The sequence below is a fragment of the Micromonospora sp. NPDC049891 genome (genome assembly GCF_040660295.1).
Classification (GTDB): domain Bacteria; phylum Actinomycetota; class Actinomycetes; order Mycobacteriales; family Micromonosporaceae; genus Micromonospora.
In genome coordinates, this window is record NZ_JBFAML010000022.1 from 56352 (window position 1) to 112390 (window position 56039).

The following is a 56039-nucleotide window of genomic DNA, read 5'->3' on the forward strand; positions in this document are numbered from 1 at the left end:
CTCGCCGAGGCCGAGGATGCCGCCGCAGCAGACCTCCATGCCGGATTCGCGGACCATGCGCAGGGTCTCCCACCGCTCCTCCCAGGAGTGGGTGGTGACCACGTTCGGAAAGTACGACCGGCAGGTCTCCAGGTTGTGGTTGTAGCGGTGCACGCCCATGTCGACAAGCTCGTCGACCTGCTCCTGGGTGAGCATGCCGAGTGAGGCGGCGACCTGGATGTCGACCTCGGCCTTGATCGCGGCCACACCCTCACGCATCTGCTTCATCAGCCGGGCGTCCGGACCGCGTACGGCGGCCACGATGCAGAACTCCGTCGCCCCGGTCGCGGCGGTCTGCTTCGCCGCCTGCACCAGCGAGGGAATGTCCAGCCAGACCGAGCGCACCGGGGAGGTGAACAGGCCGGACTGGGAACAGAAGTGGCAGTCCTCCGGGCAGCCGCCGGTCTTCAGCGACACGATGCCCTCGACCTCCACCTCCGGGCCGCACCAGCGCATCCGCACGTCGTGGGCGAGCTGGAGCACGGCGGACAGGTGCTCGTCGGGCAGGTTCAGCACGGCGAGGACACCGGCCTCGTCGAGACCGACGCCGTTGTGCAGCACCTGGTCCCGGGCCTGGTCGAGGATCTCTGGCATGGCACGTACCCTACAAGGCCACTTTGCGGACGGTAAACGAGCGCGGACGGTGGGCCCGGAGCCGCGTCGGCGTGGTGCGGCGAGCCGCACCACGCCACGCCGGGGCAGGCGCGGCGGGTGGTAACTTCGCCCGGCGGAAGCGCCTGACGGGCGGGAACCGGCGGGGAAGGGACGTGGCGGTGGCGGACTGGCTGGCGGCACTGGACCGCCGCGCCGAGCTACGGGCGAAGGCGGGACTGACCCGCCGGCTGCATCCGCGCGCCGCCACCGACGGCGTGATCGACCTGGCCGGCAACGACTATCTGGGCCTGGCCGCTCATCCGGAGGTGGTGGCCGCCGCGGCGCGGTCCCTCGCCGCTTACGGGCTGGGTGCGACCGGCTCGCGGCTGGTCCGCGGCTCCACCGAAGCCCACCACACGCTTGAGGAGACGCTCGCCGACTGGCTCGGCACTGACCGGTCGCTTGTCTTCTCCTCCGGGTACCTGGCCAACCTCGGCGCGGTCCGCGCGCTGGTGCGCCCCCGCACACTGCTGATCTCGGACGCGCACAACCATGCGTCGCTCATCGACGGCTGCCGCATCTCCGGCGCGGAGACGGTGGTGACCCCGCACGCCGACGTGGCGGCGGTCGCCGCCGCCCTCGCGGCCGCCCCGGGTCGACCGGCGGTGGTGGTCACCGAGTCGGTCTTCTCCGTCGACGGCGATCTTGCTCCGCTGGCGCGGCTGCACGCCACCGCCCGCGAACACGGCGCGTTGCTGCTCGTCGACGACGCACACGCGCTCGGCGTGGTCGGCCCGGACGGTGCCGGCGCGGTCGCCGAGGCCGGGCTGGCCGGTGAGCCCGACGTGGTGATCACCGCGACCCTGTCCAAGGCGCTCGGCGGGGCCGGTGGCGTGGTGGCGGGCCCGGCCGAGTTCGTCCGGCACCTGGTCGAGACCGCGCGGACCTTCATCTACGACACCGCGCTGCCGCCTGTGGTGGCGGCCGGGGTGCAGTCCGCCGTGGGGTTGGCCCGCTCCGGCGCCGGCCTGCGCGCCGAGCTGACCGAGCGGGCCGCCCTCGCGGTCGGCCGGCTGCGCGCCGCCGGCCTGGATGTCTCCGCTGCCGACGCCGCCGTCGTCTCGGTCACCGCACCGGGCCCGGAGGCGGCGACGGCATGGGCCGCCGCCTGCCGGGACCGAGGCGTGGCGCTCGGCTGTTTCCGCCCGCCGTCCACCCCGGACAGCCGGTCGAGGTTGCGACTGACCGTCAGCGCCGGGGTGCCGCGAGCGGACTTCGAACACGCCCTGGAGGTCATCGTGGAATGTGCGCCATGACGGATCAGTGGCGCGGACCGGTGCTGGTCACCGGCACCGACACCGAGGTCGGCAAGACCGTGGTGACCGCGGCGATCGCGGCCGCGGCGCAGGCGGCCGGGTTGCGGGTCGCGGTGATCAAACCCGGCCAGACCGGTACGGCCACCGGCGACCCCGCCGACGTCGAGACGGTCGCCCGGCTGGCCGCCCCGATGACCGGTCGTACGCTTGCCAGTTTTCCGGACCCGCTCGCGCCGCTGGCCGCCGCCCGGGTGGCCGAACTGCCACCGCTGGAGTTGTACAACGCGGTCGACGCGGTGCGGGAAGAGGCGGACAAGCACGATCTGGTGCTGGTCGAGGGAGCCGGCGGGTTGCTCGTACCGATGGGGCTGCGGCCCTCGGGGGAGCCGTGGACGATCGCTGACATGGCCGTGTCGCTCGGCGCTCCGGCGGTGGTGGTGGCCCGTGCCGGTCTGGGCACCCTCAACCACACGGCGCTCACGCTGGAGGCACTGGACCGGCGGGCCGTGCCGGCCGGCGTGGTGATCGGCGCCTGGCCGGCCGAACCCGAGCTGGTGCACTGGGCCAACCTCAGCGATCTGCTGCCGAACCTGCTCGGCGCGCTGCCGGCCGGTGCCGGATCGATGGACCCGGGAGTGTTCCGGCGCTCCGCCCCGGGCTGGCTCACCCCGGCCCTGTACGGCGTCCTCGACGACTGGCGCGCCTGGGCCGACGAGACCACCTGAGCCGTGGTGCCGCCGGGAGTGGGTCAGCGGCGGACGACGAAGGTGTCGGGCATCCGGAAGGTGAGATTGTCGGGATAGTGGGGCGGGCGCACCACGCGTACCCCGGTCAGCAGTGGTGCGGCCTCGGTCACCAGCGTGGTGGCTTCCATCCGGGCGAGTTGGTCGCCGACGCAGCGGTGCACGCCCGCCCCGAAGGCCAGGTGCCGGCGCGACCCGCGCTGCCCGGGGCGGAACTCGTCCGGCGCCTGCACGACCGCCGGGTCGCGTCCGGCGCGGGCCAGCCACAGCACCACACTGGTGCCCGCCGCCACCACCGTCCCGCCCAGCGTGGTGTCCACGGCGGCGACCCGCCGCCAGGTGACGATCGGAGGTTCCAGCCGCAACCCCTCCTCGACCACGTCGGCGACGTGCACCGAGCCGTCGCGCAGCCCGGCCAGTACGGCCTGTTCCCTGGTGAGCCGGTGCAGCAGCAGGGTGAGGAACTGCGAGGTGGTCTCCTGACCGGCGACCAGCAGGAAGAACAGCGCGCCGACGACCACGTCGGGCGGGTGCCCGGCGGCCCGCAGGGCTGCGGCCAGGCCGTCGCCGGTGGCCGCGAACTCCCGCAGCAGTCTGTGGAAACGGCCCACCTCGGTGGCGAGCAACTGCTGCCGGTCGGCGTCCAGCGGTGCCCAGAAGAGTTCCAGCGCCGCGCGGGCGAACTCCTTCACCGCCGTGACCGGCGCGTCGGGCAGGTCGACCAGCCGGGCCAGGACCAGCAGCGGCAGATCGGCGGCGAGGCCCGCGTGCAGGTCGACAGGTGCGCCGGTGTCGAGGGTGGCGGTCAGCTCGGCGACCCGCTGGCGGACCAGCGTGGCCAGCCAGTCCCGTTGGGCGGCCACCCGGGTCGGGTGCAGGGCGTCCGCGACCAGGGCACGGATCCCCGGGTGACTGGCGCCGCCGTTGTTGGCAAGGGTCGGCGGCAGCCGGAACCGGTGGGCGGCGAGCATCCGCAGCGCGGCCACCGGCATCGGGGTGACCGCGTCCAGCGCGTTGTCGGGTCGGAACCTGTCAGGGTCGGTGAGGACCTGCCGGACCAGGGCGTGCCGGGTCACCAGCAGGTGCTCGACGCCCACGTGGTCGGCGACCCGGGCCACGTCGGGCCACTGGGTGACACCGCCAGCGGCCCCGGTACCTGCGGTCGCCGTCGGGGCCTGCTCCCAGCTGCGGAACAGCACGGCGTCACGCTAGTCGGCCGCCTCCGGCCGGCCGGCGCGCAACCGCCACACCGTGGTGCGCTTCACCCGTACGCTCTCCAGCGCCTCACTCACCGGCACGTCGTAGGCGGCGAGTTCGTCGAAGCGTTCCCGGGGCAGGAAGGCCCGTCCCGGGTCGCCGACCAGCACCGACGCCCCGGCCCGGGTGGCCCGCAGCAGGAACCGCAGCACCCGGTTGGCCATCGCCGCGCTGTAGAAGACGTCGCCGGCGAGGACCACCTCGGCGTCGCCCGCCTCGCCGTCGAGGATGTCGCCGAGTTCGGCGTCTACGCGTACCCCGTTGGCTTCGGCGTTGAGCGCGACGGCCGCGACGGCCAGTTCGTCGACCTCAACGGCGCGGACGGCAGCCGCGCCGGCCCGGGCGGCGGCGATGGCGACCAGGCCGGAGCCGGACGCCAGGTCGAGCACCCGGCGACCGGCGACCGTCTCCGGGTGGTCGGTGACGTAGCGCGCCAGGCCCTGGCCGCCGGCCCAGGCGAAGGCCCAGAACGGTGGCGGCCGGTCGCTGCGGAACTCGCCCTCGGTCAGCTCCCACAACCCGATCGGCTCGTCCGCCTGGTGCAGCCGCACCTCGGGGACGAAGGCGACGGGCGCGAGCCGGGCGTGCAGCCGGACGAAAGCGGCGGATAGCGCGGACATCCGGTGATTGTCCATCGTCACCGTGCACGGCGTGTCGCGGGTGAGCCGTCACCGGTTCAATACCGTACGTGAAAACGGGCATCTCGCTTCACGGTCCGTGCGAACACGCCCGTCTACCGGCTGGCGTCCCGCGCTCCTAGCGTTGCGAATGGAGGCGACCAACGGGAGGACGGATCGTGAAGAGGCTGTGGCGTTACACGCTACGGATCGGGGTGGCGCTGGCATGTCTCACCGGGGTGGACGTTGCCATGGCCGTGCCGGCGCACGCGGCGTTCGCCACCGAACTCGGCGGCCTGCCGGACCAGTTCACCGCCGGTGGGCGAGTGGCGACGGTCTCCGCTGTGGTGTCCCGCTCCGACCCGGGTGACTGCATCAAGGTGCGCTGGTCGATGGTGCTGGGTGTGCAGGGGTTGCGACTGGACCAGGTGCGGGTGGACCGGATCGAGGAGACCGGTTCGTTCCCGGTGGAGGTGCGTACCGAGGGTGACACGGCACGGCTGACCGACCGTCAGCTCGACCCGGGCACCCTCTGCCAGGGGCGTACCGTCACCGCGCAGTACCGGATCGCGTTCGCTCGGGACGTCGACCGGGGTCGGGTGAGCCTCGCTGCCGAGGCGTACGACCGGAACCTGCGGCTGCTGTCCCGCCAGACGGCGACCCGCGAGGTGGTGGGCCGGGGCGTCGAGGCCCGCCCGACGACCGCGTCACCCACCCCGTCGCAGGTGCCGACGGTGGACCCGACGGAGGAGCCGGTCGAGGTGCCGACGGTGGATCCGACCGAGGAGGAGTCCGATCCGGCCGATGACGCCGGGTACGCCGGCGGGGCGGGGGAGCCGCCGGCCGCCGACGCGGCCGGTAACCAGAGCGGTAGCGGGCTCGGCCTGACCGAGGTGGCGTTCCTGCTCGGCGGTCTGCTGCTCTTCCTCGGGGTGGGTCTGTTGCTGCGACTGCGGCAGCTGACCCGGGAACCCGAGGCCGTGGTGGACGCGGTCGGCCCGGCGCCCGGGCGATGGGAGCGGGGGTCGGGTCCGCGGAGCCGGTGGCGGACGGTACCCCGCGATGGCGGTTACCTGAGTTGACCAGGGCCACGGTGGGGGCGCACCGCCCCCACCGTGGCGGTGCGTCACGGTGCCCAGTCGGGATCGCGACCGAACGCGGCGAGGAGCCGGTCCTGTTCGCCGGCTCCGGCGGGCAGTTCGACCTCGGGTTGGACGAGCCCGTCTCGCCGGTAGTCCTCGACGTGGCGGGAGTACCAGCGGGCCGCCTCGGCGACCGCGTCGGCGTCCATCGTCGGGTCCGCGCCGATCGCCACCGCCAGGTCCCAGCCGTGTACGAGGTGTTCGGCCAGCAGCTGGTGCAGGTACTCCTCGGCGGGGGTGGCGCCGGCCGACAGGTGGACGGTCCGGTCCAGGGTGCCCGGGCTGGTGGCGGCGACCTCGGCCTGCGCCGCGGCTTCGCGGGCGGTCTCGATCGGGTCGGCACCGAGCTGGTCGCCGTCGTAGCGGTCGCCTACCTCTTCGATGGTGCGCCCGGCGAGCAGCGGCACGCTCCAGCGTTCCTCGCTGACCACGTGGTTGACAAGTGTGCGGACGTCCCAGCCGGGGCAGGGGGTGGCGGCCGACCATTGTCCGGGGTGCACCTGTTCCACCCGGTCGGTGAACTCGGCCAGGCTGCGCCGGTACGTCTTCAGCAGCTCCATGTCGCAGTTGTTTCCCGTCGGCGGCGCGGGTAACCCGCCGGATTCGGGTGGCGCGGGTAACCCTCGGATCCGGCGTGTTCACGGTTACCGCCGGGGCGCCGGCTGCGCTGGGCCGGGGACCTAATCCAACTGGGCGGGATCCAGTCCCAGCTCGCGGGCGGTCACCAGGCGCACCCACTCGGCGAACTGCCGGCGGGAGATCACCCGGTCGTGCACCGCGAGCTGCACCGCCAGGCCGTCCATCACGGCGCTGATCCGCCAGGCCGCGCCGGCCGGGTCGGTGCAGACGAAGATGCCCTCCCGGACCCCGTCGGAGATCACCGTGGCGAGGTCCTGCCGCCAGCGCAGGTCCAGCTTGCGGGAGACCTTCTCCAACTCGGGGGTACGCAGCGACTCCGCCCAACCGTCGATCCACATGGACCAGGAGGTGGCGCGCCCGGCCGGGGTGTAGAGGCGCAGGATCCGGCGGAGCTTGGTCAGCGGCGGGGCGCTGGAGCGGGTCACCGCGTCGAGCCGGGCCAGATCCTGCTCGACGGCGTACGCGAAGGCCTGGGCGAGCAGCCGTTCCTTCGTGGCAAAGTGGTAGAAGACAAGCGCCTGGCTCACCCCGGCGGCCTGCGCCACATCCGCCGTGCGGGTGTTCGCCAACCCGCGCTGCCCGATCACGTCACATGCGGTGCGCAGCAGGGCATCCAGGCGGATCTCGGCCGCACGTCTCGTCACGTCCGTCACCGTATCCGATCGAGGCGGATACGGCCGGTCACCAAACCCCTGTTGATCCAGCTTGCGACAGTCGGAAGCCGGACAGTTCCGGACTCGCCGGGGACGGGAGCCCGATTTGGCATCTGTTCCACCGCTCGGCTAGAGTTCTCATCCGTCACCGGGAATGCCCGGAGGCGTGCGGACGTAGCGCAGCTGGTAGCGCATCACCTTGCCAAGGTGAGGGTCGCGGGTTCGAATCCCGTCGTCCGCTCGGAGCTGCCGCCACGCGTGACGGGGGCAACCTCGGTGGGGTGGCCGAGAGGCGAGGCAACGGCCTGCAAAGCCGTGTACGCGGGTTCAAATCCCGTCCCCACCTCGGTAAGAACGGCAAGGGCGATTGGCGCAGTGGGAGCGCGCTTCCTTGACACGGAAGAGGTCACTGGTTCAAACCCAGTATCGCCCACCATTAGATCCAGCAGACAAGGCCCGTTACCGGAGATCCGGTAGCGGGCCTTTCGCATGTCCCCGTGCGCCCGGTCGGACCGGGTTGACGGCTCAGTAGTCAGTCCTGGATAGTCAATTCTGACTAAAGGAGCTGTGGTGGAGCGACGTCGGAGGGTGCCCAACCCGCTGGCCCTGGCGGTGCTGGCCTGGTTGCTATGGGAGCCGATGCACCCCTACGAGCTGGGCCGACGTCTCAAGCAGACCGGCAAGGACCGGCACATCCGGTACACCCGCAGCTCGCTCTACATGGTCATCGAGCAACTGGCCCGGGCCGGTTTCGTCACCGCGCAGGAGACGGTCCGGGACAGCGCCCGGCCCGAGCGCACGGTGTACGCGATCACCGAAGAGGGCCGGCACGAGGTGCACGACTGGCTGCGTTCCCTGCTCGCCCAGCCCCGCGAGGAGTATCCGCACTTCGCCGTCGCGTTGTCGTTGCTCAGCCTGCTCCCGCCCGAGGAGGCGGTCGAGGTGCTGCGCCGCCGGTCGGCGGCGCTGGCCGGCCGGATCGAGGAGACCCGCACGACCATGGACGAGGCCCGCGCCGACGGCGTCGCGTGGATCTTCCTGGTCGAGGAGCAGTACGCGCTCGCGCTGCTGGAGGCGGAGCGCCGGTTCGTCACCGAGTTGATCGAGTCACTCAAGCAGCCGGACTACGCGAAGTCCTGGCAGGAGACCATGGGGGGTCGCGCATGACAGCCGTCCGAACCGCGCTGGTGATCGGCGGCGGGATCGCCGGTCCGGTGACCGCGATGGCGCTACGTCGCGCCGGCATCGAGGCCACGGTCCACGAGGCGTACCCGTCGGCGGCCGAGGGGAGCGGGGTCACCCTGACCCTGGCGCCCAACGGGCTGGCTGCGTTGCGCTGGATCGGTGCCGAGCAGTCCGTCGAGGGCGTCGGCCTGCCGATGCGACGCACCGTGGTCACCGACGGTCGCGGGGGCCGCATCGGTGCCTTCCCGCACGTGGCGGTGGAGCCGGTCACCCTCGGACTCTGGCGCGACGACCTGGCCCGGGTGCTGCGCGAACGGGCCGAGGCCCAGGGCGTGCGCATCGAGTACGACAAGCGGCTGATCGACGCCGAGCAGAACGGCGACGATGTGCTCGCCCGGTTCGCCGACGGCTCCACCGCCAGCGCCGACGTGCTGATCGGTGCGGACGGCATCCGCTCCCGGGTGCGTACGCTCATCGACCCGCAGGCACCCGGGCCGCAGGTGCTGCCGCTGCTGAACCTCGGCGGTGCGGCCCGGTACGCGGTACCCGACGCCGATCCGGAGGCGATGTACTTCGTCTTCGGCTCCCGGGCCTTCTTCGGTTACTGGGTGCAGCCCGACGGTCGTACCGCCTGGTTCGCGAACGTGCCGGACCGCAGACCGACAAGTTACGCCGAGGCGAGCCGGATCCCGGGGCCGCAGTGGTTGCACCGGCTGCGTGAGGTGTTCGCCGACGACGTGCCGGCCCGCCAGGTGCTCGCCCACACCGAGCCGGACGACCTGGTGGCCATCGGATCGATCGAGAGCATGCCGTCGGTGCCGCGCTGGCACGTCGGTCGGATGGTGCTTGTGGGTGACGCGGTGCACGCGCCCTCACCCAGTTCCGGTCAGGGCGCGTCCCTCGCCGTGGAGAGCGCCGTGCAGTTGGCCCGCTGCCTGCGGGACCACTCCGATGTGCCGGCCGCGTTCGACGCGTACGAGCGGCTGCGTCGCGGGCGGGTGGAGAAGGTTCTCCGGCGGGGCCGGCAGACCACCTCCACCAAGACGGTCGGCCCGGTCGCGAAGCGGATGATGCGGCTCATGATGCCGCTGGCGCTGCGTACGTTCCTGAACCCGGAGCGGACCCTGGGCCCGGAGCAGCGATACCGGATCGACTGGGACGCGCCGGTCGCCACGGAACTGGCCGTCGGCCCGCGCTGAGCCGGCCCGCGGCGGGGACGGCTTGAGCCGGGCCATGAGGCGGTGGCGGCCACCGGACGGTGGCCGCCACCGCCTGCCGGTCACAGCGGCGGCGCGACGTCCCGGCGCTCCTCGACCCGGCGGTACTCCACCGGCTCGTCGGTGGTGGCGACCGTCTGCCGACGGCGGCCCCAGACGAGCGTCGTCATGATCAGGCCGAGCACGCCGGCGGCCATCAGGATCCACCCGACCACGTCCAGGTCGAGCCCACCGATGCTGGCGTTGACCGCGAAGGTGAGGATGGCGCCGAGCGCCAACAGAAAGATGCTGGTGCCGATACCCACGACAGCCTCCTTTGTCCGGGGGGTGCGGTGTGCTGTCGAGAGGGTCTGTACCCGGGGGATGAGCGGCGCAATCACGGGCGTCCCGGGGGCGGCGCCCCCGGCGATCTTGTCATCGGGTAGAGTTGCCCCCGTCGCCGGCACCGCCGGGGGCATGCGGACGTAGCGCAGCTGGTAGCGCATCACCTTGCCAAGGTGAGGGTCGCGGGTTCGAATCCCGTCGTCCGCTCGCGGTCTGGCCGCACCTGCGGGTGTCGCCGGTCTCCACGGGCGATTGGCGCAGTGGGAGCGCGCTTCCTTGACACGGAAGAGGTCACTGGTTCAAACCCAGTATCGCCCACCATATGTCGCGTGGCGCCGCTCGGCCGCGAAGCCGAGAGCCCTGAGTGGGCGCACAGCTCAGGCCCGGAAGGTCCGCCGGTAGGTGTCCGGCGGTACACCCACCGTGCGGTGGAAGTGCCGGCGCAGGGTCGTCGCCGTGCCCATGCCCGCCGCCGTCGCGATGGTGTCGATGCTGTCGTCCGTGCTTTCCAGCAGTTCCTGCGCGCGGCGGATCCGTTGCGTCAGCAGCCACTGAAGCGGAGTGGTGCCGGTTGCCGAGCGGAAGTGGCGGCTGAGCTGGCGGGAGCTGAGGTTCGCCCGGCGGGCCAGATCCTCGACGGTGAGCGGCTGGTCCAGTCGGTGCATCACCCAGGGGAGCAGTTCGGTGAGCGGATGGCCGTCCTGGGCGGGCACCGGCGTGCTGACGAACTGGGCCTGACCACCGGCGCGGTGGGGCGGCACGACCAGTCGGCGGGCGACCACGTTGGCGATGGCCGGGCCGTGATCACGGCGGACCAGGTGCAGGCACAGGTCCATCGCTGCGGCTTTGCCCGCGGAGGTGAGCACCCGGCCGTTGTCGACGTAGAGCACGTCCGGGTCGACAGTCACCCGGGGATAGCGGGCGGCCAGGTGCGCGGTGTGGGCCCAGTGCGTGGTCGCCCGCAGCCCGTCCAGCAGGCCGGCGGCGGCGAGCACGAACACGCCGGTGCAGAGGGAGACCACCCGCGCACCCGCCTCGTGAGCCGTACGCACCGCCTCGACCAGGTTGGTGGGCGGCTCCTCGTCGACGTCCGCCAGGGCAGGAACGATCACGGTGTCGGCCTGCGCCAACCGGTCGAGCCCGTGGTCCGGCGCCAGCCGGAAGCGGCCGACCTGGACGGGGTGCGTGCCGCACACCCGGGCGTCGTACCAGGGGCCGGGCACCGCGTCCGGAGCGGAGCCGAAGACCTCGTAGGCCAGCGCCAGCTCGAAGTGCAGCATCCCGTCGGTGGCGGCGATCGCGACGGAGTGCGGTGCAGCGCTCATGTCGGAAATTGTACGGGTCCTGTCGTTCCAGACACTCGCGCCGCCGCGTCGACCCCGACAGAGTGATCCCGGAAGATCACTTCGAGCAGGGAGCTGGCATGGGATCGGGTGCAGAGGTGGCGGTGTTCGGCGCGTACGGACACACCGGCCGGTTCGTGGTCACGGAGCTGTGTGAGCGCGGGTACCTGCCGCTGCTGGTCGGCCGCGACGAGGAGAAGCTGCTGGCGCTGGCGCGGACCCGACCGGGGTTGGCGGCGCGGCAGGCGTCGGCCGACGATCCGGCCTCCCTCGACCGCGCGTTGCGCGGCGCGACCGCTGTGATCAACTGCGCCGGGCCGTTCGCGTCGACCGCCGCCGCGCTTGTGGCGGCGGCGTTGCGCGCCGGCATCCCGTACGTCGACGTGGCGGCGGAGATCGAGGCGAACCTTGACACCTTCCGGCACTTCGCGGCACCGGCCCGCGCCGCGGGCATCGTGGTGGTCCCGGCGATGGCCTTCTACGGTGGCCTCGGTGACCTGCTGGTCACCACTGTCATGGACGACTGGACGGCGGCGGACGAGGTGCACGTCGCCTACGGTCTGAGCAGTTGGCGGCCCACCCCCGGAACGCGCGCCTCGGGTGCGGTGTCGGCACAGCGACGGGGTCACCGCCGGGTCCGCTACACCGGCGGGCAACTGGAGTACCACGACGACGTGCTACCGACCCTGGAGTGGCCCTTCCCGGCTCCGCTCGGCCCGCAACGCGTCATCGGAGAGTTCACCATGGCCGATGTCGTCACCGTGCCCAGCCATCTGGCCGTCCCCCGGGTGTGCACCTACATGGCTGCCGCGGCGGCGGCGGACCTGTCCGCTCCGGACGCTTCGGCACCGGCCGCCGTCGACGAGCGCGGCCGATCCGCGCAGACCTTCGTCGTCGACGTGCTCGTCCGTGCCGGCGGTACGCAACGGCGTCTGGCCGCGACCGGGCAGGACATCTACGCGATAAGCGCGCCGCTCGCGGTGGAGGCCGTCGACCGCATCCTCACCGGCCGGACCAGAACCGTCGGCGTCGCGTCGGCGGGTGCGGTCTTCGACGCGCCGGACTTTCTCGACGCCCTGTCCCCGCAGCTCTCGCTGCACGTCCCGCGCGGATCCGGCCCCGGTGCGGAGCTGTCCCCACTGCGGTGATCGCGTGGTGGTCGGCTGTGCGCCGGGAGGGACCTGGCCGGTCGGTACTGTCAGCGCCCGTCCGCGCTGGTGGGCAGCGCGAAGCTCCAGCCGTCCGCGTGCAGTGCGGGGATGGCCCGGTCGACGGCGTCGACGGTCTGGCTGCGGTCGCCGCCGCCGTCGTGCAGCAGCACCACCGCTCCCGGTGCGACGCCCTCGATGAGGCGTCGCAGCAGTTCGTCGGTGCCGGGTGGTTCCCAGTCCGTCACGGCGAGCCGCCAGCCCATCGGCCGCATCCCGAGCGCCGTCGCCACGCCGGGGGTCTGGCCCCAGGCACCGTACGGTGCCCGGAAGTAGGGGACCCGGGCGTGTGGGACCGCGTGCCGGATGACCGCGTTGGTCTCCAGCAGGTCCGAGGCGATCCGGCCGGCGGTCCAGGAGCCCATGTCGTCGTGGTGCATGCTGTGATTGCCCAGCGCGTGCCCGGCCGCCGCGATCCGGCGTACCAGCTCGGGGTGCTCGATGACCCGGTCACCCTGGAGGAAGAAGACCGCCCGGACCTGGTGGGCGGCCAGGATGTCGAGCAGGTGCGGGGTGTGTTCCGGGTGCGGTCCGTCGTCGAACGTGAGGCACATGGTCCGCTCGGCGCCGATCACCTCGGTGGGCCGTACCGGCGGCGGTCCGGCGCCCAGCCCGGACGCGGCACGCGGGGGACGCAGGGGCTGCGTGGTGGACGACATCGGTCGGACCTCCCGCTGGGTGGGCCGTGTGGGGGGGGGGGGGGCCCCCCCCCCCCCCCACGGCCCGCTGGTGGTGGATGGCTGGTCCGCCCGCCGTGACGAGTGTCAGCGGCGGGGCTTGGGTGCGATGCGGGGCAGGACGTACGGCGGGCCGGCGAGGATCAGGTCAGACTTGATCTCGTGGTAGGCCAGCTTGGGCTGGTAGTTCTCGTCCATGATGGTGGCCAGACCCTCCGGCGGGTTGTCGAACCAGCCCGGCACCCAGGAGTGCTTGTCGCTGAAGCCCCAGACGGTGTAGGAGAGGCAGCTGCGGACGGCCAGGCATGCCTTCATCAGCACACTGTGGTTGGCGGCCGACGCCTGCAACCTGGGGTTGATCTCCTCGGAGTTGCCGGCCTGGACGGCCTCGGTCATCTGGCTGCGGACGTCGACCTCGGTGAACGCGGTCGCCACCCCGAGCGAGGTGAACTTCTTCAGCGCATCGGTCACCTGGAAGGTGCTGAAGTTGCCGTACTGGGTGCCGAGGTGGCCCTGCGCGCCGACGCCGTCGATCGGTACGCCCTGGGCGCGCAGCCGCTTGACCATGTCGTAGACGAACTGGGTCTTGTCGTCGGCCGGGTTGCCGGAGCCGAACGCCTCGATGTTGTAGTCGTTGTAGAACAGCAGCGCCTTGGGGTCGGCGGCGCGGGCCCAGCGGAACGCGTCAGCGAGGTAGCCGGGGCCGAGGTTCTCCGCCCAGAAACCCTTGTAGTGCAGGGTGGGTGGGGTGTCCCAGGGGTCGCTGACCGCCTCGTTGACCACGTCCCACTGCCAGATCTTGCCCTTGTAGCGCTTGACCACTGTGGTGATGTGCTTACGCAGCAGGTCGCGCAGCTCCTGCTTGCTGATGGAGCCGTCGGCGACCCCTTCGGTCAGCCACTGCGGCAGCTGGTTGTGCCAGACGAGCACGTGACCGCGAACGCTCTGCCGGTTGCGCTTGGCGAACTCGACGAGCTGGTCGGCCGGGCCCCAGTTGTAGTTGCCGCGGGTGGGTTCGAGGCTCTCCCACTTCATGGCGTTCTCGGCGGTGACCGAGACGAACTCGGATGCGGTGATCTTGCGGTACTGCGGGTCGGCTGAGTCGTTGAGGGCATCCATACTGACCGCGGTGCCGATCTGCAGGCCGTGGCGCAGGCCGAGGGCGCCGAGCGTCTGTGCGGTCGGGTCGTACGGCCGGCCGGCGGTGGCCGGCACCATGTTCAACGTCGTCGCGGTCAGGACGGCGACCGCGCCGACAGTCATCCACCGTCTCAACTTCATCTGCATTCCTCTCGGGGCTCCTATCGACGAATGTCGATCATGAAGTGCAGGTTGCGGGCCGGTGCTGAGCAGGTTGGAAGCGGTAGCGGCGCCGGGACCGGACACGTCGCGTGGTCGCGGAGGGCGCCGATATTTTTCCGGATGTCGATCGGTAACTTGGCCGAAACGTTAGGGCCATCGATCGTCGCAGTCAACCACGAAAACTTCCGGAAGCGGGCCCTGTGCACTGCTGGAACGTCCAGTTTCCAACCGGAAACTTCCGGATCCAACCCCGCTCCCGTGGCGTCCGGTCAGCCTCCCGACACACCCCGTGAAGGCGGCCGGGCCGGCTCGCTCCCGTGGGTTCCGTGACGGGGTCGAGCCGGCCCGGGTCCAGGGCCCGCCGGCAGCGGGTGGTCGGCGGACGGCGGCACGCCGTCGGCCGAGGCGGATCAGTGTTCGAGATAGGTGGCGTGGTCGAAGTCGGCGTAGCGGCCGTCACCACCGATGTCCTGCACCCAGAGGCCGAGCAGGGCACCGGTGAAGCCCCAGGCCGCCGGTTCGTCGTCGACGATCCGGGCCGCGTGCTCGTCGGAGAGGATGGTGGCGTCCAGTTCCACGGGCAGTTGCTGCCAGCCGTCACCCAGGTCGTACGCGAAGCGCAGCGCCGGACCGTCGAAGGTGACTCGCAGGCCCACCCGTTGCCGGCCGCCGGTGTCGACGGTCAACTGCGGGTAGGCGGTGCGGTGGCCGCCGTCGCAGCTGAGCAGTTCCAGCACGGATCGTCCGTCGTCGGCCCGGGTCAGGTAGAGGTAGTGCCAGTTCTCGGTGTTGTAGTAGCCGGTGATACCCGCCAGGTGCCGATGGTTGCCCGGGTCGAACTCGACGAGGGTCTCCAGCGAGCAGCGGACCGCTCCCACCGGTCGCGCCACCAGGCTCGGCGTCTGCTTGCCGACCGGGGACTGACCACCGTGTACGCGCAGGTGCGACGGACGGGAGCACAGGTCGATCCAGTCCTCCGTCGCCGGCCGGCGCAGGGTCGACCAGCCGGCACCCAGTCGCGGGGCGTCGAAGTGGTCGGTGGCCGGTTCGTCGGGCCACGGGTGGGCCGGCAGGTCCGGGGCCGGGATCTCGTCGGCCGGGACCCGACCGGGAACGCACGGCCAACCTCCCGACGGCCACTCGACCTTCTGTAGCGCGGTCTCCCGCCCGAGGACGCAGTTGCCGAGTGGAGTGTACGGACGGGCCACCAGGTGGGCCAGGTACCAGTCGCCACGCTGGGTGCGGACCAGACTGCCGTGGCCGGCCTTCTGCAGTGTCAGTTCCGGCCGGCCCACCGAGGTGAGCAGCGGTCCGGCCGGGTCCACCTCGTACGGTCCGAACAGGTCCCGCGACCGGGCGACCGTGACCTGGTGCTCCCAGCTGGTGCCGCCCTCGGCGGTTACCAGCCAGTACCAGCCGTCGTGCCGGTAGATGTGTGGTCCCTCGGTCAGACCGACCTCGGTGCCGGTGAAGATGATCCGGGGTCGGCCGACCAGTTGCCGTCGGGCCGGGTCATACTGCTGAATCTCGATGCCACCGAAGCGGTCGCGGCCGGGCCGCCAGTCGGCACTCATCGCCAACAGCCAGGAGGTGCCGTCGTCGTCGTGAAACAGCGCGGCGTCGAAGCCGTGCGAATGCAGCCGTACCGGGTCCGACCATGGTCCCGTGATGGTCGGCGCGGTGGTGAGGAAGTTCTGCGCGTCCCAGTACCCGCTGGCGAAGCTGGCGACGTCGCTGTAGACAAGGTGGAACAGCCCGTCGTGGTACGTCAGGTCGGGCGCCCAGATCCCGTTGGAGTCGCCACAGCCGCGCAGGTCGAGCAGGCGCCGTTCGGTGATGATCCCGCCCAGTTCCCGCCAGTGGACGAGGTCTTTCGAGTGGTGCACCCGTACGCCGGGGTACCACTCGAAGGTCGAGGTTGCCAGATAGTAGTCGTCGTCGACCCGCAGGATGGACGGGTCTGGATGGAAGCCGGTCAGGACGGGGTTGCGGATCGACCGGGCGATAGCCACGTCTGCGATCTCGGTCGACATGTTCGACTCCTTCAGGTCACGATCCCGGTTTTTTCCCGGAAATCCTCCGGAAGTGCCAAGATTGCGCTCACGGTATCGGCTGGCGTCGGCTCGCGACACCCCCTTGACCGGCGACGCAAAGCCGTCGTAACGTGCCGGCCATCACATCGAAAATACCGGTATCAGAGCGAAACTTGCGATCCCGTTTTCATGGCCGCCGCTGATCGCGGCGGTGCTCCCTCCGCGCATCACGCCTCCCCCGAAGGGATGAACCATGACATCGCACCTCTCCCGCCGGTCGCTGCTGGGGCTGGCTGGCGCGGGCGCCGGCGCGCTCCTGCTCGGCGGCTGCGGGGATGGGGACAGCGGGGCCTCCGCGAGCCCGCAGAAGATCAGATGGTGGCACGTCCAGGACGCCGAGCCGATGCTCAGCGTCTGGGCTGATCTGGCACGGCAGTACGAGAACGTGCACAGCAACGTCACGGTCGAGGTCCAGCCGCTGGAGGTCGAGGCGTTCAAGACCAAGCTGAACGGGGCGGTCGAGGCGGCGATGCCACCGGACCTGTTTCAGTCCTGGGGCGGCGGCGCACTGCGGCAGCAGGTCGAGGCCGGCCTGGTCAAGGACATCACCCGCGAGGTCCAGGGGTGGATCGGGCAGTTGCTGCCCGCCTCGTTGCAGCCGTACACGGTGGACGACAAGATCTACGGAATCCCGTTCGACATCGGCATGGTCGGCTTCTGGTACAACCGGGACCACTTCGCCAAGGCCGGCATCGAGACGCCGCCGAAGACCTGGAGCGAGTTGCTGGCGGCGGTCACCAAGCTCAAGGCCGTCAACATCGCTCCGATCGCGCTCGGCGGCAAGGACAAGTGGCCGGGGCACTACTACTGGGCGTACCTGGCGATGCGGATCGGCGGTCTGGAGGCGCTGCAACGCGCGGCCGAGGACCGCAACTTCGACACCCCGGTCTTCGTCGCCGCCGGCGAGCGCCTCCGGGAACTTGTCGACATGCAGCCGTTCCAGAAGGGCTTCCTGCGCGCGGAGTACGGCTCCGAGACCGGGCAGGCCGCGACGATGGGCAACGAGGACGCCGCGATGGAGCTGATGGGCCAGTGGGCACCGTCGGTGCAGGCGTCCTCGTCGAGCAGCAAGCGCGGCCTCGGTGACCGTCTCGCCTTCTTCCCCTTCCCGGCCGTCGAGGACGGCAAGGGCTCGGCCACCGACGCGTTCGGCGGCGGCAACGGCTTCGTGGTCGGTCGCGACGCACCGGCCGCCACTGTCGACTTCCTGCGTACGCTGCTCCAGGCGAGGAACCAGCGCCGGGCCGCCCAGACCGGTGCGGTGCTGCCCACCAACCAGGCCGCCGCCGGCGGGATCAAGGACCTGAACAACCAGGTCGTGGCGGCCAACCTGGGCATCGCGACCGGCTTCCAGCTCTACCTCGACCAGGCGTATCCGCCGGCGGTGGGCCAGCAGGTCAACGAGAGTGTGGCCCAGCTGATCGCCGGCTCGAAGCGGCCGGACCAGATCGTCAAGGACATCACCCGGGTCGCCAAGAAGCAGTAGCGGGTGCCGTCGGCGCTCCGGGCGCCATGCCGTCAGCTCGTCGGCGCCCACGCCGGCAGCGTCAAGGGATGAGCGAGATAGGGAGGGCGCATGGCTGCCAACGACAACCGGACAGTGACCATCGCGGCCATCGCCCGCCTGGCGGGGGTGTCGGTGCCGACGGTGTCCCGGGTTATCAATGGTCGTTCGGATGTGGCTCCGCAGACCCGTGAGCGGGTGGAGGAGTTGCTGACGCGGCATGGTTACCGGCGTCGGCCGCCGAGCATGCGGGCCAGTTCGGGGTTGGTGGACCTGGTCTTCAACGACCTGGACAGTCCGTGGGCGGTGGAGATCATCCGGGGTGTGGAGGATGTGGCGCACGCCGCGGGGGTGGGCACCGTCGTGTCGGCCATCCACCGGCGCTCCTCCTCGGCCAAGCAGTGGCTGGACAACATCCGGACCCGGTCCACGGAGGGGGTCATCTTCGTGACCTCCACCCTCGAACCGCCGCAGCAGGCGGAGTTGCGCCGGCTGAACATCCCGGCTGTGATCGTCGATCCCGCAGGTGTCCCCGCGCAGGACGCGCCGACCATCGGCGCCACCAACTGGGCGGGCAGCCTGCGGGCGACGGAGTATCTGATCGGGCTGGGGCACCGGCGGATCGGATTCATCGCCGGGCCGCCGCAGTTGATGTGCAGCCGGGCGCGGATGGACGGCTACCGGGCGGCCCTGGAGGCCGCCGGGATCCCGATCGACGACCGGTTGATCCAGGCGGGCAACTTCTACCACGAGGCAGGGTTCTCCGGTGGGGTGCGGTTGCTGGGGTTGACCGAGCCGCCGACGGCGATCTTCGCGTCGAGCGACCAGATGGCGTTGGGCGTGTACGAGGCGGTCCGGCAGCGGGGGCTGCGGATGCCGGATGACATCAGCGTGGTGGGTTTCGACGACCTGCCGGAGGTGCGGTGGTGCTCGCCGCCGTTGACCACGGTGCGGCAGCCGCTGGCCGAGATGGGCATGTTGGCGGCGCGGACGGTGTTGCGGCTGGCCCGGGGCGAGAAGGTGGAGAGCCCCCGGGTGGAGCTGGCAACCGAACTCGTCATCCGGGACAGTGCGGCCGCGCCGCAGGCTGATCGCGGGTCGTCGGAGTGAACTGCGCCAACTACCGATAGTCGAGTGAAATTTCCGGCACTAGGGTGTGGGCGGGCGGCTGGTTGCTCGCCCTGGCCGCTCCGGGAAACGGTGCGGGCTGTCGCCGTACCGGTTGGTTGGGGAGTGCCGTGGTTGCCAGAGACACCCGGAAGATCACAATTTCCGCGATAGCGGACCTGGCAGGGGTGTCGGTGCCGACGGTGTCCCGGGTGATCAATGGTCGTTCGGATGTGGCTCCGCAGACCCGTGAGCGGGTGGAGGAGTTGCTGACGCGGCATGGTTACCGGCGTCGGCCGCCGAGCATGCGGGCCAGTTCGGGGTTGGTGGACCTGGTCTTCAACGACCTGGACAGTCCGTGGGCGGTGGAGATCATCCGGGGTGTGGAGGATGTGGCGCACGCCGCGGGGGTGGGCACCGTCGTGTCGGCCATCCACCGTCAGACCTCCTCGGCGGAGCAGTGGCTCGACGGCATGCGCCGACGGGGCACCGAAGGCGTGATCTTCGTGACCTCGATGGTCGAGCCACCCTTGCAGGCCGAGCTGCGCCGGCTGAGCATCCCGGTGGTGATCGTCGACGCGGACGGGCTGCCGGCCCGGGAAGCGACCACGATCGGCGCCACCAACTGGGCCGGTGGCCTGCGGGCGACGGAGTATCTGATCGGGCTGGGGCACCGGCGGATCGGGTTCATCGCCGGGCCGCCGCAGTTGATGTGCAGCCGGGCGCGGATGGACGGCTACCGGGCCGCTCTGGAGGCCGCCGGAGTGTCCTTCGACGAGGACCTGGTCTGCCCGGGCGACTTCTACCACGAGGCCGGTTTCAACGGTGGGGTGCGGCTGCTGGGGCTGCCCCGGCCGCCGACGGCGATCTTCGCGTCGAGCGACCAGATGGCGTTGGGCGTGTACGAGGCGGTCCGGCAGCGAGGGCTGCGCGTACCGGATGACATCAGCGTGGTGGGTTTCGACGACCTGCCGGAGGTGCGGTGGTGCTCGCCGCCGTTGACCACGGTGCGGCAGCCGCTGGCCGAGATGGGCATGTTGGCGGCGCGGACGGTGCTCCGGCTGTCCCGGGGCGAGCAGGTCGAGAGCCCTCGGGTGGAGCTGGCCACCGAACTCGTCATCCGGGACAGCGCCGCCCCGGCCTGACCAAGGTATCGATACTTTTCCGGAAGTTGTTGACGCCGCATCCGGCGGGGCCGACGATGGGACTCGCCGTCCTTTCACCAAGGAACTGGCTGGTGGTGCCCGCCGTGCCCGCGGCACCGCCCGGCCGTGTCCGGCGGACGCCCACGCCGTCCGCCGGACACGGCATCCACCTTCCGACCGGCCCGTGCGCCGCTCGTCGCCGGCTTCTGCCGTTGGCAGATCCGCTGACGGTGAACGAGCCGGCCCGAAGCCGCCGGCAAGGGGCAGGGTGGGTCACATGAAACTCCTCATGCTGGGCGGAACGGGATTCGTTGGTGGTGCGGTCGTCGCCGAGGCGATGCACCGGGGCTGGGCGGTGACCACGTTCAACCGGGGGCGGCACGGGGCGCCTCCGGCTGGCGTACGGCAACTGGTGGGTGACCGCACGGCCGCCGACGGGCTGAACCCGCTGGCCGCCGGGGAGTGGGACCTCGTGGTCGACACGTGGGACGGCGCGCCCCGCGCCGCGCAGGCGGCGGCGCGGATGCTGGCCGAGCGGGTCGGGCGCTACGTCTACGTCTCCAGCGGTTCGGTCTACGCCGAGCCGGTGCCGGCCGGCGTGACCGAGCAGGCTCCGCTTGTCGACGCCGCCCCGGACGCCACCGACGGCGACTACCCGACGCTCAAGGCCGGTGCCGAACGGGCCCTACGCGCGGTGCTCGGCGATCGGGTGCTGCTCGCCCGGGCCGGGCTGATCCTCGGTCCCGGCGAGGACATCGGTCGACTGCCGTGGTGGCTGAACCGCGTCGCCCGGGGCGGTGACGTGCTCGCCCCCGGCCCTGCCGACCTGCCCGTGCAGTACGTCGACGCCCGGGACCTGGCGGTCTTCCTGCTCGACGCCGGGGCCGCCGGCCGGGGTGGGGCGGTCAACGTGGTGAGCCGACCCGGACACACCACCATGGGCGAGCTGCTCAACACCTGCGTCAAGGCCACCGGCGCTGACGCCCGGCTGCGCTGGGCCGAGCCGGGGCAGCTGCTCGCCGCCGGTGTGGAACCGTGGAACGATCTGCCGATCTGGGTCCCGCCGGGCCACGAGTACCGGTGGTTGCAGCAGATGGGCGTCACCCGTGCGTACGCCGAAGGGCTCAGCTGTCGACCGGTGGCCGAGACGGTCGCCGACACCTGGGCATGGTTGCGCCGGGTGGGTTCGGTGCCGGCCCGCGCCGGCCGACCGGCCCGGCGGACGGTCGGACTGGATCCGGCCCGGGAGGCCGACCTGCTCGCGGCCCTGACCACCGACCGCACGTCCCCGACGTCACCCCGCTGACGGCCGGTCGCCTCAGGCGAGGTGCACCGGCAGGTCCAGCACGTCGTCCACCGAGCGGCGGGGGGTGGGCTGGCCCGGCTGGCCGTACCCGATCCGCATCACCATCTGCGGCGTGCCGAACCGTCCCAGCGACAGCCGGAGCTGCTCCCGGGCCGACGGCACCTCGATCGGCTGGGACAGCATCGACACGGACAGCCGGGCGTCGGTGGCGGTCAGCAGCACCCGCTGCAACGCCTGGCCCGCGACCACCTGGTCGACGGCGGTGTTGCCGGCGGAGCCGAGCACCGCCACGAGCGGCTCCGGCTCGAAGTCGCGGCCGGGTGCCCGTTGGGTACCGCCGAAGCCACGCGACGGGAGCAGGTCCTGCGGCTCGGCCTGGGGGCCGCTGGCGGTGACCGGGACGCCGTCCGGCTCGTGTCCGGCGCGTACCCACGCCTCGCGCTCCGCCCGGTAGGCGGGGTCGCGTTCGAGGACCCGGTGCGCGCCGCGGGCGATCTCGGCGAACGCGTTGACGGCGCTCACCCCGATCAGCAGCTCCAGCCAGCAGTGCTCGGCACGGGCCGCCTCACCCAGCCGCCAGCGGGAGTCGGCCGGGACCGGATCGGGCCAGAACGGGGCGCGGTTGCTGAACCGGCGCGGAATGGCCGCGTAGAGGTTCTGCTCGGCGGGGCTGGGTCGACGCGGCAGGTCCGGCACCAGCCGGGCCAGCACGTCCGGTTCCGACGGGTACGGACGCAGCCGTACCGTCGCCGGGGAACCGGCCACCGCCAGGGCGAGGCGCAGGTTGAACAGCGCCGCGCCACCGGCCACGCGGGCACCCCAGCCGCTCGGGTCGGTGGCGGGCAGCCGCCTGCCCGGGTCGAGGAGCACCTCGATCCCACCGTCGCGCAGCCGGAACCGCCACGGCTGGACGTTGTGCAGCGACGGTGCACGGACCGCGTCGGTCGCGGCGGCCCGCAGTTGTTCGACGGTGTAGCCGGTTTCCATGGTCGTGCCCCCTCGCGTTCGCCTGGTACCTCCCCACGGTGCGCCCCGCACACCCCCACCCAGCAGGGCCACACGTCCCGAACCCCCAGGCCCCACCGCCCCCCAAACCTGTTGATCAAGAAGTTCTGGTCGGGATTAGGGCCGACGGAGACGCAAACTTCTTGATCAACGGGGTGGGGAGGGTGGAGAGGGGGAGCGGGGCGGGGTGTGGGTTGGGACTTTCGGCCCGTGTGGGGGGTGGGTGGGAGCGGGTAGAAAGGGGGGATGATCCGGGTGTTCCTGCTTGACGACCATGAGGTCGTCCGTCGTGGTCTCGCCGATTTGCTGCACGCCAGCGGCGACATAGAGGTGGTCGGTGAGTCCGGCTCGGCCCAGGAGGCGGCCCGCCGGATTCCGGCGCTGCGACCTGACGTGGCGATCCTCGACGCCCGGCTGCCTGACGGCAACGGCATCGACGTGTGCCGGGACGTACGGGCCGTCGACTCCTCGATCAGAGGGTTGATCCTCACCTCGTACGAGGACGACGAGGCGCTGTTCGCGGCGATCATGGCCGGTGCCTCCGGGTACGTGCTCAAGCAGATCCGCGGCACCGACCTCGTCGACGCGGTACGCCGGGTGGCAGCAGGTCAGTCGCTGCTCGACCCGGCGATCACCACCCGGGTGCTGGATCGCATCCGCAGCGGCGTGGAGCAGCCCCGTGAGTTGCAGTCCCTCACCGAGCAGGAGCGGCGGATCCTGGAGTACGTCGCCGAGGGGCTGACCAACCGGGAGATCGCCAGCAAGATGTTCCTGGCCGAGAAGACGGTGAAGAACTACGTCTCCAGCGTGCTGGCCAAGCTCGGCCTGGAGCGGCGTACCCAGGCCGCGGTGCTGGCCACCCGCCTGCTCGGCAAGACCCACTGAGGCCCGGCCGACCTGTGCGGCTCAGTCCCGTAGCGGGACCGACCAGTGCAGTTCGGTGCCGTGCGGTTCGGCGGCGCGTACCTCGAAGGTGCCGCCGTGCCGTTCGGCGCGCTCGCGCAGGTTCACCAGCCCGCCCCGGGCGGCGGCCGGGTCGCAGCCCACCCCGTTGTCGGTGACGGTGACGGTCACCTGGGCGGCGTCGACGCGTACCGCCACCGACACCGCCGTGGCCTCGGCGTGGCGTACCGCGTTGGACAGTGCCTCGCGGAGCACGGCGGCGAGTTCGGGGCGGACCTCGTCCGGTACGGCGCTGTCGATCGGCCCGGTCAGCTCCAGCCTGGGCCGGAAGCCCAGCGATTCGGCGGCGGCTTCCACCGCCTCGCGGATCTCGGTACGCAGCGCCGCGCTCATCGGGGTACGCAGCTCGAAGATGGTGCGGCGGATGTCCTTGATGGTGGTGTCCAGATCGTCGACCGCGGCGTTGATCCGCTTGGCCACCTCGGGCCGCGCCGTCAGCGGCACCGCGCTCTGCAGTTGCAGGCCGGTGGCGAACAACCGCTGGATCACCACGTCGTGCAGGTCCCGGGCGATCCGCTCGCGGTCCTCCAGGACCACCAGCTGCTCGCGTTCCTCCTGGCCACGGGCGCGTTCCATGGCCAGGGCGGCTTGACCGGCGAAGCTGCCCAGCAGGGTCACGTCATCGTCGGTGGCACCGCCGTGGTCGGCGCTGTGCGCGATCACCAGCACGCCGTGCAGAGTGTCGGCGGTGGCCAGCGGAGAGATCACCGCCGGCCCGGTGTGCAGCACCGCCGGCCACGGCGCGGCGTGGGCCAGATCCTCCACCGAGTCGTGCCGCCCCGCTGCGACCGGGCCGGCGAAGCTGGTGTCGGCGGCCGGCAGCACCGTGCCGACAAGCGCGCGGGCCTGGGTGCCGACGCCGTCGACGACCTCGACCGTGAAGTGGTCCGCCTCCTCGTCGTAGAGCAGCACGAGGGCCAACTCGGCCTCGGCGACCTCCCGGGCGCGCCGGGCCACCAGGGTCAGCGCGTCGGTGCGGCGTACCTCACCGAGCAGCAGTGAGGTGATCTCGGCGGTGGCGGAGAGCCAGCGTTCCCGCCGGTTGGCCAGCGCGTACAGCCGGGCGTTCTCGATCGCCACGCCGGCCGCTCCGGCGAGCGCCACGACGATCTCCTCGTCGTCATCGGTGAACTCGGCACCGCCGTGCTTCTCGGCCAGGTAGAGGTTGCCGAAGACCTGGTCGCGGATGCGGACCGGTACGCCGAGGAAGGTGTGCATCGGCGGATGGTGCGGCGGGAAGCCGTAGGAGTTCGGATGCTGGGTGATGTCCGGCATCCGTACTGGCTTCGGCTCGTCGATGAGCAGGCCGAGCACCCCCCGACCGCGCGGCAGGTCACCGATCTTCGCGTGCAGCTCGGGGGAGATGCCGTGGGTGATGAAGTCGTGCAGCATCCGGTCGGGACCGATCACCCCGAGCGCGCCGTAGCGGGCGCCGGCCAGGTCACAGGCCGCCTGCACGATGCGCCGCAGGGTACTGCGCAGATCCAGGTCGGTACCGATGCCGACGACCGCGTCGAGCAGCGCCCGCAGGCGTTCCCGGCTGGTGACCACCTCCCCGACGCGATCCAGCATCTCCTGGAGCAGCTCGTCCAGGCGTACTCGGGACAGCGGGCTGAGGCCGAGCGACGGTGGCTCGTGCCGGGGGTTTGGTGCACCGACGGTCACCCGGCGATGCTAGCCGGTGGCCGGCGGCGCGGGAATGTCCCGCCGTGCCGGATCGCCGCCTGCCCCTCGCCGCGACACCGCCGAGGCTCCGGAACATCGCACTAGGCGACGTCGCCGGAGACCGCCGAGGTGTCCACCACCTGCTCGCGGGGCAGCCGCGGGGTGTGCGGTGGCCCGGCGTGGGCCGGGTCGGCGACTCCCAGGCGCAGGGCGAGGTACGGCTGGCCGAGGCCGGAGAGCACCTGGCGCAGGGTCTGCCGGGTGGTCGGCACCTCGACCACGCCGCTGAGCGGCACCATCGAGACGCCCAGACGGGTGGCGGCCAGCCAGGCCGCCGACAGTGCCTCACCGGCGCGTAGCCAGTCGATCGGCTCGTCCTCGTCGCCGTAGAGCACCGCGTAGGACGCCGCCCGGTCGTGCCCGGGCCCGACCGGCAGGGTGCCGGGACGACCGAAGTCCCGACCCGGCACGGTGGTCTGCGCGGGCTGGTCCGGCAGCACCTCCGGAGTGAGCCCGGTGCCGCCCGCGCGGCTGGTCCAGTACTCCAGTTCCTCCCGCAGCCGGGAGTCCTCCGACTCGACAGTTGCGGCGTGTGACGCGGACGCCGCCAGTTGCAGCACCTGATCGCGGTCGAGGATCTCCAGCCGGGCACCCTCCTGGCCCGCGGCCGCCGCGATGGTGCTCAACGAGTCAGCGGAGATCTGCTCGTCGCTGACCGGCCGCCGGTCGGTGTGCCGCACCTGCATGCACTGCACCGACCGCATCGCGTCCGGGTCGGCGCCGGTGGCCCGTGGCTCGGTGAGCCGGGCGAGCAGGTCCGGGTCGGTCGGGTCGGGCATCCGCTGCACGCTTGTGGCCCAACCCTCGGCGGCAAGTGCCAGCCGGGCGTGGTGCAGCGCCGCACCGCAGCTGAGGGTCACCAGCTCGCCCTCTGGGTCGGTGGCGGCCAGCCTGCTGTCGCGTACCATCCGCAGCTCCAACGCGTCGGGCAGCACCCGCCAGCGCCACGGCTGGCTGTTGTGCACCGACGGCGCGTGACCGGCCATCGCGGCGGCCTCCGCGAGGGCGGTGGTCAGCGGGCGGTGGGTAGCCGGCGTCTGGTGGCTCATCCTCACGACCTTTCCGTCTCTGCCCATGGTGCCGCACCTCGGTACGGCTGTGGGCGCGGTCCGGTTCATCGTGCGCCATCGGCCGGCGGCCCGCACGACCCGCACGTCCCGACCGGGCGGGACCTGTGACCCGCCTTCTGGCCCGACTGTCCGACACGGGAGCCCGCCGGTTGAGACGATCCGCAGGTGGGGGAGCAGCGGCCGGCCGGCGACCGGAGCGCGGACGAATGCCTGCCGGAACAGCCGGCCCGGCCCGAACCTGACGGGTCCGGTCCGCGACGCCGGGGCTGGTGGCTGTGGACCCCGCTGACCGGACTCACGTTGCTGGTGCTGGCCGGTGCGGCGGTGCGACTGGCCGGGCGGTCGGGTGCCGCCGACGCCCTGTGGGCGGTGGCCACCCTTGTCGCGTTGCTGCCGGCTGCCGCGTCGGTGCTGCGGGAGCTGTGGCGGCGGCGCTTCGGCGTGGACGTGATAGCCGTGCTGGCGCTCGGCGGGGCGCTGGTGGTCGGCGAGTACCTGGCCGGCGCGGTGGTCGCGGTGATGCTGGCCTCCGGACGGACCCTGGAGGCGTACGCGCAGCGTCGGGCGACCCGCGATCTGCGGGCGCTGCTGGAGCGGGCGCCCCGTACCGCGCGGCGGCGTACCGCCGACGGGGGTGTCGAGGTGGTGCCGGTGGACCGGGTGGCGGTCGGCGACCGGTTGCTTGTCGGCCCGGGTGACGTGGTCGCCGTCGACGGTGTCACCGAGACCGCCGCGACGTTGGACGAGTCGGTGGTCACCGGGGAGTCCCGGCTCGTCGAACGGGCGGCGGGGGCGCGGGTGGCCAGCGGTGTGGTCAACGCCGGGGCCGCGTTCGGGCTGCGGGCCGCGGAGAGCGCCGAGCGCAGCACGTACGCCGGGATCGTCCGGCTGGCCGAGGAGGCGACCGCCCGCAAGGCACCGACGGTCCGGCTGGCCGACCGGTACGCCGCCGCCTTCGTGCCGTTCACGCTGGTGCTGGCCGGGCTGGGCTGGGTGCTCTCCGGAGAGTTCCTCCGGGCGGTGGCGGTGCTGGTGGTGGCGACACCGTGCCCGTTGCTGCTGGCCACTCCGATCGCCATCGTCTCCGGGTTGTCCCGGGTGGCCCGGCGTGGGGTGCTGGTCCGCGACGGCGGTTCGCTCGAGATCCTGGGCCGGGCGCGCACCCTGCTCGTCGACAAGACCGGCACGCTCACCGCCGGCCGTCCCCGGGTCGCCGACACCGTCGCGGCTCCCGGCGGCGACCCGGACGAGGTGCTGCGGGTGGCCGCCTCGGTGGAGCAGTTGTCCTCGCACGTGCTGGCGGCGGCGCTGGTGCGCTCCGCCGGTGAGCGGGGTCTGCGTCTGGTCACCCCGGCGGAGGTGACCGAGGAGCCGGGTCGGGGGGTGAGCGGGCGGGTGGCCGGCCGGTGGATCCGGGTCGGGCAGTTCCCCGGCGAGTTGCCGGAGTGGGCCGAGCGGGCCAGCGGGCGGGCCGGCGCGGCGGGGCACTCGCTGGTCTGGGTGGCCGACGAGGCCGGGCCGCTCGGCGCGGTCCTGTTGGAGGATCCGGTACGCCCCGACGCGCGCCGGACGGTGGATCGGCTGCGTGCCGCCGGGCTCACCCGGATCGTGATGGTCACCGGGGACCGGCCGGAGGACGCCCGCCGGGTCGCCGGGGCGGTGGGCGTCGACGACGTACTGGCCCGGTGCACCCCGCAGGAGAAGGTGAGCCGGGTTCGGGCCGAGGCGGAGCGGGCGGTCACCGTGATGGTCGGTGACGGGGTGAACGACGCTCCGGCGCTGGCGGAGGCGCACGTCGGCGTGGCGATGGGGGCCACCGGGGCGACCGCCTCGGCCGACGTGGCCGACGCCGTGCTGAGCGTGGACCGCCTCGATCCGCTCGCCGACGCGGTCGAGGTGGCCCGGTACGCCCGCCGGATCGCGGTGCAGAGCGCCACGGTGGGGATGGGGCTGGCGCTGCTCGCGATGGGATTCGCGGCGGCCGGTCGGCTGCCCCCGGTGGCGGGCGCGTTCCTCCAGGAGGGCATCGACGTGCTGGTGATTCTCAACGCGCTGCGCGCCCTCCGTGGTGGACCGCGTGGGCCGGCCTGACTCGGCCGGCCCACGGGTACCTCAGCGTTCCCGGACCACCGCCACCGCGCAGTGGGCGTGCTGGAGGAGTTGCTGGCTTACCGAGCCGAGCAGCATTCCCCGCAGCCCACCGCGTCCCCGGGTGCCGACGACGATCAGTTGCGCGTTGCGGCTGGCGTCGATGAGCAGTCCGGCCGGTGCGGCGGCGGCCGTCTCGACGGTCACCGCGACGTCGGGGAAGGTGTCCTGCCAGCGGTGCAGCGCCTCGTCCAGTTCGGCGCGCTGGTCGGCCAGTGCCGCGTCGCGGACCTGCTCGCCGAGCAGACTCCACTGGTCGCGGCGAGGCTGCCAGGCCCGCACCACGTGCAGCGGCACCTGCCGCAGGGCGGCCTGCTCGAAGGCGAAGCCGAGGGCCAGCAACGAATGTTCCGAGCCGTCCACGCCGACCGCGACGTGCCCGGCCCGGTCGCTCTCGGTCGGCCGCCGACGGACCACCACCACCGGGCAGTGCGCGTGCGCGGTGACGGCGACGGCGGTCGAGCCGGCGAGCAGGCCGGCGAAGCCACCGTGCCCGCGGCTGCCCAGCACCAGCAGGCCGGCCCGCGTCGAAGCCTCCTCCAGGATGAGGGCGGGTGGGCCGTCCAGCACCTCGCCGCGTACGTCCAGGCCGGGGTGGGTGGCGGCGGCGTCCGCCGCGGCCTTGCCGACCAGCTCCTCGACCTGCCGACGGGCCTGCTCGTCGGGCCACATGCCCGGTGTGACACCCGGCCCGACCCAGCCGGCCACGGTCAGCCACTCGAAAACGTACGCCAACCGGACCGGCCGGCCGTCGCGGCGGGCCTGATCCAGCGCCCACTCCAGGGCCGCCGCGGCGTCCGGCGAGCCGTCGTAGCCCACCAGGATCTCCGCGCCGCTGGCCGGCCCGGTGCTCTGCTCGCTCATCACGGGTACCTCCTCACCGGTTGGTCGGGTCGGTCTCGCGGACCCAGCGCCATTCGGCCACCCGGGGGTCGTCCTCACCGAACCGGCGGGTGTAGTCGCGGGCCGACTGGCGAGCGTCGGTCATCTCCTGCCGCAGGTGCGCGGCGCGGGAAGCCAGCCCCGGTACCCGGTCGATCACGTCGATCACGAGGTGGAAGCGGTCCAGGTCGTTGAGCATCACCATGTCGAACGGTGTGGTGGTGGTGCCCTCCTCCTTGTACCCGCGGACGTGGAGGTTGTCGTGGTTGGTCCGGCGGTAGGTGAGCCGGTGGATCAGCCACGGGTAGCCGTGGTACGCGAAGATGATCGGCTTGTCCTGGGTGAACAGCGTGTCGAACTCGGAGTCCGGCAGGCCGTGCGGGTGCTCGGAGGCCGGCTGGAGGCGCATCAGGTCGACGACGTTGATCACCCGTACCTTCAGTTCGGGCAGGTGCTGGTGCAGCAGGTCGGCGGCGGCGAGGGTCTCCAGGGTCGGCACGTCGCCGGCGCAGGCCAGGACGACGTCCGGCTCACTGCCGTCGTCGGTGCTGGCCCAGTCCCAGATGCCCAGGCCCCGTCGGCAGTGCGCGATGGCCTCGTCCATGGTGAGCCAGCTCGGCGCCGGCTGCTTGCCGGCCACCACCACGTTGATGTAGTGCCTGCTGCGCAGGCAGTGGTCCATGGTGGAGAGCAGCGTGTTGGCGTCCGGCGGCAGGTAGACCCGTACCACCTCGGCCTTCTTGTTCATCACGTGGTCGATGAAGCCCGGGTCCTGGTGGGAGAAGCCGTTGTGGTCCTGCCGCCAGACGTGGCTGGAGAGCAGGTAGTTCAGCGAGGCGACCGGCTGCCGCCAGGGAATGCCACGGGTGACCTTGAGCCACTTGGCGTGCTGGTTGACCATCGAGTCGACGATGTGGATGAACGCCTCGTAGCTGGTGAAGATGCCGTGCCGCCCGGTGAGCAGATAGCCTTCCAGCCAGCCCTGGCACAGGTGCTCGGAGAGGACCTCCATCACCCGCCCGTCGGGGGAGAGGTGCTCGTCGCCGTCGACCGTGCCGGCGACCCAGGCCCGGCCGGTGACCTCGAAGGCGGCCTGGAGCCGGTTGGAGGCGACCTCGTCCGGGCCGAACAACCGGAACGACTGCGGGTTGGCGGCGATCACGTCCCGGACCCACTTGCCGAGTTCGCCGGTGGCGCTGGTGACCGTTTTGCCAGGTCGGGGCACCTCGACGGCGTAGTCGCGGAAGTCGGGCAGGACCAGATCGCGCAGCACCGAGCCGCCGTTGGCGACCGGGTTGGCACTCATCCGCCGCGGTCCCTTGGGCGGCAGGTCGGCCAGTTCGGCGACGGGCGCGCCGGTGGCGTCGAACAGCTCCTGCGGCCGGTAGCTGCGTAGCCACCGCTCCAATTCGGCCAGGTGCTCCGGGTTGCTGCGCACCTGGGACAGCGGCACCTGGTGGGCACGGTAGGTGCCCTCGACCCGCTTGCCGTCCACATCGCGCGGCCCGGTCCAGCCCTTCGGGGTACGCAGGACGATCATCGGCCAGCGCGGGCGTTCGACAGTCGCGCCGGAGCGGGCGCGGCGCTGGATCTCGGCGATCTCGTCCAGCGCCCGGTCCAGGGTGGCGGCCAGGGTCTGGTGCACCACCGCCGGATCGTCGCCGGCCACCACGTAGGGCTGGTAGCCCTGGCCCCGCATCAGGTCGAGCAGGTCGGACTCGGGGATGCGGTCCAGCACCGTCGGGTTGGCGATCTTGTAGCCGTTGAGGTGCAGGATGGGCAGCACCGCGCCGTCGCGGGCGGGGTTGAGGAACACGTTGGACAGCCAGCTTCCGGCCAGCGGGCCGGTCTCCGCCTCGCCGTCGCCGATCACGCAGGCGACCAGCAGGTCGGGGTTGTCGAAGGCGGCGCCGTAGGCGTGGCTGAGCGCGTACCCCAGCTCGCCGCCCTCGTGGATCGAGCCCGGCACCTCCGCCGCGACATGGCTCGGGATGCCGCCGGGGAAGGAGAACTGGCGGAACAGCCGGGCCATGCCGGCCTCGTCGCGGCCGATGTCGTGGTAGAGCTCGCTGTAGGTGCCTTCCAGCCAGGTGTTGGCCACCAGCGCCGGTCCGCCGTGGCCGGGCCCGGTGATGTAGATGGCGCTGAGGTCCCGCGCCACGATTGTCCGGTTCAGGTGGGCGTAGATCAGGTTCAGCCCGGGGGAGGTGCCCCAGTGCCCGAGCAGGCGGGGCTTGACGTGCTCGGCGGCCAGCGGTTCACGCAACAGGGGATTGTCCAGCAGGTAGATCTGCCCGACAGTGAGGTAGTTCGCCGCCCGCCAGTAGGCGTCCAGCCGGCGCAGCTCGTCATCGGTCAGGGGGCTTCGCAGGTCTACAGCGGTGTCCATACTGCTTGAGCCTCTCGCGGGTCGGTGAATCCTGCATCCGCAACGCGCGGTTTCCTCTGTCAGCTTCGCCGAATCGGCGATCCTGGATCAGGGCCGTTGGTCCCGCCGGCCCGGGTGTCACGACCCGTCACGGTCCGGTGCGCCGGTCACGCCACGGATCACGATCACCGGGGACGGGGCGTGGTAGAGCAGCGACTGGCTGACCGCCCCGAGCATCCCGCGCAACGGTTCCTCGCCTCGGGCGGCGACCACCACCAGCTGTGCCGAGCGTGACTGGTCGACGAGCACGTCACCGGGCTCGCCCCGGATGACGTGGCACTCGACGGCGGCGTCGGGATGGTCGGCCCGGTGACGGGACACCATGTCGCTGAGTCGTTCGGTGGACTCCTCGACGTCGCCGTCGGAGTCGACCACCCAGACCGCCAGCAGCCGTGCCTGGTGTCGGGTGGCGCAGGTGAGCGCCCAGCCCAGGGCGATCTCGCCGGAGGTCGAGCCGTCGACTCCGACCAGGACCGGGCCGGACGGCGGCGGTTCCCGTCGGGCGACCAGGACCGGGCAGTCGGCGCGGGCGGCCACCTGCACGGCGGGACTGTCGGCCGGGATGCAGCGGTCGCAGTGGGCCATGCCGCCGTCGCCGACCACCACCATGAAGGCCGCCTCCGACCTGCGGACGAGGTTCGCCACCGCCGAGCCCTCGGCGATCTCGGCGGTCACCGTCACGCCCGGCTCGTTCTCGTTCACCACAGTGGTCGCCTCGGCGATCAACTGTTCGGCCTCGGCACGGGAGCTGGAGACCGCAGGCGCGTCCATGGCGGCCCAGTTGAACGCGTGCAGCAGGTGCAGCGCGCGTCCGTGGGCGGCGGCGACCCGGGCGGCGAGACGGGCCACCGGCAGGGCGTCCTCCGGACCGACGCCGACGAGCACCGGCGCGTCGCTGGCTGCGGCCACCCGACATCACCCCCGCAGCTGTGGCACCCGGCCTGCGTCTGAGGCTAGTCGCGCCGGTGCGGCCCCGGGGCGTGATCGCCCGGACGGCAGCCCGGGGTGGGCGCTCAGTGCGCTGGCCGGGCCCGGAGCACGACAGCGCTGGCATTGTCCGCCCCGCCGGCATCCAGTGAGGCGAGCAGCAGGGTCCGGACCGCGTCCGCCGGGTCGGGCCGGGTGAGGGCCTCCCGCATCACGTGGTAGCCGACCTGGTCGCTCACTCCGTCGGTGCAGAGCAGCCAGGTGTCGCCGGGACGCAGGGTCACGGCCAACAGGTCGGCCTCCGGTGCGGCGGGATGGCCGGCGTAACGGGTGAGCTGGTAGCGGGCCCTGGCGGCGGCGGGAGAGTCGGCCGGGTACCAGCCGTGCAGCAGACCCAGCCAGGCGACCGTGTGGTCGGTGGTGACCAGTTCCAGCAGGTCGTCGCGGAGCCGGTAGGCCCGCGAGTCACCCAACTGGACTACCCAGCCCTGCCCGCCCTGCGGCTCGACGACCAGACCGGTCAGGGTGCAGCCGGTCAGTTGAGGGCTACCCCGGCCGGCCTCGAGTACGGCGGCTTGGACCGTGTGGGTAACGGTGCGTAACCGCTCTGCCCCGACGTCGGGCCACGCCTCGCGGACCAGCGCGGCGAACGTGGATACGGCGGCTGCGCCGGCGCGACGGCTGCCCTCACCGTCGCCCATGCCGTCGGCCACCACGGCGAAGGGGAGCGTGGAATCGAGGTGAAGTACGTCGTAGTTGTCGCGGTACCGGTTGCCGACCACGCTGCCGCCGACCGTCTCCAGCTTCAGGTCGGTGAGCGTGAAGCGGCGTACCTCGTCTCTCGCGTCCCGGCTCACTGGACCTCCAACCCGACGACTGACGCGGAGCTCCGCGCGGCCACGACCCTAGCGAAGGGGAGCACCACGGGAGGTGTCAACCAGGGTTGACAGCCCATTGGCGTCAATGTAGGTTGACAGCATGAGTCAGGCGACGGAACTCGCGGCCGCGGCAGGCAGCACCGACCCCCGGGTCGGTCTGCGTGCCGTCCGCGCCCTGCGCCGGCTGCTCGAACGGCTTGAGGTGGTCCAGGTCGACAACGCCCGACGACAGGGCTGGTCGTGGCAGGAGATCGCCGATGCGCTCGAGGTGAGCCGGCAGGCGGTGCACAAGAAGCACGCCGGGCGACCGGCGGTCGAATCCTCCTGGGAGGCGTGATGTTCGAACGATTCACCGACCGTGCCCGCACTGTCGTGCGGCGGGCCCGCGACGAGGCCCGCGCCGAGGGTCAGCGGCCGGTCGGCACCGAGCACCTCCTGCTCGCCATCCTCGCCGAGGGTGACGGCCTGGCCGTACGGGTGCTTCGCGACGCGGGCGTCACCGCCGACGACCTGCGTGAGCGGGTCCGCCGCCACACCGAGACCGGTGGCAGCGGCCTGGGCGAGGCCGACGCGGCGGCGTTACGCGAGATCGGCATCGACCTGTCCGCCATCGTCGCCCGGATCGAGGAGTCGTTCGGTCCGGACGCCCTCCGTGAGGCGATGCCGGCGCCGCGCCGCCGATGGGGCCGGCGGCGGCCGACCGGCGGCCCGTTCTCCGCCCGCGCCAAGAAGGTGCTGGAGCTGTCGCTGCGCGAGGCGCTGCGGCTGCGTCACCGCCACATCGGCACCGAGCACATCCTGCTCGGCCTGCTGCGCGAGGGCAACGGACTCGCCGCGCTCGCCCTCACCGAAGCCGGTGCCGACCTGGCCGACATGCGCCACCGGGTCGAGCTGGCCCTCCGCACCAGCGCATGAAACTCCCCGCATCCCCCAGCAGCCTTTCGCCGTGATCTTGCAGTTTTGGTCGCTTTTATTCGGCTCTTGTGGCATTTGCACCGACAGAAACTGCAAGATCGCGGGTGGAAGGTGGTCGCCGGTGGGGGCGCGTGTCCCGGGGGCCGTTTGTTGAAACGTTGGTGGCGGTGGTTTGTGGGGTGAATGGAGGCACAGTGGCTTCGGGTCGCTCAACCCGACACGGTGCTGCACACTGACGCCGTGGAAGCTGGACGGCACGAAGGGCCGCTGCGTAGTGCGGTGGTGGTCAACCCGGTGAAGGTGACCGATCTCGACGCGTTGCGCCGTACCGTCGGTGACACGCTCGACGCGGCTGGTTGGCCGGAACCGCTCTGGTTCGAGACCACCCCCGACGATCCCGGTCGGGGCCAGACCGAGAAGGCCCTCGCCGCCGGGGTCGACGTGGTCTTCGCCTGCGGCGGTGACGGCACGGTGATGGCCTGCGTCGATGCCCTGGTCGGCACCGAGGTGGCGCTCGCGGTGCTGCCACAGGGCACCGGGAACCTGCTCGCGGCCAACCTGGGCCTCTCCGACGACCTGGCCGCCGGGCTGGCGGTGGCTGTCGAGCGTGGCCGGCGCCTGCTCGACGTCGGCGAGGTGGACGGGCAGCACTTCGCGGTGATGGCCGGCATGGGCTTCGACGCCCAGATGCTCGACGCCACCAGCGAGACCACCAAGCGGCGGATCGGCTGGCCGGCGTACGTGGTGGGGGCCGTGCGACACCTGCGGGACCGACCGATGCGGGTGTGGATCCGGCTGGACGACCAGCCGCCGCTGCGCCGCCGTGCCCGGTCGGTGCTGATCGCCAACGTCGGCCGGCTCCAGGGCGGGGTGACCCTGCTCACCGAGGCGGAGCCCGACGACGGCTACCTCGACGTCGCCGTGCTGACTCCGCGCACGCTGCGGCACTGGCTCTCGCTCGGTTGGGCGGTACTGCGCCAGCGGGACCGGGTGCCGCGGATGGAGGTGTACCGCGCCCGTCGAGTGGAGATAACAAGCAACCGGAACCAGCCTCGGGAACTGGACGGCGACCTGATCGAGCCGGGCCGCGAGCTGCGGGTGCAGATTCGGCGGCGGGCGTTGTGGTTGTGCGTACCGCGACCGGAGCAGGACCCCGACCTGGCCGAGGACGCCAGGGCCGCCGCCGAGCGGGGTGAACGCCTGGTCGAGGAGGGCCGAGGTGAGCGCGAGGAGTGAGCCTGCGAGCCCCACCGTCGTGAACAAGGGGCGGGTCGGGTGAGCGCGAGGACTGAGCTGCCGGCCCCTGCGGTCGTGAACGAAGGGCCGGTGCGGTGAGCGCGCGGAGCGGCCCCGCGGTCCCGGTCGTCCCGAGCGAAGGGGCCACCCGGTGAGCAGCACCAGGATCGTGCCGGAGACCCGGCTGATGTCCGACGAGCAGCTCTGCGCCGATCACGCGTGGCAGACACTGCGCCGGGAGGGCGGCTGGCACCTGTTGCGGGACGCCTTCACCCGGTTCCGCTACGGCGACGGGTTCAGTCACTCCCGGGCCTTCGCCTTCCAGCTCTGCCTCGCCGTGGTGCCCTTCCTGATCGCCCTCACCGGGCTGATCTCCGAACTCGGCGTGGCCGAGGGGGGCGAGGTGGTCGCCGACACGGTGCTGGCGTTGACCCCCGGTACCAGCGAACAGGTGGTTGGCGAACTGCTCGGTGAGGGCGACGAGGCGGGCGCCGAGCGGGTCGAGGAGACCGGCGAGGTGGCGCTGACCCTCGGCCTGATCACCGGTCTGGTGGCGTTGACAAGCACCATGGCTCAGATCGAGCGGGGCGCCAATCGCATCTACGGCGTCGAACGGGACCGCCCGGCCCTGCGGAAGTACCTGCGGGCTGCGGTGCTCGCGGTGAGCGCCGGCCTTCCGGCGCTCGCCGGGTTCCTCATCCTGGTCGGCGGCGGGCCGATGGGCGACTCGGTGGAACGCCACTACTCCTGGGGTGATGTCGCCAGCACGGTGTGGGACCTGGTGCGTTGGCCACTCAGCCTCGGCCTGACGGTGCTCGCCGTCGCCGTGCTGTTCCGCCACGCCCCCCGCCGTCGTCAGCCCGGCCTGTCCTGGCTGCTGTTCGGCGCCGGCATCGCCACCGCACTGTGGTGGCTGGCCAGCCTGCTGCTCGCCGGCTACGTGCGGTTCAGCGAGGACTTCGGAGAGACCTACGGCGCGCTGGCCGGGATCATGGCGCTGCTGCTGTGGGCGAACCTCACCGGCATGGCGCTGTTCGGAGGACTCTCCTTCGCGGCGCAACTCGAGGCGGTACGCATCGGCGTGCAGGAGCCGGCCAAGCCCGATCTGTGGGAGCCGGACGCGCAGCGGGTGCCGGTGCACGACACCGGCGAGATGACCGCACTCTGACCCGCTGGGGCCGTTGGCACACCCTCGGGTGTACCGCAGCGGCGTACCGGGTACTGCGCCACGCCAGAAGCGAAGGAGGCTGCCGTGGGTGCGGTCAGGGACGTACTGCGACGACCCCTCGGGCACTTCACCGAACGTACGCTCGCCGGCCTGGCGCTCGTGCTCGGTGCCGGGGTCGGCTTCGGGTTGCTGCTGGTGCTGGTCCGGGTACGGTGGTCGCCGCTGTACGACGTGGACCACGGTGTCGCCCAGTGGCTCAACGACCAGGTGGCGCCGATCGGGCCGCTGGTGACGGTGCTCAACGCCATCACCGACCTCGGTGGACGGGCGGTCATCATCTGGTTGGTGACCGTCGCCGTGGTCGGGTTGCTGATCCGCCGGCAGGGTCGCCTCGCGGCGTTCCTGATCGTCACCGGTGCGGGTGCGCTGATCCTCGACCCCTCGCTCAAGACGCTCGTCGACCGGCTGCGTCCCGAGGTGGACGTGCCGATCGGCGCGTACGCGGGGCAGAGCTTCCCCAGTGGTCACGCCCTCGGGTCGATGGTGGCCTACGGCGCGTTGCTGCTGGTGTTCCTGCCGGCGATGGCCCCTCGTTGGCGTCGGGTCGCGATTGCTCTGGTCGGCACCATCGTCTTCCTGATCGGGTTCACCCGGGTCGCGCTCGGCGTGCACTTCCTCTCCGATGTGATCGGTGCCTGGCTGCTCGGCGCGGCCTGGCTGGGCGTCACCGCGTACGCCTTCCGGTTGTGGCGGTTGGAGCGGGGCCGGCCCGCGGTGCCGTTCACCGAGGGGTTGGAGCCGGAGGCCGGGCACGAGGTGGCGCCCGCCCCGGACGAGGAGAAGCTGCTGCCGCACGCCCGGGCCGGCGTCGCCGAGATCATCGTCGGTTGGGTGCTGGTGTTCGGTGCCCTCTACGGCTTCGGCATGTTCGTCAGCTACTACGCCGACGACACCTTCCTCGCCCGCCTCGACGAGACGGTGCCCACCTGGTTCGCCGAGCGCCGCACCGCCTCGCTGGACGAGTTCAGCTGGTGGTGGAGCAAGGTCGGGGACACCCACGCCATCATGCTCATCTCGCTTGTCTTCTGCCCGCTGGTGCTGGCGATCTGGCGGCGTTGGCGACCGGTGCTCTTCGTGGCGTTGACGATGTTCGGCGAGCTGACCCTCTTCCTCGCCAGCGCGGCGGCGGTGGATCGGCCGCGCCCGCCGGTGGAGAACCTGGACGGTCCGATGCCGACCTCGTCGTTCCCGTCCGGGCACATCGCGGCCACCCTCTGCCTGTGGGTGGCGATCGCCGTCATCGTGTTCGCCCGTACCGACAGGTGGTGGCGGTGGGTCTTCGTGGCGCTCGCCGTGGTGATGCCGGTCGGGGTGGCGGTCTCCCGGATGTACCGGGGTATGCACCACCCGACCGACTTCATGGGCGCGATCCTGCTCACCACGCTGTGGATCGGGTTGTTGTACTGGGTGGTACGCCCCAACGAGGACGTCCGGCAGGGCAACCAACCGGCCATCGAGTCGGAGGACGTGGACACTCTCGACGACGAGCTGGCCCGGGCCGGCCAGCCGGGCTGAGCCGGCCGTGCTGAGGGTGATGACCTGGAACATCCGCACCGGCGGTAGGGACCGTGGTGGTCCCGACCGGCGCGAGCTGGTGGCCCGGGTCATCGCCCGGCAGCGGCCGGACGTGCTCGCCGTACAGGAACTGGGCGACCTCGACGTCGCGGGCTTCGCCACCGGCGTCGGACTCCGGCCGTACCTGGCCCGGTCCTGGCTGGGGCAGCCGGTCGCGCTGCTGGTGCGCCCGCTGTGGCCGGTGCTGGCCGGCACACCGGTCCGCCGGCCGTTCCACCACGCGGCCCGACGCGTGGTGCTGGGCACCGACGCCGGTCCGCTGACGGTGCTCGGCACCCACCTCGACCCGTACTCGGGAACCCGCCGGCTGATAGAGGCAGGGTGGGCGGCCGCCGCCCTGCGCCGGGGCCGGAACGGCCTGGCGCTGCTCGCCGGCGATCTGAACACCCTCGACCCGTACGCCGGGCACGCCGACCGGGTGGGCCGGCTACCGCCCGCGTACCGTCGCCGGCACCTGCGCTCCGACGGGCGGACGGTGGAGACCCGCGCGGTGGCCCGGCTGCTGGCCACCGGGCTGGTGGACCTCGGAGCGGGCGCCGGACCCACGGTGCCCACCGCCCACGGTGGCGCCGAGTTCGCCGAGATGCGACTGGACTACCTGCTCGCCACCCCTACGCTCGCCACCCGCCTCAGGCACGTGGGAGTGATCCGCGACCCCGACACCGAGCACGCCTCCGACCACTATCCTCTGCTCGCCGAGTTCGCCCTCACCCCACCCGTCCCGCGTTGATCAAGAGCCGGGACCAGAACCCCCTGGTCGGCAGCGGTGGGGCATCAGAGGAGCAGGTTGAGCAGGACGGTCAGGACGATCGAGGCGACGATGGAGAAGAGAATCATCAGGAGGCAGCCGACGCCGCCGCCGGCGGGGCGGATCTCCGTGTTGCCGATGCGCATGGGCTCGTCCTTCGGTCAGCTTGTCGGGATGTTCATGGCGAGCAGGGCGCGGACGGTCTCGGCGACCTGCCGCGGTGCGGTCGTGGCGACGTTGTGCGCCGCACCCGGGACGGACACCGTCCCGGCTCCGGGCACCAGTTCGGCGACCCGTGTCCGCCAGGCCGCCGGCACGAGGGGGTCGCGTGCGCCGGCGATCACCAGGGCGGGCACGTCGATCCTGGTGAGGTCGTCCTCGATCCGGTTTCGGACCGAGTGTGAAAGGGTGGCCCACACCCGCCACGGACGGGCGTCCACCACGTCGCGGAGCAGGATCGGCACCTGCCAGAGCGCCTCGCGGGTGCTGTCCACCAGCCAACGGCCCGCCTGAGCGCGCCGGGAGCGGGCCCCCGGATCGCTTGTCGGGCCGGCCAGCACCACCGCGCGCACCGCCTCCGGGTGGCGTACGGCGAGGGCGGCGGCGATCTCGGCGCCGAACGAGTGCCCCAGCACGCATACCGGCGGCAGCCGGTACGCGGCCAGCAGCGCCGCCAGGTGGTCGGAGTGCTGTTGCGCGTCGTAGACACGGGACGGACGCCCGCTGAGCCCGAAACCGGGCAGGTCCGGCGCGTACACCGGGTGGGTGTCGGCCAGGATGGCCGCCAGCGGCGTCAGGTAGCGGTGCGACACCGCCAACCCGTGAACCAGCAGCACCGGCGGGCCGGGCCGGTCCTTCCGGACGGTGCGGCGCACGTGGGTGCGCAGACCGTCGACCATGTGCCACTCGCTGGTCAGGCCGGCCGCGTCCGCCGGGGCGGACAGCGCCAGCCGCAGCGGCGCCGGTCCGGAGCGGTCGGCGGCGGCACGACGTGCCGCGGTGCGGGCGGCAGGCGGCTCGGGGCGTCCGCCCGGCCGTGACCGGCGGATCACAGTTCGCGGAGTCGGGGCAGCAGTTCGTCCTGCGCCCAGTCCAGGAACATCGGCTGACTGTCGCCGCCCACCTGGACCAGTGCCACGTGGGTGAAACCGGCGTCGACGAACTTCTTGAACGCCGCCACGTGTTTCTCCACGTCCGGGCCGCAGGAGAGCCCGGCCGCCACGTCCTCCTCGCGCACGCTGCGGGTGGCCGCCTCGAAGGAGTCGGTGTCGGGCAGGTCGGTGTTGACCTTCCAACCCAGCCCGAACCAGCGGAACTGGTCGTGGGCGATCTTGCGGCACTCGGCCTCGTCCGGTCCGTAGCAGATGGCCACCTGCCCGTACCGGGGACGTCCGGCCCCACCGGCCTGCTCGTACATCTCCACCAGGTGCGGCTCCGGATCGGTGGCGATCATGCCGTCGGCGTACTCGGCGGCCAGGGTCGCCGACTGCCGACCGGAGGCGGCCACAGCCATCGGCACGGGCGTGTCGGGCCGGTCCCAGACGTAGGCGTCCGGCACGTCGAAGTGGTTGCCGGAGAAGGTCAACGTCTCGCCGTTGAGCAGCGGGCGGATGATCTGCAACGCCTCCTCGAACATCTCGTGCCGCTGCTGGACGTGCGGCCAGCCGCCCACGACGTGCTCGTTGAGGTTCTCCCCGGCACCGAGGCCGAGGGTGAACCGGCCGTCGGAGAGCACCCCGAGCGTCGACGCCTTCTGCGCCACCACCGCCGGGTGGTATCGGCGGATCGGGCAGGTCACGAAGGACATCAACGCCGCGCGGGAGGTGGCGTGCGCGACCGCGCCCAGCACCGACCAGGCGTACGGTGAGTGACCCTGTGACTCCAGCCAGGGGTAGTAGTGGTCGGACATGACGAGGTGGTCGAAGCCGGCCGCCTCGGCCCGCACGGCATGGTCGACGAGTTCCTTCGGACCTGCCTGCTCGCACATCAGGGTGTAGCCGATGCTGACCATTGACGTCTCCTTCCGGGCCGGGGCGGATCATTCCGGATACCCCGGCCCGGATCGGTCAACCCTGCTCGACGCTTGACGGTGCACCCGGGCGGTGCCTACCGTTGTCTGAACCGGTTCAGATGCCGGCGTGGTGTGCATCCTGTGGTGGGGATGTCCGCCCCCGTGACGGCTCGGTGTCTCCTGGGTCGTCACGGGTAGCCGGCGTACTGAACCGGTTGCTTTCGCTATCCCATCGGCATACGCTGATGCCTCGCCGGGCCTGAACGCGGCTGTCGGGCTGCAGCCGCCCACCTGCCACTCACCGCACCCCCTGGGCACGGGGGAGACACCTCCTGCGAGGAATGCATGAGAAAACTGTTCGCGGCCGTCGGCGCCGTCCTGCTGGCGACCGTCGCCGCAGTGTTCGCCTTCGGACCTTCGGCCCACGCCGCCGCCGGCTTCACGGTCAGCAACGGGCGGCTCTACGACGCCAACGGCAACGAGTTCATCATGCGCGGGGTCAACCACGCGCACACCTGGTACCCGAACCAGACCAGTTCCTTCGCCGACATCAAGGCACTCGGCGCCAACTCCGTGCGGGTGGTGCTCTCCAGCGGCGACAGGTGGACCCGGAACAGCGCCGCCGACGTGTCCAATGTGATCCAGCTCTGCAAGACCAACCGGCTGATCTGCGTGCTGGAGGTGCACGACACCACCGGGTACGGCGAGCAGAGCGGAGCGATCACCCTGGACCGCGCGGTCGACTACTGGCTCAGCATCGCCAGTGCGCTGAACGGCCAGGAGGCGTACGCGATCGTCAACATCGGCAACGAGCCGTACGGCAACCAGAACTACTCGTCGTGGGCCACCGACACCTCCAACGCGATCCGTCGCCTCCGCAACGGCGGCCTCACCCACACCATCATGGTGGACGCCCCGAACTGGGGTCAGGACTGGTCCTTCACCATGCGCGACAACGCGCCGACCGTGTTCAACGCCGACCCGGCCCGCAACACGGTCTTCTCGATCCACATGTACGGCGTCTTCGACACCGCTGCGGAGATCAGCGACTACCTGGGCCGTTTCCGCAGCCGTGGTCTGCCCATCGTGGTCGGCGAGTTCGGGCACAACCACTCCGACGGCAACCCCGACGAGGACGCCATCCTCTCCTACACCCAGGCCAACGGCATCGGCTGGCTGGGCTGGTCGTGGAGCGGCAACAGCGGCGGCGTGGAGTACCTCGACATGGCCACCAACTTCAACCCGAACCAGCTGACCAGTTGGGGCCAGCGGTTGTTCAACGGCACCAACGGCATCCGGCAGACCGCACGCGAGGCCAGCGTCTACGGAAGCACCCCGCCGACCACGCCGCCGCCGTCGACCCCGCCGCCGTCGACCCCGCCCCCCTCCACCCCGCCGCCGTCGACCCCGCCGCCGTCCACTCCGCCGCCGGGCGCCGGCTGTACGGCGACCTACTCGATCAGCGGACAGTGGCAGGGCGGTTTCCAGGGTGACGTCCGGGTGACCGCCGGCTCCAGCGCCATCAACGGCTGGACGGTGCGCTGGACGTACGCGAACGGCCAGACGGTGACCCAGTCCTGGAACGCCACGGTCACCAGCAGCGGGTCCACCGTGACCGCCCGCAACGTCGACTACAACGGCCGTCTCGGCGCCGGAGCCAGCACCAACTTCGGCTTTCTCGGCAGCTGGAACGGCACCAACTCCGCTCCCACGGTGACCTGCACCGCAAGCTGAACCGCACCAACGGTGGCCGGGCCGGTACGGGCCCGGCCACCACTGCCGGTCAGTGGACGTCCCGGCGCTGGCTCTGCCCCTGCCGGGCGATGGCCCGCTCCCGGTCGGCGATGGCCTCGGCATCTCCCGGGCGTCCGGATCGCAGGATTCCCCGGCCGGCGCGCCCCGGCCGATCACCTGCCAAGTCGGGCCCGGTCGAGGCCCGGCCGCTCGACATGCGGCAAAGTGGGTCCACCGCCCAGCGGGAAAGCCCGACACCCCGCATTCCGAGCCGATCACACGTCAAGCCCGACCCGCCGCAGTCCCGGGCCGGGCACGCGCCACACCCGACACGGCCGACGCCCCGGCCGGTCACCCGCCGAGCCGGCCCGGTCAATGCCCGGCCGATCACGCGCCAGCGGGCACGGGCCGGGCGATCGAGGCGGAAAGGGCTCAGTCGGAACTGCCTGATGCGCGGAAAATGAGGGAGTGTTCAGGTGGGCCAATGGCTTTGTTCACCCATTTCACCAGTTCGGTACATTCGGTGAGGTCCGGGTGGTCGCAGTCCAGAGCGTGGGAAATAATTGCCAACGAGGCCCGTGAATCGCTTATTCGTTGTCGCAGTACGTTTCGCTGTTCCGTCAGCAGCTTGCGCCGTACCGCCGGTTCGTCCTGGTTGGTCAGTAGTTCCCGCAACTGGCTGAGGGTGAACCCGGCCTCCTTCCCGAGCAGGATCAGGCAGACCTGATCCACGTGTTTTCGCTGGTAGTGGCGGCGTCCGTTGGGTTGTCGCCCGGGGTTGAGCAGACCCATCGCCTCCCAGTGCCGCAGTACGTGCGGAGCCAGGCCGAACCTGCCGGCCAACTCGCCGATAGTCATCGATCGCCCACCAGATCTTGACTTCATGTCAGCATTAACTTGCATCATTGCGATTGGCGTCAAGCCGCGGCGGCCGACTCCCGGAAAAGCGATGAAAGTCTTGACAAGTGGAGGCGTCAGTGCAGTTGTTGCGTGAAGCGGGTCATGTGAGGTTGCGGGCGGTATTGACCATGCTGGTGGTGCTCGCCGCGGCAATCGGCGTCAACCTGGCGGCGTCATCGCCGGCCAGCGCGGCGACCACGACCATCTGCAAGAGCTCCGGAGTGCCCGCCGGCTATGTGATCATCGCTGAGGGCTCGTCCAGCTCCTGCCCGTACGCATACCCGAACACCTGGACCATCACCACCCCGTCCACCACCGGCACCACCACGGTCTGCAAGGTGTCGAGCATTCCGGCCGGCTACGTCATGCTCAGCGAGGGCAGCTCGACGCAGTGCCCGTACGCGTGGCCGAACACGATGACGATCCGCATTCCGTCCACGACCACCACGACGGTGGTCTGCAAGGCCGGGCCGCTGCCGGACGGCTACGTGATCCTGGCCGAGGGCAGTTCCACGCAGTGCCCGTACGCGTGGCCGAACACCTGGACCATCCGCATCCCGGCGGCATCCGGCACCACAGTGGTCTGCTCGGTCTCACCGGTGCCCGCAGGCTACGTGGTCGTCGGCACCGGCTCGTCCACCCAGTGCCCGTACGCCTGGCCGAACACCAAGACCATTCGACGCCCCTGACCTGATCGGGCGCGTTTCGCCGGGCGGACCGGATTCGGGCCGCCCGGCGAAGCGGCACACCCGCGACGGGGTCGGATGTGACAGCTCCACGTTTTCGGCACGACACGACGCCGCATCCCTTTGTTTTCAGGCACCTCACAGGCCCGCTCGATAGGGTGCGCTGGTCCGCGTCCGCTCCCACAATGGAGTTCGGGCACCAGACCCCGCAGGAGTACCGATGGTCTTCAAGAAGATGTTGAGCGCGTTGGGCGTGGGCGGTCCCAGTGTGGACACCGTCCTGGCCAACCCGAACACCAGGCCCGGACTGGCACTCGACGGTCAGGTGAACCTGCTCGGCGGGGACGCCCCGGCGAACATCGAACAGATCGCCATCGGCCTGGTCACCCGGGTCGAGATCGGTGAGCAGGCCGGCGTGATGGAGTTCCACCGTCAGGTGGTCAGCGGTCCGCTCCAACTCGCTGCGAAGCAGGCGTTGTCCATCCCGTTCCAGCTGCCGCTGCCCTGGGAAACCCCGATCACCGCGGTGTACGGCCAGCGTCTGCACGGCATGTCGCTGGGGCTGCGTACCGAGCTGGCGATCGCCCGCGCTGTCGACAAGGGTGACCTGGACGAGATCAACGTGCATCCGCTTCCGGTGCAGGAGCGCATCCTGGAGGCGTTCCTCCAGCTCGGTTTCCGGTTCAAGAAGGCCGACCTGGAGCGCGGCATGATCCACGGCGTACAGCAGACGTTGCCGTTCTACCAGGAGATCGAGTTCTTCGCCGCACCGCAGTACGCGCAGACCATCAACGAACTCGAACTGACATTCGTCACCAACCCGCACGGCGTGGACGTGGTGCTGGAGTGCGACAAGCGCGGCGGCTTCCTGGCGCCGGGTCACGACGTCTTCGGCCGCTACCAGGTGGCGCACACCGACGCGGAGCGCTCCGACTGGGTGCAGGTGGTCGACGGCTGGTTGCAGGAGACGATCGGCCGCTTCGGCGCCATGCGCGCCCAGGCGTTCGGTCCGCAGGGCTACGGTCCGCAGGGTTACGGCGCGCAGAAGTTCGGCCACCCGCACCAGCGCCGGGGTGGCGTCGGCATGGGTGGGGTGGTGGCCGGCGCTGCGCTGGGTGCCGCCGGTGGCATGCTCGCCGGCCACATGATCGGTAACGCCTTCGAGGGCGCCGAGGAAGAGGTGACCGAGGCTGCCGGTGACTTCGGTGGTGACTTCGGCGGCGGTGACTTCGGCGGTTTCGAGGAGTTCTAGGCGGACGGGCCGCGGCCGGGCGCGGCACTGCCGCACCTGACTTCCGGAACGGTCCAGGTACGACGAGACGGTGGCCCTTCGGGAGAGGATCCCGAAGGGCCACCGTGCGTACGCGGGCCGCACTCGCGGCTCCGCCTGGCCGGGGTCAACGCCCCCGCTTACGCTCCTCACCGGAACGCTTCGGGCTACCGGCCTTGGCCAGACCACGGCTACCCAGGTAACCGAGGGTCAGCAGGGTGATGAAGAACCACGCCTGGCCGGGGTTGTTCAGGTTCAGGCCGTACGAGGTCGTGCCGCGCCAGAAGGCGGCGATGACCACAGCGGTGACGGCAGCCGCGTAGATCCAGAACTCTGTCGTCAGGAACGACTGCTTCGTCTCCGTACCCGGTGCCGGCATCTGCTCCCGGTGCCCGTCGTGCATCATCGGCATCTGACGGGTGGGCGCCTCCTGCATGGCCGCGCGGTTCTGCACGTCCTGCGCCGGGCGGTTCATCGGCCTGGTAGATGCAGCCTGCGTGCTCATCTGTCCTCCTCAGGATTGATGAGTCGTAACCTGCGACCCTCGCCCCGCTACCGCGTGTCGGCCACGGCACGGTTCGCGCACTTGGCGGGGGCACCCCGGGTCTACCCCTGCCGACGGGGGCAGTAACGCCAGGCCGGGCCGCGATTCCCGCCGTTCGCGCGGGCGGCGCTGGGATTCAGCGCCGCCCCCGCTGAGGCTCACCGCAGGCCGTTGCGGACGGCCACGCCGACAAGCAGATCCGGGTCGTCGGTGATGATGCCGTCGACACCGAGGTCGATCACCCGTTGCATCACCGCCGCGTCGTTGACGGTGTACGGGATCACCTTCAGGCCGTACCGGGTCCGCAGGGTGCGTACGTCCGGTCCGTGGAAGTACGTCGGGTCCTGCCGCAGGTACCAGTCCGCGTGGGTGACGGAACCCTGCGCCGGGTCGTGCACCTGCCAGTTCGCCGACACGGTGGACGCGCCGGCCGCCCGGGTGAGCTTGCCCAGGTCCCGGTACTTCCACCAGTCCAGTCCGGCGGTCCACGGGCTCTTGACCGACCGGTCGCCGTACACCGCCCGCAGCGAGCACTCGTCGGCCAGCCCGGCGCACTCCGCCGGCCCGTACTGCCAGACCAGGGCCACCGTCTCGATCCGCCGATCCAGGTGCCGCGCGTAGGTGATGGTGCGCCAGTCGAAGGACTGGATGGTCACCCGGCTGGTGAGGCCGGCGCGCTGGACGGCGGTGACCAGCTTGCGGGTGAAGCTGCGGTACGGCTCGGTGTCGTTCACCAACGGGCTGATCTTCGTCTCGACGTTGAACCGGACGTCCGTTCGGCCGCTCGCCTTCACCAGCGCGAAGACCTCCTCGAGGGTGGGGATCCGGGCACCCGGGGCGGGCACCTGCGCGGGCATGTCGGCGGCGGTCCGCGTACCGCAGTCGAGGGTTTTGAGCTGCGCGAGAGTCAACCGGTGCACCAGCTTGCCCACGTACGGGAACTGCGGGTCGCGCGGCCGTACCGGCACGGTGTCGAGGCAGTGCGAGCCGTTGACCGTACGGTCGTGCAGCACGACGAGCTTCCCGTCGGCTGTCACTCCGGTGTCCAGTTCCAGGGTGGAGATCGCCGGGTTGGCCAGGGCGTTGGCGAAGGCGGGCAGGGTGTTCTCCGGCCGGGTCGCCCGTCCGCCGCGGTGTGCCTGGATGTCGAACGGCGGGGCGTACGCCCGGGGCAGCCGGTAGCCGCGCTGCGTGAGCAGCGTACGCAACCGGTCCGGGTAGTCGGTGATGATGCCGTCCACCCCGTCGTCGATCAGCTTTGCCATTGTCGGCACGTCGTTCACCGTCCACGGGATCACCGTGATGCCGTTGCGGTGCGCGTGGGTCACCAACTCCCGGGTGACGTACGGCCGGTAGCCGGGGTCGGTGACGGTGCCGTTCTGCGGGAAGCCGTGCACCGGTGAGAACGCGGTGACACCCAGGCTGCGGATCGCCCGGATCGGGTCCCCGCCGAAGTCGTCGATGTCCAGCCCGCCCAACCACGGGGACGCCCCCGGTTGCCCGATCTGGAGGAAGTCGTAGTTGGTCAGCGCCACCAGCGGCAGACGTGGCTCGACCTGACGCATCCGCTTCAACGCGCCCCAGTCGAAGCTCTGGATGGTCACCTGCCGCAGCAGCCCGGCGGCCCGGACCTCCTGTGCGGTGACCTGGACGAACTGCTCCCGTGGTGCGGTCTCGCTCGGCGCTCCCGCCTCCACCTTGGTCTCCACGTTGAGCGTCACATCGTCCGCCCGGTACCGCTTGACCAGCGCGAACACCTCGCTCAGCAGCGGCATCCGCGCCCCCGGCACGGCGAGTTGCCCGGGCCGGTCCGGCAGCGTACGCGAACCGCAGTCGAGGGTGCGTACCTGCGCCAGGGTCAACGTGTTCACGTACTTTCCGACGTACGGGAACTCGGGGTCACCCGGGACGACCGGGCCGGTGTCGGTGCACTTCGCGGAGCTGACGCGCCGGTCGTGCGTGACCACGGCCCGTCCGTCCTCGGTGATCTGGATGTCCAGTTCGAGGGTGCTCACCCCGAGCTGGAGGGCGTTGCCGAACGACGCGAGGGTGCTCTCCACCCGCAGCCCGAGTCCGCCACGGTGGGCCTGTAGGTCGAAGTCCCGGTCTGGTCGCGGGCGTGCCGCGGCAGGTGCCGCAAGCATTGTCGTCACGATCGTCGCGGCCAGGGCCGCGACGGCGGTACGGCGTACGGTGCGCACGCTGTCCTCTCCCTCCTGCGGGGATCTCCCGCCGAATCCGCAGCACAGCATCGGCAGCCGGCACGGCGGGCAGGCAAGCGCTGTGCGACGGCCCGGTGAACCGGCGGTGCGGGTTTGCCGCGCCGGTCACCGGGCACGCAGCGAGACCGACCCTTCTGCGAGGTGATGGATCGTGCGTGAGGACGAGATGCGACAGGACGCCGCCCGCCGGGCCGAGGAGCGGATCGCCGGCGGCGTGTACGGCGAAGGTGCCCTCGATGAGGTGACCGTGCCGCCGACCGATGTGGAGAGTCAGTTGCAGCGCGAGGACCCGGACGATCCGGCCGACGTGCCGATCGACCCGACAGTGCTACGCGACGGCGGCCCGACGCGCGGTCAGGGCGCGATCACCACGACCGGCGGCACCGCCGGCCCGGCCAGCGCCCGTCGGGTGGCCCGCCAACCGGAGCGCCACCGCGGCAAGGTCGCCCCGACCACCACCGGTGACGCCACCACCGGCGGCATGAGCACCCCGCCCGGCGGCCCCACAAGCGACCAGTCCACCCCCGCCACCCACCTAGGCAGCTTCGAATAACCCCACCCGCCCCGGCCCCACCCGGTCTCCACCCTGTTGATCATGAGGTTAGCGGCGATCTCGATCTCTGTAAGTGCCGCTAACCTCATGATCAACGCGATCAGGGGGTGGGGGTGGGGGTGAGGGTGGTTAGGCGTTGGGTGGCTCTGGTGAGGGCCACGTAGAGGTCGCTGCGGCCTCGGGGGGACTCCGCGATGATGCGGTCGGGGTCGACCACGATCACCGAGTCGAATTCGAGGCCCTTGGCCTCGGCGACGGTCAGCACCACCACCCGGCTCTCCAGCTCCGGTTGCTCACCGACGGCCGCCTCGGGCAGGGCCGCCGTCAACGCGGTACCGAGATCATCGACCCGGCCGGCCGGGACGATCACCCCGAGCCGTCCGTCGGTCAGCCCGGCCGCCTCGGTCGTGGCGACCGCCACCAGCTCCGCGGCGAGCGACTCCGCCGGCACCGCGCGCTGCTGCGGCGGACAGCCACTGGAGCGTACGGCGCGTGGTGGACGCAGGGCCGGATCGATCTCGGCCAGGACGTCCGCGGCGACCTCCATGATCTCGGCGGGAGTGCGGTAGCTGACGGTCAGCTCGGTCAGCCGCCACCGGTCCGCCACGTACGGCGCCAGCGCCTCCGCCCACGACGGCGTGCCGGCCAGCGCCCCGGTCTGCGCCACGTCACCCACGATCGTCATCGAACGGCTCGGGCAGCGGCGCATCAGCAGCCGCCAGGCCATCGGGGACAACTCCTGTGCCTCGTCGACGATGACGTGCCCGAACGCCCAGCCACGGTCGGCCGCCGCGCGCTGGGCGGTGGTGAGCCGGTCCGCCTCCTCCTGCCGTTCCAGCAGCCGGTCGGCGTCCAGCAGGTCGGTCACGCCGAGGATCTCGCCGCCCTCGGCCTCGTCCTCCACGTCGATCGAGCGCGAACCCCGGGCGATCTCCAGCACGCCCTCCGCGTACTCGCGTTGCAGGGCACGGATCCGGTCCCGGCGGGCGGCGGCGGCCCGGTCGTCCTCACCGAGCAGCTCCGCCGCCTCGTCCAGCAGGGGCACGTCCGCAGGTGTCCAGCCGCCCGGCTCGCGGTGCAACGCGGCCCGCTCCCCGTCGCTGAGCATGGGGGCGGCGGCGTCGATGCGCTCGGGCGCGGCGAACAAATCGGCGAGCAGCCGTTGCGGCGTGAGCACCGGCCACAGCTCGTCCAGGGTGGCCCGGACCTCCGGCTCCTCGCGCAGCTCGCGGCGGATCTCGGCGCGGTCGGCCTCTTCGAGCAGGTTCTCCCCGCCCAGCGGGTCGGCACCGATGCGTTCGGCCACCTGGTCGGCCAGCGCGTGAATGACCTCGATGTCGAAGACGGCGCGGGCCAGGTTGTGCGGCCGGCCGCTGCGCCGGGCCCGGTCGCGCGCCGCGTGCACGGTGGCCGGGTCGAGGACCAGGACCTCCCGCTGCGGCAGTTCGATCTCCAACGGCTCGTCGGGCACCCGCTGTCGATCGCGTACGGCGTTGGCCAGCACCTCGACCATGGTCAGACGGCCCTTCAGGGCGGCCGTGGTGGCGGGCTCGGCCCGGTGGGCGCTGACCCCCGGGAAGAGATCGCCCTGGGTGCGCAGCAGCACGCCGGTCTCGGCCAGCGCGGGCAGCACCTGCGAGATGTAGCGCAGGAACGTCACGTTCGGGCCGACCAGCAGCACGCCCCTCGTCGACAGTTCCCGGCGGTGGGTGTAGAGCAGGTACGCGGCCCGGTGCAGCGCCACCGCGGTCTTGCCGGTGCCCGGCCCGCCCTGCACCACCATCACGCCCGGCAGGTCGGCCCGGATGATCCGGTCCTGCTCGGCCTGGATGGTCTCCACGATGTCGCGCATCCGGCCGGTCCGACCGGCGTTGAGCGCGGCCAGCAGGGACGCCTCACCGGTCAGCTCCTCGTGGGCGGTGGGGGAGGCGGTGGCCAGGTCGAGCACCTCGTCGTTGAGGCCGACCACCTTGCGTTGCCGGGTGCGCAGGTGCCGACGTCGCCGGATGCCCTGCGGGTTGGCGGCGGTGGCGAGGTAGAAGGCGCGGGCGGCCGGCGCACGCCAGTCCATCAGCAGCGGCTCGTAGTCACCTTCGGTGTCGAAGATGCCGATCCGACCGATGTAGTGGCGCTTGTCGCTGTCGGTGTCCAGCCGACCGAAGCAGAGGCCGTTCTCCACCGCCGAGAACTGCTCGACCTGGTCGGCGTACATGCGTACCGAACTGTCGCGCTGTGAGCGGGCCTGCAACGTGCCGCCGGTGGACCGCAGCTGCTCGGTCAGCCGGGTCGATGCCTGGTCACGCAGGTCGTCGAGGCGCTGGTAGAGCATCGAGACGTACTCCTGCTCGCGGCCGATTTCGTCGTCGGACGGCGAACCGCCGGAGTGCCTTGACAATCCGTCTCCCGATTAGCTAGAATTCGCGTTCAGGACGGCTTTCACAAGCCGTTCTTTTTTGTGCCTGAACTGCCAAAGATAGCGCGTGCCGACGGTCAACGGCGCTCGGTGCAGACCTCGTCCGAGCGGGCGACGGTGTCGGTGGACCAGGCGACCGCGACCGTGAAGCAGTAGTCGAGGCTGCGGTTGAGGCCGTAGACGACGAAGCTGTCGCTGCCGGCCGGCAGATCCGCGAAGGGGTTCTGCGGCTGGCCGTTCCGACCGCCCGAGACGATCACCGGTCCCTCCGCCCCGGCCGGGTACGTCCACCGCAACGTGACACTGTCCCGGTTGTCGCGCAACGACAGCCCGGTCGGCGCGGCACCGGGGGAGGCGGGGGGAACGCCGGTGGCGGTGGCTGCCGGAGGTGCCGCGCCGCTCGGGTCACCGCTCGCCGCCGGTGGTGCCGGATCGCCGCCGCCGACCCGGGACACCCCGGCGATGACCGCCGCGGCCCCGAGCAGCACCACGAGGACTCCGGCCGCGACGATAAGCACCAGCCGGTTCGGCCGGGCGGCCGGCGCCGGTACGGCGGTACGGCGGACCGGCACCGGCAGCAGGCGCGATGGTGGCCCGGGGCGTTCCGGCTCGACCCGGCGCAGCCGGTACACCCCGGGCGCCTGCGGCGTGCCGGTCAACCCGACCACGTTCGGCGGTACGGCGCCGCCGGCCGGTGGTGGCACCTCGGGATACGGGTTCGGAGCGGGTGGCTCGGCCGCCGGCCCGGCCCACCAGTCCTCGGGCGGCCCGGCCGGGCCGTCGACCGGCTGCCGTGGCGTGGGCACCGGTGATGGGGCGCCTGCCGCCGACGGACCGGCCGGCGGGTACCCCTGGCTCGGGTGGTAGCCCTCTGCCGGATGCTCCTCCCGGTCGCCGTGATGTGCCGACGGCCACGGTTGATCGTCCTCCGCCGGCGTGGCCGACCAGGGTGCTTCGGGCTCGCCCGCGGACTGCGCCGCCCGGTGCGTCGTCGGTTCGTCAGGGGTCCAGGCCGGCTCGTCCGGTGCCTGTTCCGCCGAGGTCGCCGTCCACGCGGGAGGCCAGGTGTCGTTCGGCGGGGGTGCTGTCGAGGCGGAGTCGCCGTCGTCGGGCAGGCGCGGATGCGGCCAGGTCGGCGCGGGTGGGCTGTCGTCGGTCGACGGGGTTCGCGCGGACGGCACGACCGGCTCCTCCGCGCTGACCGGCGGGTTGTCGGCGCAGACGTGGTCCGGGTTGGCCGCCGACCGGGCCAGCGCCGCCACCTGGGTGGCCAGCGGATCGTCCGCGGGGAGGTGCTGGCGGGCCAGTTCGCGGGCCAGGGCCAGGTTGTCCTGCGCCTCGGCGAACTGACCGCAGTCGCGCTGCATCGAGCCGAGCCGGGCCAGCATCTTGATCCCGCTCGGATGCCCGTCGCCGTACACCTCACGGTGCAGTTCCCACGCGTCCTGGAGCCGGTCGCGGGCGACCTGGCACTGGCCCCGGGCGTACTCCACGGTGGCCAGATCGGCGTGGACGGCGAGCACCCGCAGCGACTCCGGTCCGTCCGACGCGGTCAGCTCGATGATCACTTCCTGGTACAGCCGCGCCGCCCGCGACCAGCTGCCCACCCGGTGCAGCACCGCCGCCAGGGTGGCCGCGGTGGCCACCGTACGCGGATCGGAGCGCCCGTACAGGCGGGTGCTGGCGGCGTACGCGTAGGCGGCCCAGCCCCGCGCCGAGTGCGGTTCGCCGAGCGCGACAAGCACCCGCGCGTGCAGGCTGGCCGCGTCGGCCAACTCGGACGTGGCGTTGGCCGGGCGCGGGTCGGCGCCGGTCAGCGCGTCGGCGAGCAGCCGTTGGGCGCCGGCGAGATCGCCGGCGGAGACCAGGTCGTGCGCCTGATCAGTCAGTTCACCGAAGCCGGAGGGCACGCCCCATCGTGCTCATTCGACGACGTTTAGTACAAGACCCGCGCCGGAGTGGTTCGGTCAGGATCCGGTCACGCTCGCCTCAGGCGTTCGGCCAACACCTCGCTGATCCGGCGTAACTGCTCCACCTGCGCCGGGCTGAGGGCGTCGAACAGGTGCTGGCGTACCCCCTCGACGTGGCCGGGCGCGGCGGCGGCCAGCTTCGCGAACCCCTCGTCGGTGAGGTGGGCGATCTGGCCCCGCCGGTCGGTGGGGCAGTCCTTGCGACGCACCCAGCCGGCCGCCTCCAGGCGGGCCACCGCGTGGGAGAGGCGGCTGCGCGAGGAGCCGCTGGATTCGGCCAGCTCGCTCATCCGCAGGCGGCGTTCGGGTGCCTCGGAGAGCCGTACCAGGATCTCGTAGTAGGCGTGCGGCATGCCGGCGTCGCGTTGCAGCTCGCGGTCGAGCGTGTCCATGAGCGCCCGGGAGGCGGTCAGGAACGCCCGCCAGGTGCGCTGTTCGTCCGGGTCCAGCCAGCGGGTCATGACCAGCATCATAGCTCAGTAGTTGAACTCTCAACTAAACCGGGCTAGCCTTGGCGCATGGGAATCCATCGCCTCAACCACGCCGTCCTCTACGTCAGCGACCTCGACCGCAGCGTCGCGTTCTACCGCGACGTGCTGGGCTTCCGCCGGGTACCGATGACCCCGGAGGGCTTCCGGGGTGCCGCCTTCCTCCAGGCGCCCGGCTCCACCAACGACCACGACCTCGGCCTGTTCGAGATCGGCGCGGGCGCCGGCCGCTCGACCGCCGGCCGGGCCACCGTCGGCCTCTACCACCTGGCCTGGGAGGTGGACACCCTCGACGAGCTGGCCACCACCGCCCGGCGGTTGACCGCGGCGGGTGCGCTCGTCGGCACCTCCGACCACGGCACCACCAAGAGCCTCTACGGTCAGGACCCGGACGGGCTGGAGTTCGAGGTGGTCTGGCTGGTCCCCGCCGACCAGCTCGACGACGTCGCCCTCGCCGCCCGGACCAGGATCGGGCGCCTCGACCTGAGCGCCGAGATCCAGCGCTACGGCGGGGACACCCGAGGTGGCGTCGGCATCTCCGTCCCGGTGTGACACGCCGTCCCAGGCGGGCCGGCGTCACCGGTTGCGGTAGAACGGCAGGATGCCGACCGAAGCCGTAGGGCACGCACCGTTCCTCCGCCACCTGGACCGGTGGGTGCCGGCCGCGCTGCGCCGCGCTCGCCGGGCCACCGTCGCCCTCGCGTACGACGGCAGCGACCCGAACCTGGCCGAGCAGACCGTACGCCTGGCCGGTGAGCACGCCGCCCGACTGCGCGGCTGCCGGCTCACCGTCCTGGTGCTCGCCGAGGGCACCGAGGAACTGCCGGCCCGGCTCGGTGCCGCCGAGGCCGGACTGCCGACCGAGGTCGCCGTACATCTGATGCCCGGCCCGCCCGCCCGGTTGCCGGTGGCCCTGCGGGCGGCGGGTGCCGCGGGCGCCCCGGTGCTGTCCTACCTGGAGGCGGCCGACCCGGTGGCGCTGACCGCCGCCGCGGCCGGTCGCGCCGCCGAGGCCGTCGTGGTCGCCGAGGCGGCGACCCCCCTGCGGGCGGCGCTTGTCGACGCCGGGTTCGCACTGGTCACCGAGGTCGAGCTGGTCGACGCCGACCGGCGGATCGGCTTCGGCACCGGATCGGACCGCAGCCTGGAGGAGCTGAAGGAGATCCTGTGGGCGAGCGGCTCGCGGTTCCGCGACCCGTACGGCGAGCCGTTGTCGCCCGCCGCGCGGGTGGAGCCGGCGCCGTTGGGCCGGGCTCTGCTGGAGGAACTGGCCCGGGTCGGTCCGCGTACGGTCACCGAGCTGCGCCGGTACGCGGTGACGGAGACCGCCTACCGGGCGGTGGACGCGGTGCGGGCGCTGTCCGACCTGCTCGACACCGGCCGGGTGACCCGGACCCCGCAGGACGGTCGGCTCGGCGGGGACGTGCTTGTCACACCCGTTCGGTCAGGCGCTTGACCACAAGCGAGAAGCCGGTGGCGATCACCCCGATGCTGAACACCATCTGTGCGCAGACCAGCACCCGGGCGAGCTGTCCGTGGGCGTGCACGTCGCCGTAGCCGATGGTGGTCAGGGTGGACAGCGCGAAGTACAACGCGTCGACGCGGGTCTCCAGATTGACGAACTGCGCCGGCGCGACCCTGGCGATCACATAGTCGGCGAGCGCGAAGGCGAGCAGACCGGCCAACAGCGCGAGGACCAGATGTGTCATCGGGGGTGCCGCCCGCGCCCGTGCGGCCGCGACGATCTGACGGCGTACCTGGCCGGTGACCAGCCAGGCCACCACGCCGAGAATCAGCAGGGTGAGAACGATACGCAGGCCGAGCCGGGTCGGGTCGGGATCGGACTCCACCGGTACCAGGAAGTAGGTCACGAAGAGCAGCACACAGGCCAGCGAGGCCCGCCGACGCGCCAACCGATGGTCCGATTTACATTTCATGTGGAGATTGTCCGGCCCGGCGGTGCACGGTCGTGGCGACCCGCCCGGGTCAGCGCAAACCGGTGGGGCGGTGGCCGGGAACGGCGCCGGCCGGCCCGGCGCGGCCGGGCACGGTCTGCTCAGACGTGCCCCGGAAACAGTGCCGGGGCGCCGGGGATGCCGGCGCCCCGCT

At 71.7% G+C, this 56039-nt stretch carries 50 protein-coding genes and 5 tRNA genes (1 of these 55 only partly in view); 29 read left to right on the plus strand and 26 right to left on the minus strand.

Annotation, left to right across the window (positions count from 1 at the left end; translation table 11 throughout):
* Positions 1 to 633: the 5' portion of a biotin synthase BioB gene (gene bioB, locus AB0I71_RS24020; RefSeq protein ID WP_357588179.1), read on the minus strand. It extends 363 nt beyond the left edge of the window; the window shows 633 of its 996 coding nt (coding positions 1–633); it begins with the start codon at positions 631 to 633; its stop codon lies off the left edge, out of view.
* Positions 634 to 812: 179 nt separating this feature from the next.
* Here bioB and AB0I71_RS24025 point away from each other — a divergent pair, with 179 nt between their 5' ends.
* Both AB0I71_RS24025 and bioD read left to right on the plus strand, forming a co-directional pair.
* On the plus strand, positions 813 to 1949 hold the full coding sequence (locus AB0I71_RS24025; protein WP_357588181.1) for an 8-amino-7-oxononanoate synthase: 1137 nt from the start codon (positions 813 to 815) through the stop codon (positions 1947 to 1949).
* Positions 1937 to 2674: a dethiobiotin synthase gene (bioD, locus tag AB0I71_RS24030; RefSeq protein WP_357588183.1), complete on the plus strand. Its 738-nt coding sequence runs from the start codon at positions 1937 to 1939 to the stop codon at positions 2672 to 2674. The genes AB0I71_RS24025 and bioD overlap by 13 nt, the downstream gene beginning before the upstream one ends.
* 23 nt (positions 2675 to 2697) lie before the next feature.
* Here bioD and AB0I71_RS24035 read toward each other — a convergent pair whose 3' ends face one another.
* Together AB0I71_RS24035 and AB0I71_RS24040 are read right to left on the minus strand one after the other, a co-directional pair.
* Positions 2698 to 3810: a cytochrome P450 gene (locus AB0I71_RS24035; protein ID WP_357588282.1), complete on the minus strand. Its 1113-nt coding sequence runs from the start codon at positions 3808 to 3810 to the stop codon at positions 2698 to 2700.
* A gap of 90 nt (positions 3811 to 3900) precedes the next feature.
* Complete coding sequence (locus AB0I71_RS24040) at positions 3901 to 4569, minus strand: 50S ribosomal protein L11 methyltransferase (protein ID WP_357588185.1); 669 nt, start codon at positions 4567 to 4569, stop codon at positions 3901 to 3903.
* A 176-nt stretch (positions 4570 to 4745) separates the two neighbouring features.
* Between AB0I71_RS24040 and AB0I71_RS24045 the strand changes: the two genes are divergently transcribed.
* On the plus strand, positions 4746 to 5648 hold the full coding sequence (locus tag AB0I71_RS24045) for a hypothetical protein (RefSeq protein WP_357588187.1): 903 nt from the start codon (positions 4746 to 4748) through the stop codon (positions 5646 to 5648).
* Positions 5649 to 5692: 44 nt separating this feature from the next.
* On the opposite strand, the gene AB0I71_RS24050 is transcribed toward AB0I71_RS24045, so the two are convergent.
* Entirely contained in the window at positions 5693 to 6268 is a 576-nt protein-coding gene (locus AB0I71_RS24050) for a TIGR03086 family metal-binding protein (protein WP_357588189.1), read from the minus strand.
* A gap of 120 nt (positions 6269 to 6388) precedes the next feature.
* A complete protein-coding gene (locus tag AB0I71_RS24055; RefSeq protein ID WP_357588191.1) occupies positions 6389 to 6991 on the minus strand; it encodes a TetR/AcrR family transcriptional regulator in 603 nt (200 codons plus the stop codon).
* Between the two features lie 177 nt (positions 6992 to 7168).
* Between AB0I71_RS24055 and AB0I71_RS24060 the strand changes: the two genes are divergently transcribed.
* The 5 genes from AB0I71_RS24060 (at position 7169) to AB0I71_RS24080 (ending at position 9384) form a co-directional block, all read left to right on the plus strand.
* Positions 7169 to 7241 (plus strand) — tRNA-Gly (locus AB0I71_RS24060).
* Between the two features lie 34 nt (positions 7242 to 7275).
* Positions 7276 to 7346: transfer RNA gene (locus AB0I71_RS24065), tRNA-Cys, on the plus strand.
* 15 nt (positions 7347 to 7361) lie between these two features.
* Positions 7362 to 7436: transfer RNA gene (locus tag AB0I71_RS24070), tRNA-Val, on the plus strand.
* Positions 7437 to 7570: 134 nt separating this feature from the next.
* On the plus strand, positions 7571 to 8167 hold the full coding sequence (locus AB0I71_RS24075) for a PadR family transcriptional regulator (protein ID WP_357588193.1): 597 nt from the start codon (positions 7571 to 7573) through the stop codon (positions 8165 to 8167).
* Positions 8164 to 9384, plus strand: coding sequence for an FAD-dependent monooxygenase (locus tag AB0I71_RS24080; protein WP_357588195.1), 1221 nt, complete (start codon positions 8164 to 8166; stop codon positions 9382 to 9384). The genes AB0I71_RS24075 and AB0I71_RS24080 overlap by 4 nt, the downstream gene beginning before the upstream one ends.
* Positions 9385 to 9464: 80 nt before the next feature.
* Here AB0I71_RS24080 and AB0I71_RS24085 read toward each other — a convergent pair whose 3' ends face one another.
* Positions 9465 to 9707, minus strand: a complete 243-nt coding sequence (locus tag AB0I71_RS24085; protein WP_309222788.1) for a DUF6458 family protein — start codon at positions 9705 to 9707, stop codon at positions 9465 to 9467.
* A gap of 153 nt (positions 9708 to 9860) precedes the next feature.
* On the opposite strand from AB0I71_RS24085, the gene AB0I71_RS24090 reads away from it, so the two are divergent.
* Together AB0I71_RS24090 and AB0I71_RS24095 are read left to right on the plus strand one after the other, a co-directional pair.
* A tRNA-Gly gene (locus tag AB0I71_RS24090) sits at positions 9861 to 9933 on the plus strand.
* 39 nt (positions 9934 to 9972) lie between these two features.
* Positions 9973 to 10047, plus strand: a tRNA-Val gene (locus tag AB0I71_RS24095).
* Positions 10048 to 10103: 56 nt separating this feature from the next.
* On the opposite strand, the gene AB0I71_RS24100 is transcribed toward AB0I71_RS24095, so the two are convergent.
* Positions 10104 to 11051 (minus strand): helix-turn-helix domain-containing protein, encoded by a 948-nt coding sequence (locus tag AB0I71_RS24100; RefSeq protein WP_357588198.1) that lies wholly within the window; start codon positions 11049 to 11051, stop codon positions 10104 to 10106.
* Positions 11052 to 11149: 98 nt separating this feature from the next.
* Between AB0I71_RS24100 and AB0I71_RS24105 the strand changes: the two genes are divergently transcribed.
* Entirely contained in the window at positions 11150 to 12217 is a 1068-nt protein-coding gene (locus tag AB0I71_RS24105) for a saccharopine dehydrogenase NADP-binding domain-containing protein (protein ID WP_357588200.1), read from the plus strand.
* Positions 12218 to 12267: 50 nt separating this feature from the next.
* On the opposite strand, the gene AB0I71_RS24110 is transcribed toward AB0I71_RS24105, so the two are convergent.
* The 3 genes from AB0I71_RS24110 to AB0I71_RS24120 all read right to left on the minus strand — a co-directional run bounded on the left by AB0I71_RS24110 (position 12268) and on the right by AB0I71_RS24120 (position 16289).
* Positions 12268 to 12936 (minus strand): polysaccharide deacetylase family protein, encoded by a 669-nt coding sequence (locus AB0I71_RS24110; protein WP_357588202.1) that lies wholly within the window; start codon positions 12934 to 12936, stop codon positions 12268 to 12270.
* Positions 12937 to 13041: 105 nt separating this feature from the next.
* Positions 13042 to 14235 carry an endo-1,4-beta-xylanase gene (locus AB0I71_RS24115; RefSeq protein WP_357588204.1) on the minus strand — a complete coding sequence of 398 codons (1194 nt, stop codon included), beginning with the start codon at positions 14233 to 14235 and terminating at the stop codon, positions 13042 to 13044.
* A 431-nt stretch (positions 14236 to 14666) separates the two neighbouring features.
* The gene (locus AB0I71_RS24120; RefSeq protein WP_357588206.1) at positions 14667 to 16289 is read right to left on the minus strand and encodes a glycoside hydrolase family 43 protein; all 1623 of its coding nucleotides are present in this window, start codon (positions 16287 to 16289) and stop codon (positions 14667 to 14669) included.
* A 253-nt stretch (positions 16290 to 16542) separates the two neighbouring features.
* On the opposite strand from AB0I71_RS24120, the gene AB0I71_RS24125 reads away from it, so the two are divergent.
* The 4 genes from AB0I71_RS24125 (at position 16543) to AB0I71_RS24140 (ending at position 21411) form a co-directional block, all read left to right on the plus strand.
* Positions 16543 to 17835 (plus strand): extracellular solute-binding protein, encoded by a 1293-nt coding sequence (locus tag AB0I71_RS24125; protein ID WP_357588208.1) that lies wholly within the window; start codon positions 16543 to 16545, stop codon positions 17833 to 17835.
* 90 nt (positions 17836 to 17925) lie between these two features.
* On the plus strand, positions 17926 to 18963 hold the full coding sequence (locus AB0I71_RS24130) for a LacI family DNA-binding transcriptional regulator (RefSeq protein WP_099846903.1): 1038 nt from the start codon (positions 17926 to 17928) through the stop codon (positions 18961 to 18963).
* A gap of 128 nt (positions 18964 to 19091) precedes the next feature.
* Complete coding sequence (locus AB0I71_RS24135; protein ID WP_357588211.1) at positions 19092 to 20105, plus strand: LacI family DNA-binding transcriptional regulator; 1014 nt, start codon at positions 19092 to 19094, stop codon at positions 20103 to 20105.
* Positions 20106 to 20382: 277 nt separating this feature from the next.
* The gene (locus AB0I71_RS24140; RefSeq protein ID WP_357588213.1) at positions 20383 to 21411 is read left to right on the plus strand and encodes an NAD-dependent epimerase/dehydratase family protein; all 1029 of its coding nucleotides are present in this window, start codon (positions 20383 to 20385) and stop codon (positions 21409 to 21411) included.
* Positions 21412 to 21423: 12 nt separating this feature from the next.
* Here AB0I71_RS24140 and AB0I71_RS24145 read toward each other — a convergent pair whose 3' ends face one another.
* Positions 21424 to 22398 (minus strand): nitroreductase, encoded by a 975-nt coding sequence (locus AB0I71_RS24145; RefSeq protein WP_357588215.1) that lies wholly within the window; start codon positions 22396 to 22398, stop codon positions 21424 to 21426.
* Between the two features lie 264 nt (positions 22399 to 22662).
* Here AB0I71_RS24145 and AB0I71_RS24150 point away from each other — a divergent pair, with 264 nt between their 5' ends.
* Positions 22663 to 23301 carry a response regulator transcription factor gene (locus AB0I71_RS24150; RefSeq protein WP_357588217.1) on the plus strand — a complete coding sequence of 213 codons (639 nt, stop codon included), beginning with the start codon at positions 22663 to 22665 and terminating at the stop codon, positions 23299 to 23301.
* Positions 23302 to 23322: 21 nt separating this feature from the next.
* On the opposite strand, the gene AB0I71_RS24155 is transcribed toward AB0I71_RS24150, so the two are convergent.
* Positions 23323 to 24951, minus strand: coding sequence for a GAF domain-containing sensor histidine kinase (locus AB0I71_RS24155; RefSeq protein ID WP_357588284.1), 1629 nt, complete (start codon positions 24949 to 24951; stop codon positions 23323 to 23325).
* Between the two features lie 194 nt (positions 24952 to 25145).
* Positions 25146 to 26153 (minus strand): nitroreductase family protein, encoded by a 1008-nt coding sequence (locus AB0I71_RS24160; RefSeq protein ID WP_357588219.1) that lies wholly within the window; start codon positions 26151 to 26153, stop codon positions 25146 to 25148.
* A gap of 186 nt (positions 26154 to 26339) precedes the next feature.
* Here AB0I71_RS24160 and AB0I71_RS24165 point away from each other — a divergent pair, with 186 nt between their 5' ends.
* Complete coding sequence (locus AB0I71_RS24165; protein ID WP_357588221.1) at positions 26340 to 28265, plus strand: heavy metal translocating P-type ATPase; 1926 nt, start codon at positions 26340 to 26342, stop codon at positions 28263 to 28265.
* A 21-nt stretch (positions 28266 to 28286) separates the two neighbouring features.
* On the opposite strand, the gene AB0I71_RS24170 is transcribed toward AB0I71_RS24165, so the two are convergent.
* The 4 genes from AB0I71_RS24170 to AB0I71_RS24185 all read right to left on the minus strand — a co-directional run bounded on the left by AB0I71_RS24170 (position 28287) and on the right by AB0I71_RS24185 (position 33416).
* Positions 28287 to 29186, minus strand: a complete 900-nt coding sequence (locus tag AB0I71_RS24170) for a universal stress protein (protein WP_357588223.1) — start codon at positions 29184 to 29186, stop codon at positions 28287 to 28289.
* 13 nt (positions 29187 to 29199) lie between these two features.
* Positions 29200 to 31593, minus strand: coding sequence for a phosphoketolase family protein (locus tag AB0I71_RS24175; protein ID WP_357588225.1), 2394 nt, complete (start codon positions 31591 to 31593; stop codon positions 29200 to 29202).
* Positions 31594 to 31710: 117 nt separating this feature from the next.
* Positions 31711 to 32541, minus strand: coding sequence for a universal stress protein (locus AB0I71_RS24180; RefSeq protein WP_357588227.1), 831 nt, complete (start codon positions 32539 to 32541; stop codon positions 31711 to 31713).
* A 104-nt stretch (positions 32542 to 32645) separates the two neighbouring features.
* Positions 32646 to 33416, minus strand: coding sequence for a protein phosphatase 2C domain-containing protein (locus tag AB0I71_RS24185; RefSeq protein ID WP_357588229.1), 771 nt, complete (start codon positions 33414 to 33416; stop codon positions 32646 to 32648).
* 121 nt (positions 33417 to 33537) lie between these two features.
* On the opposite strand from AB0I71_RS24185, the gene AB0I71_RS24190 reads away from it, so the two are divergent.
* From AB0I71_RS24190 to AB0I71_RS24215, 6 genes are all read left to right on the plus strand, one after another.
* A complete protein-coding gene (locus AB0I71_RS24190; RefSeq protein WP_013732409.1) occupies positions 33538 to 33774 on the plus strand; it encodes an HTH domain-containing protein in 237 nt (78 codons plus the stop codon).
* Positions 33774 to 34352, plus strand: a complete 579-nt coding sequence (locus tag AB0I71_RS24195; RefSeq protein ID WP_357588232.1) for a Clp protease N-terminal domain-containing protein — start codon at positions 33774 to 33776, stop codon at positions 34350 to 34352. The genes AB0I71_RS24190 and AB0I71_RS24195 overlap by 1 nt, the downstream gene beginning before the upstream one ends.
* 240 nt (positions 34353 to 34592) lie before the next feature.
* Positions 34593 to 35588, plus strand: coding sequence for a diacylglycerol kinase family protein (locus tag AB0I71_RS24200; RefSeq protein ID WP_357588234.1), 996 nt, complete (start codon positions 34593 to 34595; stop codon positions 35586 to 35588).
* Positions 35589 to 35739: 151 nt separating this feature from the next.
* The gene (locus AB0I71_RS24205) at positions 35740 to 36756 is read left to right on the plus strand and encodes a YihY/virulence factor BrkB family protein (RefSeq protein ID WP_357588236.1); all 1017 of its coding nucleotides are present in this window, start codon (positions 35740 to 35742) and stop codon (positions 36754 to 36756) included.
* Positions 36757 to 36840: 84 nt separating this feature from the next.
* A complete protein-coding gene (locus tag AB0I71_RS24210) occupies positions 36841 to 38331 on the plus strand; it encodes a phosphatase PAP2 family protein (RefSeq protein WP_357588238.1) in 1491 nt (496 codons plus the stop codon).
* Positions 38332 to 38338: 7 nt separating this feature from the next.
* Positions 38339 to 39121 carry an endonuclease/exonuclease/phosphatase family protein gene (locus AB0I71_RS24215; RefSeq protein WP_357588240.1) on the plus strand — a complete coding sequence of 261 codons (783 nt, stop codon included), beginning with the start codon at positions 38339 to 38341 and terminating at the stop codon, positions 39119 to 39121.
* Between the two features lie 179 nt (positions 39122 to 39300).
* Here AB0I71_RS24215 and AB0I71_RS24220 read toward each other — a convergent pair whose 3' ends face one another.
* Positions 39301 to 40191: an alpha/beta hydrolase gene (locus tag AB0I71_RS24220; protein WP_357588242.1), complete on the minus strand. Its 891-nt coding sequence runs from the start codon at positions 40189 to 40191 to the stop codon at positions 39301 to 39303.
* Positions 40188 to 41150, minus strand: a complete 963-nt coding sequence (locus AB0I71_RS24225; protein ID WP_357588244.1) for a TIGR03557 family F420-dependent LLM class oxidoreductase — start codon at positions 41148 to 41150, stop codon at positions 40188 to 40190. The genes AB0I71_RS24220 and AB0I71_RS24225 overlap by 4 nt, the downstream gene beginning before the upstream one ends.
* A gap of 345 nt (positions 41151 to 41495) precedes the next feature.
* Between AB0I71_RS24225 and AB0I71_RS24230 the strand changes: the two genes are divergently transcribed.
* Positions 41496 to 42884, plus strand: a complete 1389-nt coding sequence (locus AB0I71_RS24230) for a cellulase family glycosylhydrolase (RefSeq protein WP_357588246.1) — start codon at positions 41496 to 41498, stop codon at positions 42882 to 42884.
* A gap of 432 nt (positions 42885 to 43316) precedes the next feature.
* Here AB0I71_RS24230 and AB0I71_RS24235 read toward each other — a convergent pair whose 3' ends face one another.
* Positions 43317 to 43742 carry a MerR family transcriptional regulator gene (locus AB0I71_RS24235; RefSeq protein ID WP_357588248.1) on the minus strand — a complete coding sequence of 142 codons (426 nt, stop codon included), beginning with the start codon at positions 43740 to 43742 and terminating at the stop codon, positions 43317 to 43319.
* 164 nt (positions 43743 to 43906) lie between these two features.
* Between AB0I71_RS24235 and AB0I71_RS24240 the strand changes: the two genes are divergently transcribed.
* Both AB0I71_RS24240 and AB0I71_RS24245 read left to right on the plus strand, forming a co-directional pair.
* Positions 43907 to 44473, plus strand: a complete 567-nt coding sequence (locus AB0I71_RS24240) for a hypothetical protein (RefSeq protein WP_357588250.1) — start codon at positions 43907 to 43909, stop codon at positions 44471 to 44473.
* A 217-nt stretch (positions 44474 to 44690) separates the two neighbouring features.
* A complete protein-coding gene (locus AB0I71_RS24245; RefSeq protein ID WP_357588252.1) occupies positions 44691 to 45722 on the plus strand; it encodes a sporulation protein in 1032 nt (343 codons plus the stop codon).
* 145 nt (positions 45723 to 45867) lie between these two features.
* Here the strand turns inward: AB0I71_RS24245 and AB0I71_RS24250 are convergent, their stop codons facing one another.
* Positions 45868 to 46245, minus strand: a complete 378-nt coding sequence (locus tag AB0I71_RS24250; RefSeq protein ID WP_357588254.1) for a hypothetical protein — start codon at positions 46243 to 46245, stop codon at positions 45868 to 45870.
* A gap of 197 nt (positions 46246 to 46442) precedes the next feature.
* Positions 46443 to 48485 (minus strand): glycerophosphodiester phosphodiesterase family protein, encoded by a 2043-nt coding sequence (locus AB0I71_RS24255; RefSeq protein ID WP_357588256.1) that lies wholly within the window; start codon positions 48483 to 48485, stop codon positions 46443 to 46445.
* 172 nt (positions 48486 to 48657) lie between these two features.
* Between AB0I71_RS24255 and AB0I71_RS24260 the strand changes: the two genes are divergently transcribed.
* Positions 48658 to 49059, plus strand: coding sequence for a hypothetical protein (locus AB0I71_RS24260; protein WP_357588258.1), 402 nt, complete (start codon positions 48658 to 48660; stop codon positions 49057 to 49059).
* 100 nt (positions 49060 to 49159) lie between these two features.
* Here AB0I71_RS24260 and AB0I71_RS24265 read toward each other — a convergent pair whose 3' ends face one another.
* From AB0I71_RS24265 to AB0I71_RS24275, 3 genes are all read right to left on the minus strand, one after another.
* Complete coding sequence (locus tag AB0I71_RS24265) at positions 49160 to 51388, minus strand: AAA family ATPase (protein WP_357588286.1); 2229 nt, start codon at positions 51386 to 51388, stop codon at positions 49160 to 49162.
* 161 nt (positions 51389 to 51549) lie between these two features.
* On the minus strand, positions 51550 to 53382 hold the full coding sequence (locus tag AB0I71_RS24270; protein WP_357588260.1) for a tetratricopeptide repeat protein: 1833 nt from the start codon (positions 53380 to 53382) through the stop codon (positions 51550 to 51552).
* A gap of 68 nt (positions 53383 to 53450) precedes the next feature.
* Entirely contained in the window at positions 53451 to 53912 is a 462-nt protein-coding gene (locus tag AB0I71_RS24275) for a MarR family transcriptional regulator (protein ID WP_357588288.1), read from the minus strand.
* A gap of 48 nt (positions 53913 to 53960) precedes the next feature.
* Between AB0I71_RS24275 and AB0I71_RS24280 the strand changes: the two genes are divergently transcribed.
* Positions 53961 to 54482 carry a VOC family protein gene (locus AB0I71_RS24280; RefSeq protein ID WP_357588262.1) on the plus strand — a complete coding sequence of 174 codons (522 nt, stop codon included), beginning with the start codon at positions 53961 to 53963 and terminating at the stop codon, positions 54480 to 54482.
* 49 nt (positions 54483 to 54531) lie between these two features.
* Entirely contained in the window at positions 54532 to 55386 is an 855-nt protein-coding gene (locus tag AB0I71_RS24285) for a hypothetical protein (RefSeq protein WP_357588264.1), read from the plus strand.
* Here the strand turns inward: AB0I71_RS24285 and AB0I71_RS24290 are convergent.
* A complete protein-coding gene (locus tag AB0I71_RS24290; protein WP_357588266.1) occupies positions 55361 to 55867 on the minus strand; it encodes a potassium channel family protein in 507 nt (168 codons plus the stop codon). The genes AB0I71_RS24285 and AB0I71_RS24290 overlap by 26 nt on opposite strands.
* Positions 55868 to 56039: the final 172 nt, after the last annotated feature.

What these genes read in the sequence shown, in the direction of transcription:
- AB0I71_RS24280 (WP_357588262.1), top strand. Translation starts at nt 53,961, where the DNA reads ATGGGAATCCATCGCCTCAACCACGCCGTCCTCTACGTCAGCGACCTC.
- AB0I71_RS24040 (WP_357588185.1), bottom strand. Translation starts at nt 4,569, where the DNA reads ATGTCCGCGCTATCCGCCGCTTTCGTCCGGCTGCACGCCCGGCTCGCG.
- AB0I71_RS24110 (WP_357588202.1), bottom strand. Translation starts at nt 12,936, where the DNA reads ATGTCGTCCACCACGCAGCCCCTGCGTCCCCCGCGTGCCGCGTCCGGG.
- AB0I71_RS24100 (WP_357588198.1), bottom strand. Translation starts at nt 11,051, where the DNA reads ATGAGCGCTGCACCGCACTCCGTCGCGATCGCCGCCACCGACGGGATG.
- AB0I71_RS24235 (WP_357588248.1), bottom strand. Translation starts at nt 43,742, where the DNA reads ATGACTATCGGCGAGTTGGCCGGCAGGTTCGGCCTGGCTCCGCACGTA.
- AB0I71_RS24275 (WP_357588288.1), bottom strand. Translation starts at nt 53,912, where the DNA reads ATGCTGGTCATGACCCGCTGGCTGGACCCGGACGAACAGCGCACCTGG.
- AB0I71_RS24225 (WP_357588244.1), bottom strand. Translation starts at nt 41,150, where the DNA reads ATGGTCAGCATCGGCTACACCCTGATGTGCGAGCAGGCAGGTCCGAAG.
- AB0I71_RS24080 (WP_357588195.1), top strand. Translation starts at nt 8,164, where the DNA reads ATGACAGCCGTCCGAACCGCGCTGGTGATCGGCGGCGGGATCGCCGGT.
- AB0I71_RS24145 (WP_357588215.1), bottom strand. Translation starts at nt 22,398, where the DNA reads ATGGAAACCGGCTACACCGTCGAACAACTGCGGGCCGCCGCGACCGAC.
- bioD (WP_357588183.1), top strand. Translation starts at nt 1,937, where the DNA reads ATGTGCGCCATGACGGATCAGTGGCGCGGACCGGTGCTGGTCACCGGC.
- AB0I71_RS24115 (WP_357588204.1), bottom strand. Translation starts at nt 14,235, where the DNA reads ATGAAGTTGAGACGGTGGATGACTGTCGGCGCGGTCGCCGTCCTGACC.
- AB0I71_RS24160 (WP_357588219.1), bottom strand. Translation starts at nt 26,153, where the DNA reads ATGAGCCACCAGACGCCGGCTACCCACCGCCCGCTGACCACCGCCCTC.
- AB0I71_RS24285 (WP_357588264.1), top strand. Translation starts at nt 54,532, where the DNA reads ATGCCGACCGAAGCCGTAGGGCACGCACCGTTCCTCCGCCACCTGGAC.
- AB0I71_RS24105 (WP_357588200.1), top strand. Translation starts at nt 11,150, where the DNA reads ATGGGATCGGGTGCAGAGGTGGCGGTGTTCGGCGCGTACGGACACACC.
- AB0I71_RS24250 (WP_357588254.1), bottom strand. Translation starts at nt 46,245, where the DNA reads ATGAGCACGCAGGCTGCATCTACCAGGCCGATGAACCGCCCGGCGCAG.
- AB0I71_RS24190 (WP_013732409.1), top strand. Translation starts at nt 33,538, where the DNA reads ATGAGTCAGGCGACGGAACTCGCGGCCGCGGCAGGCAGCACCGACCCC.
- AB0I71_RS24265 (WP_357588286.1), bottom strand. Translation starts at nt 51,388, where the DNA reads ATGCTCTACCAGCGCCTCGACGACCTGCGTGACCAGGCATCGACCCGG.
- AB0I71_RS24150 (WP_357588217.1), top strand. Translation starts at nt 22,663, where the DNA reads ATGATCCGGGTGTTCCTGCTTGACGACCATGAGGTCGTCCGTCGTGGT.
- AB0I71_RS24120 (WP_357588206.1), bottom strand. Translation starts at nt 16,289, where the DNA reads ATGTCGACCGAGATCGCAGACGTGGCTATCGCCCGGTCGATCCGCAAC.
- AB0I71_RS24170 (WP_357588223.1), bottom strand. Translation starts at nt 29,186, where the DNA reads ATGAGCGAGCAGAGCACCGGGCCGGCCAGCGGCGCGGAGATCCTGGTG.
- AB0I71_RS24125 (WP_357588208.1), top strand. Translation starts at nt 16,543, where the DNA reads ATGACATCGCACCTCTCCCGCCGGTCGCTGCTGGGGCTGGCTGGCGCG.
- AB0I71_RS24290 (WP_357588266.1), bottom strand. Translation starts at nt 55,867, where the DNA reads ATGAAATGTAAATCGGACCATCGGTTGGCGCGTCGGCGGGCCTCGCTG.
- AB0I71_RS24245 (WP_357588252.1), top strand. Translation starts at nt 44,691, where the DNA reads ATGGTCTTCAAGAAGATGTTGAGCGCGTTGGGCGTGGGCGGTCCCAGT.
- AB0I71_RS24195 (WP_357588232.1), top strand. Translation starts at nt 33,774, where the DNA reads ATGTTCGAACGATTCACCGACCGTGCCCGCACTGTCGTGCGGCGGGCC.
- AB0I71_RS24230 (WP_357588246.1), top strand. Translation starts at nt 41,496, where the DNA reads ATGAGAAAACTGTTCGCGGCCGTCGGCGCCGTCCTGCTGGCGACCGTC.
- AB0I71_RS24175 (WP_357588225.1), bottom strand. Translation starts at nt 31,593, where the DNA reads ATGGACACCGCTGTAGACCTGCGAAGCCCCCTGACCGATGACGAGCTG.
- AB0I71_RS24050 (WP_357588189.1), bottom strand. Translation starts at nt 6,268, where the DNA reads ATGGAGCTGCTGAAGACGTACCGGCGCAGCCTGGCCGAGTTCACCGAC.
- AB0I71_RS24130 (WP_099846903.1), top strand. Translation starts at nt 17,926, where the DNA reads ATGGCTGCCAACGACAACCGGACAGTGACCATCGCGGCCATCGCCCGC.
- AB0I71_RS24155 (WP_357588284.1), bottom strand. Translation starts at nt 24,951, where the DNA reads ATGCTGGATCGCGTCGGGGAGGTGGTCACCAGCCGGGAACGCCTGCGG.
- AB0I71_RS24140 (WP_357588213.1), top strand. Translation starts at nt 20,383, where the DNA reads ATGAAACTCCTCATGCTGGGCGGAACGGGATTCGTTGGTGGTGCGGTC.